The sequence below is a fragment of the Aciduricibacillus chroicocephali genome (assembly GCF_030762805.1).
Taxonomy (GTDB): Bacteria; Bacillota; Bacilli; order Bacillales; family Amphibacillaceae; genus Aciduricibacillus; species Aciduricibacillus chroicocephali.
The window spans coordinates 740685-798355 of record NZ_CP129113.1; the positions used below are offsets into that span (position 1 = coordinate 740685).

Below are 57671 nucleotides of genomic sequence, written 5' to 3' on the forward strand. Positions count from 1 at the left end.
CGAGAAGGCCATCTCATTATTGAGCCAGAAATGGACCGCATTAATTATTTATCAACTATTGTTAGGGACACAACGTTTTAACGAAATTCAGTCCGCGATTGGAATAAGCGGAAAAATTCTATCCAATCGCTTGAAGGATTTAGAGAGTGAAGAAATAGTAAAACGAGAAGTCATTCCAGAAACCCCTGTAGTCATAGAGTACTCATTAACTGAAAAAGGCCGCTCAATGGAACCGATTATTCGTGACATTGAGAAATGGTCACAGCTGTGGGTTAAATAGAAAAATGATTTGAAGTTGGAGATGCCAATAAAATTGGCATCTCTATTTTAATTAATTGAATGTATGAGCTAAAGGGAAACCTTTATGTTGACACTCGATACTCCCTCATGATATATTTATCTCGAATTCGAGATAATAAAGAGGTGAGCAGATGTCGGATTTGAATGATCAAGACTTGGCCTTGAAATTATTCGTCGTACTTTCGAGGGCGACGGAATCGGTCATGAAGCGTGTGGAAGAAGATATTCGCACGTATGAGCTGAATACGACGGAGTTCGCTGTTTTGGAGCTGCTTTACCACAAGGGTGATCAGCCAATTCAAAAGATAGGTGATAAGGTACTGCTCGCGAGCAGCAGTATTACGTACGTTGTTGATAAACTGGAGAAAAAGGGTTTGCTTACACGCAGACGATGTACGGAGGATCGCCGGGTTACATATGCGGCGATTACGGATGCAGGGCGTGCGCTGATGGATGAGATTTTCCCGAAGCATGGGGAAGCGATTCAGGGCATCTTCTCTGTATTGGATAAAGATGAGAAAGAACAGATGATTGAGCAGCTGAGAAGGTTGGGTTTTCATGCAAAAGGGATCTAACCTATTTTTTTAACATAATATCTCGAATTAGGAATAAATGAATTCGTTGTTTCTTGCTTCATAATTATGTTGATACTTGATATAAGGAAAAATTAAAAGGAGGAACACCAAATGGCAGAATTGAAAGGGATTCATCATGTAACAGCGATTACAAGCAGTGCTGAGAAAATCTATGACTTCTTTACAAATGTACTTGGCTTGCGCCTCGTAAAGAAAACAGTCAATCAAGATGATATCCAAACGTACCATTTGTTTTTCGCAGATGATGTCGGCAGTGCTGGAACAGATATGACGTTCTTCGATTTTCCAGGGATACCGAAAGGGGTTCATGGGGCGAATGAGATTGCGAAAACATCGTTCCGTGTGCCAAGTGATGCGGCTCTTGATTATTGGGTGAAGCGTTTTGACCGTCTTGAAGTACAACACGAGGGAATTAAGGAACAGTTCGGCAAAAGAACGCTTTCCTTCGTTGACTTCGATGATCAGCGATATCAGCTCATTTCTGATGAGAACAATGAAGGTGTCCCATCAGGTACACCTTGGCAAAATGGTCCGATTCCGCATGAGTTTGCGGTGACAGGTCTTGGTCCGATTTTCATTAGAGTTGAAGATGTAGATTATTTCAAGCAAGTGCTGGAAAAAGTTTTCCTCTTCCGTGAAATCAATTTTGAAAACGGCCGGTACTTGTTCGAAATGGGAGAAGGCGGCAATGGAGCGCAAGTAATCGTCGAGGAAGGTAAGGGCCTTGTTCATGCTCGACAAGGTTATGGTACGGTCCACCATGCGGCGTTCCGAGTTGCGGACAAAGCAGAGCTGGAAGAATGGATTGAGCGGTTCCGTGCATTCAGATTGCCGAATTCCGGCTTTGTGGAAAGATATTTCTTCGGTTCGCTTTATGCACGTGTCGCTTCGGGTATCCTATTTGAGATTGCAACAGACGGACCTGGTTTCATGGGCGACGAGCCTTATGAAACACTTGGTGAAAAACTTTCACTGCCTCCATTCCTCGAGCCTAAGCGTGAAGAGATTGAAAAACTTGTTCGTCCGATAGATACGACGCGCAGTACGAAGCAAATTGACAAGGAATACGAAGACTAAGTGGAGGGAACAGTGATGAAGCATCTCTTTCAAAAAGGTGGAAATCCAGATAATCCGACACTTCTATTGCTTCACGGTACTGGGGGCACTGAACAGGACTTGCTGCCGCTGGCTCGCATAATTGATGATAGTGCGAATGTGCTCAGTGTGCGGGGAAATGTGTTGGAGAATGGAATGCCGCGTTTCTTCCGGCGACTTGCCGAAGGTGTGTTTGATGAAAAAGATCTTGTCGAGCGCACCGCGGAATTGAACAAATTCCTCGATGAGGCGGCAGAGCAGTATGAGTTCAATCGGAAGCGTATCATTGCTGTCGGTTACTCAAATGGTGCGAACATCGCGGCAAGCCTCCTCTTCCATCATGAAGATTCGCTTCTCGGTGCGAGCCTGCATCATCCGATGGTGCCGAGAAGGGGCATCGTGCTTCCGGATCTTTCGAATCGTCATGTGTTCATTGCGGCAGGGTTGAATGATCCGCTTTGCTCACCGGAAGAGTCGGAGGAACTGAATACAATGCTTGTACAGGCGGGAGCCGATGTGACACTTCATTGGGAAAACAGAGGACATCAGTTATCAGGTGCAGAAGTTGATGCTGCACGAGTATGGTATGGCGCCCTGTACAAATAAATAGGCGCTGAAGCATAGAGGGGGAAACAACATGGGATTCATGGATAGATTTTTCAAAAAGGAAAAGGAGATGGAACAGATGGAAAACGTAAAATTGGCAGTTGTATTTTATAGCATGGGTGGAACAAACTATCAGATGGCTCAGTGGGCTGCAGAAGCTGGTAAAGCTGCAGGTGCAGAAGTTAAATTGCTTAAAGTTGAAGAGTTGGCACCGCAATCTACAGTTGAAAGCAATCCTGGCTGGGCTGCGACTGCTAATGTAACGAAGGATGTACCAGTTGCAACTTCAGAAGATATGACATGGGCAGACGCAATCATCTTCAGCACACCGACTCGTTTCGGTAATGTTGCATCACAAATGAAACAATTCCTCGACAGACAAGGCGGTATCTGGGCAACTGGTGGTACTGTAAACAAGGTCGTCAGCGCGATGACTTCTGCACAAAATCCACACGGTGGTCAGGAAGCGACGTTGCTTTCCTTGTACACTTCAATGATGCACTGGGGCGCAATCATAGCAGCACCTGGTTACACAGACCCGGTAGTGTTTGGAGCAGGCGGTAATCCGTACGGTACTAGTGTAACAGTCGATCAGGAAGGTAAGATGGTCGAAGACGTACGCGGCGCTGTAGAACATCAGGCAAAACGTACAGTGCAAGTAGCTGAATGGGTAAAACGCGGAACAGCTGAATAATAATAGAGAAAAAGGAGTCAACCAGATAACCCGGTTGACTCCTTTTTTTGCGATTACAAATCTTTCATAGCAGTTTCTTTAATCTCTCTACGCATTCCATACACATTGCTGACGATGGCTTTCCCAACCGCATAGGCTGGAATAGCAAGCAGAATTCCGAGGAATCCGGCGATATTGCCAGCTGCCAGGATGAGCGTAATGACAGTGAGCGGATGGATATCAAGTGTCTTACCCATAACATTCGGTGTGATGAAGTTACTGTCAGTTTGCTGGGCAACAAGGGTGACGACACTGACCCAAATTGCAAGCTTTGGATCTTGCAAGAAGCCGATAATCAACGCCGGTGTGAACGCAATCCACGGACCGATGAACGGAATGACGTTCATGAAGAAGGCGAAGATTACAAGCAATAGTGCATATTCCAGCCCAATTATCAGATAACCGATATACATAATGACAGCGAGTAGGAAGCTGATCAACAGCTGGCCTTGTATGTATGAACGGAGCACGACATTAATATCACTTAAAGTCTTGCCGAGCCAGATTTTCTTCTTTCCATTGAAAAACTTCAAGATGAAAGGTGCGAACTTCTCATGGTCTTTCAACAGGAAGATGAAGAAGAATGGCACAAGGATAAGCGTAAATGTCGTCTGAACGACAGATTGGAAAAACTGGATAAGCAATTTTCCGAAAAGGACAGCGATTGATTCTACGGAATGGATTGCCTTGTCAATCATCTCGTCCAATTGCTGAGGCATGGCATCCCGATGTTGCAATATGTAGTCAATCGAGGACTTCACTTCACTTGCAATATACGGTGAGTTTTTAACAAGTGCATCGACCTGTTTCATAACTGGTGGTCCGACGATGGCAACGAATAGCCAGATGAGCGCTGCGAGACAGAGCAAGATTGTCAAAATGCTTCCCCATCGTGGGAACTTCCGCTTTTCAAGGAAACGTTGCAAAGGTTCTGTGATGTAGAAGAGAACAACACCGAGCAGAAGCGGGACTAGGATTGTTTTTGCGATAATCACGAAAGGGACAAAGACCCAGCTGATTTCTACGAATAATTTTATAATCAGTAAAGCGAGTAGGATTCCGACACCAGCCTGGAACCATAATTTTCTCGTCAAATATTCCACTCCTTAAAATTTGAAGTCATTATGTAATAAATATACAGTATCTTGCTTGCTTAGTCGAAGGTGTTTTAAATACATTTTTTTCATTTATTAAGCGACATAGCTTACATGTTGAGAGAATAGATAGTCCTCTTAAACATTTGGAAAATAATTTTCTTGTCAGAGCTATTAAGTTTATAGTCCTGTAGACCGATAAAAGGAAAGGTATTAGTCATAATATTTCATTACAGCACTAATTATACTATTCTAACTGACAGGAGATAAGCAGATGCGGACTATTATTCAATTTAAAAGCTTGAGAGCAAAGATTCTTACGGGATTCTTTGTAGTCGTTTTATTAGTTTTTCTAATGAGTATGCTTACTCACATGGGCTTCAAGGATGTGAATGAAAAAACAGGTGAGATTGTGGACAAGCAGCTGAAGTTGCTAACGCTCAATCAAGAAATGGTCTACACCTTGACCGAAACAAAAGCACTCATTCGGGGTTATGCACTTTATCATGATGATGATTCGCGAGCAAGACTGGATGAAATCCTTAAGAAAAATAAGGAATTGGATGACAAGATGGAGGAGATCGCCATCTCCGATAAAGCTTTTGATCTACTTGATAAGAAGCGAGGGTGGGAAGGGCTTATCGAAAAGGCCGCCCAGCAATTGGATAACAATAAAAAGAAGGAAGCTTTGCAAACACTTGAAGTGGCCCGTCCAATTTCAAATGAAATTCGTGATGGTTTCAATGATTTGACAGAAGAGAAGCGCCAGAACATGGATAAGGGCGGAAAAGAAGTAGTCTTTATAGGCAAAGCGATAGATATTTTTATTATGTGTATTGGTGGTTTGACACTATTAATTAGCATCGCTATCGCATTAATAACTGCAAGATCGATTGTTAAACCGATTAACTCTGTTATGGAACGGATGAATATACTGGCAGATGGAGATTTATCAAATGATCCGCTTGTTGTAACAACGAAGGATGAAACAGCCGAGCTCGTCAATGCAACAAATACAATGAGTGCAAATAATCGTGAATTGCTGGCGAGAATCAAAGATATTTCTGAAATCGTATCGGCACAGAGCGAAGAGCTGACTCAAGCGGCGAGTGAAGTGACATCTGGTACTGATCAGGTAGCGACGACAATGATCGAACTGGCGACCGGAGCAGAGACGCAAGCGAATACATCGAGTGAGCTATCATCCGTCATGGGGACTTTCACGGAGAAAATAGATGCCGCAAATGAACAGGGCAGTCAAATTGAGCATAATTCAAGCAATGTACTAAGCATGACTAACGAGGGCGGTCAGCTGATGAATCAGTCCAGTCAGCAAATGTCCAAAATACATAGTATCGTTAAAGATTCCGTTGAGAAAGTGGAAAACCTGGACAAGCAGTCACAGGAAATCTCGAATCTCGTATCTGTCATTAATGATATTGCGGACCAGACGAATTTGCTTGCTCTCAATGCTGCAATTGAAGCGGCACGTGCGGGCGAACAGGGGAAAGGCTTTGCGGTTGTAGCGGATGAGGTTAAGAAGCTGGCTGAACAGGTCGCTTCTTCTGTAAATGACATAACAAGTATTGTTACGAATATCCAATCTGATTCTGATCTAGTTGCTGCTTCTTTAAAGGCTGTCTATGAAGAGGTTGAAAAAGGAACTGAACAGATTGAAACGACAGAAAAGACTTTTAATAAAATTAGCAAAGCAGTTACAGACATGGCAGCGAATATCGAAAGTGTATCCGCGCATTTGAATGGAATTGCTGCAAGTAGTCAGGAAATGAGCGGGTCCATTGAGGAAATTGCGGCCGTTGCTGAACAATCGGCAGCAGGTATTGAGCAGACTGCGGCTTCTGCAGAACAAGCAAATGGATCAATGGAAGAAGTTGCAAGAAGTTCTGATGAGCTGGCGAAATTAGCTGAAGAGCTAAGTGGAATGGTAGGGAAATTCAAATTATAGAAAAGATGCGCAGGTGCAAAGGGCCTGCGCATTTTTTATGCTCTGTTCTGCACAGTGGGGACATCACCAATCGAATAAAAATTAAGTGTTAAAGATTTTAATGGTAAAATAAACATAATAGTTAAATAATTGTTACGATGGAAAATTGTAGTGAATGACATAGTTATAACATGAGCTCTCTGATCATTGCTTTCTCCATCTAGATTAAGAGAATACAAGCTTTTGAATAATCAGTTCCATATTAAAGGGGGAGTCAAGTCAATGAGAAAGTATGTTTACTTCACAATTACTTTTATTGCAGTATTTATCGCTTTGCAATTCCTCACGGGTGTTGCTTTGATGGCGTTGTACAAACCGGATCTTTCATATTCCTATATCGGATCTTCGTCTGGGATTATTCAGCAGCCAGATATGTTCCCGGCTTTAGTTACAGCGATACTCGCTCTCGTAATTACTTTTGGAGCGGCGAAAATTTTCAGTAAATATCGTACTACTGCATAAATTTAGATTTGAATATGATTAAGGAATACAATCCCCGTTGCTGATGCAGCGGGGATTGTTTGTATGCGATAAAACAGATTTGATTGCCTTATTTCTATTCGAATACGAGGCTACTTGCATTTCTTCCAATCCTGACCAGTTTCGGCATTCAGTAAAACCGGGAATGCTTCTTTGAGAAGTTAAAGGAGGAGATATCGGTGAACGGACTCGGCGGATTGAACAAGTCTCCAAATGGAGTTGTAATTGGGTTAGCGCAACTTGCACTGCCAGTGACGAAGACAAAAGAAGATTTGACAAAGCAGACTGTGAAGGTCTGTGAGATGATGGGCAAAGCAAAACGATTCGCCGCGCCAATCGATCTTGTCGTTTTCCCTGAATATATGCTACATGGTCTTTCAATGGATACGAGAAAAGAAATTATGTGTGATGTCGATGGGCCGGAAGTAGAGCGGTTGCGTCAAGCTTGCGTCGAAAATGATTTATGGGGCTGTTTCTCCATCATGGAATACAATCCGGACGGGAACCCATACAATACGGGCCTGATCATTGATAATAAAGGAGAGATGCGTCTCAATTATCGCAAGCTCCATCCTTGGATTCCAGTAGAGCCATGGGAACCTGGGGACAAGGGACTGCCAGTTTGTGAAGGACCGAATGGCAGTACACTCGGTCTTGCAATTTGTCATGACGGCATGTTCCCTGAAGTGAGCAGAGAACTTGCGTATAAAGGAGCGGACATTATTCTCCGTACAGCCGGCTATACGCCGCCGATTCGCCATTCGTGGAGAATTACGAACCAGACGAATGCTTTCTGCAATCTTGCTTACACTGCATCAGTTGCTATGTGTGGCAGTGACGGTACGAATGATTCCATGGGTGAAGCAATGATTGTCAATTTCGAGGGTGTGCCGACTGTGGAAGGGAGCGACCGGGCAGACGAAATCATTACAGGTGAAGTTAGACCCGACCTTGTAAGGGAAGCACGGATTAACTGGGCTGTAGAAAATAATATCTATCAGCTTGGCCATAGAGGCTATGTCGCTGTGAAAGGCGGAGTAACAGATGCTCCTTATACGTATATGAAAGATTTGCAGGATGGGACGTACCATCTGCCTTGGGAAGATGAGATTGTCCATAAAGACGGACAGGCCTATGGCTTCCCGCAACCGAGAGAAAAAGAATGATAACGTTTTGCGCACCAGATCGAAAAGGATCTGGTGCTTGTCGTGTGAACAGACGACTAAAATTTCATTTCAGTAATAGAAAATATGACCTTATTTTCACTCAAGACAAATATGTACGGGAAGTGTGAATATTGTGTTAAAATTATAAAAAATAATTCCAATAAAATTACTTGGAGGTTCAGAACTATGAAGAAATTACTATCGATTTTGTCTCTATTAATTGTTTCTGCAATCGTGCTTTCTGCATGCGGAAATAAAGATGAAAGTAAAGGAAACCAAAGCTCTAAAAAGGAAGATGAATTATATAACAAGGTGAAAAAAGAAGGTATCTTGAAAATTGGTACAGAAGGCACGTATGCACCGTTTACTTTTCATGACAAGTCTGGTAATTTGACTGGCTTCGATGTTGAAATTGCTGAAGAAGTGGCGAAACGCCTTGGGGTCAAGCCGAAATTCATGGAAACACAATGGGATGGAATGTTTGCTGGGCTTGATGCTAAGCGCTTCGATATGGTTGCTAATGAAGTAACAATTGATAAAGACCGTGAAAAGAAATACGATTTCTCTGATCCGTACATCCAATCCGGTAGAGTTCTGATCGTCAATAAAGAAAACAAGGATATTAAGAAATTTGAAGATCTTAAAGGCAAGAAATCTGCTGAAACACTTGGAAGTGACCATTTCAAGATTGCAAAATCTTATGGTTCAGACGTTCAGAGTGTAGAAGGATTTGCGCAGGCTGCTGAGCTTGTTAACCAGAAGCGCGTAGCTGCCGCAGTAAATGATAAAATTTCATTCTTGGAATATACAAAGAAGCACCCTAACGCATCTTTGAAAGTTGTTGCTGAAGCAGATAATCCTGCGAAAATGGGTTTGCAGTTCAGAAAAGGCAATGACAAACTAGTGGAAGAAGTAAATAAAGCGTTAAAAGATATGCACAAAGACGGCACTTATAAGAAAATCTCCAACAAGTGGTTTGGCGAAGATGTTTCTCCTAAATAGTATCATTGCAGATCCCGGGCGATTGGATGATCTCTTATCCATCGCCGGGAGTTCTCTTTGGCCAATGATGAAGGGAGCTATTACATATACGATTCCACTAAGTTTGATTTCATTTGTTATCGGGCTCGTACTTGCTGTTTTTACAGCCTTGGCAAGATTGTCTTCTATTAAAATATTAAATATAATTGCTCGGATCTATGTGTCTGTTATTCGTGGTACGCCGCTCCTTGTCCAGCTGTTTATCATTTTCTATGGTCTGCCGAATCTCGGACTGACGATTAGTCCTGTTCCGTCTGCAATTATTGGATTTTCGTTAAGTGTAGGTGCCTACGCTTCAGAAATCATTCGTGCTGCGATTATTTCAATTCCGAAAGGGCAATGGGAAGCCGGATATTCAATTGGCATGAACTATGGACAAACATTGAGACGTATCATTTTGCCACAGGCAGCGCGGGTATCTGTGCCACCTCTATCAAATTCGTTCATTGGACTTGTTAAGGATACATCACTGGCTTCGCTCGTTCTCGTGTCCGAACTGTTTCGTCAAGCTCAGGAGATTACTGCATCTAATTATGAATTCCTATTGCTTTATACAGAGGCCGCAGCAATCTATTGGGTGATCTGTACAATTCTATCTATTGTCCAAGGCAGAGTAGAAGTAAGGCTTGAACGCTATACTGCAAAGTAAGCTTCAAAAATTGAAGGAGATTTGATTAATGATCAGTATACGGAATTTGCACAAATCCTTTGGGGACTTGGAAGTTCTCAAAGGAATAGATCTGGAAATCGAGCGAGGCAAAGTGATTGTTATGATTGGACCATCAGGATCTGGGAAAACGACTTTTCTTCGTTGTTTGAATCTCCTGGAGATACCTTCTGAAGGTGTCATTCAAATTGATAATAAAATGATGGATTTCTCCAATAAGAAGTTAGATAAAAAATCCATCATTGCCTTTCGAAGCCTTACAGGGATGGTTTTTCAAAATTATAATCTTTTCCCTCATAAAACAGCATTAGAAAATGTAATGGAAGGTCCAGTGACAGTACAGAAGATTCCTAAGCAAAAGGCCCGTGAGAAAGCTGAAGAATTACTGGCAAAAGTCGGGCTGGCTGATAAAGTCGACTTTTATCCACATCAGCTCTCCGGAGGACAGCAACAGCGAGTCGGTATTGCAAGGGCAATGGGGATTGAGCCTGAAGTGATGCTGTTTGACGAACCTACATCAGCTCTCGACCCTGAGCTGGTTGGTGATGTTCTTAAAGTCATGAAGAATCTCGCAAATGAGGGGATGACGATGGTTGTCGTCACTCATGAAATGCGCTTCGCTCAGGAAGTAGCCGATGAAGTTCTATTTTTTGATCAAGGAACTATTGTGGAACGAGGTACCCCTGAAGCAATTTTCACAAATCCAAGAGAAGAGCGGACAAAACGCTTCCTTGATAGACTTAGTTAATTCAAAAAGGATTGTGAGAGAGTTAATATTAACTCTCTCACAATCCTTTTGTATATAAAGCTAAATATGAGAAAACTATGCCCCCTCTGGCCAATCAGCCAAAGGGGGCATAGTTTTCTCTTTAGATTCTTCCGATACTCTTTCTCAAGCGTTCAGCTAATGGCACAACGACGATTCCAGCTACGACAACTTGAAGGAAGTTGCCTGGTACAGAACCGAGTGGAACAGCCCAGTTGCCATATAGGATCACTTCAGCGAAATAGTATCCAACAATTTTTACAAATAGTGCAGCGAAAACTGCAAAAGAATAAACAAAAATTCTGTTGCCAGGCATTTTGTCAGCAATCAGTCCGGCAAGATAGCCCATGATTCCTACGATGACAAACGTAAATGGTGCCCATGCTGTCCATCCGGATAGAAGGTCGAACAGTGCCATACCGAAGGCTCCTGAAATCATGCCAGCTCTTCTTCCATAGACGAATGCAGCAACGAATAGAGGGACGTTGCCCAAGTGAATCAACCCACCATTACCCATAATTGGAAGTCTGAACTGAATAAATGCTGTAGCGACAAGTGTCAAAGCGATGAACAGCGCATAAATGACGAGTGTTTTCGTCTTGATGGCTGGTTTTGCGGATGTAGTAGAACTCATATGATTGCTCTCCTTTCAAATATCGACAATTTATTATACTTCGAAAACAATTATTAATAAATAGTATTTTCTCAATATTATCAGGTGAAACATGGAATTTTGGCTTATGTTCGCTTCTGTTTACTGATAGAATGAATGAAGATGCAATTATATATAGAGAGAAGCGTTTAATAGATGGGTATACATGTTAAGTCAGCTAGAGTACAATTTTGGTTCTTAATGGGTATTGTTGTGATTGCCGGTTTCTCTCAGGGGATGCTCATGCCGGTTGTTTCAATTTTGCTAGAAAAAGACGGGGTGTCTGCTTCATTGAATGGTATGAACACAGCGGCTGTTTATCTCGGCATTCTGCTTGCAGCACCTTTCATGGAGAAGATCTTGCGCAAAGCTGGATTTCGGAATGGCCTTATTGCAGGAGGGCTTCTTGTCGTTGTGTCACTTGCGCTGTTTCCCGTATGGAAGTCATTCTGGTTCTGGTTTGCGCTGAGATTTGTAATCGGTCTTGGTGACAGTGTGTTGCAAATTGGAGCTCAGACTTGGATTACGACATTCTCACCGAAAAATAGAAGAGGCTTGAATGTTGCACTGTTCGGCCTTTGTTTTGGGCTAGGATTTGGAATTGGGCCGATGATGACGAATTTACTTTCGGTAAATGAGGAACTGCCATTTTTAGCCTCGGCTGTTTTTGGATTAATTGCGCTTATCCCCATGTTTTTCATGCAAAATCAATACCCTATGAGCAAGGAGGATATGAATAATGGGGGAGAAACGAAGCACGTAGTTTCAGTCTTGAAATATGCTTGGGTCGCTTTACTATTCCCATTAGGTTACGGATTCCTCGAGGCGACATTAAACGGGAACTTCCCGGTCTATGCTTTGCAGTCGGGAATACGTGTAAGTGAAGTGGCTATTATATTGCCGGCATTTGCGATTGGCAGCGTCATCCTTCAGTTGCCACTAGGGTCGATGAGTGACAAATTCGGGCGCAAGCGGATGTTGACGATATCTTTGATTATTGGAATTACTGCCTTCACTATGGCAGGTCTTCTTCAAAAGTCGACGCTTGCTTTAATGATTTGTTTCGCTGTTGCTGGTATGTTCGTCGGATCGATTTATTCACTTGGTGTTACGTATATGGTCGACCTATTGCCGCCATATTTACTTACAGTTGGAAATACATTATGCAGTGTTCTTTACTCGGTCGGAAGTTTGGCTGGACCGATAATTGGCGGGGCATCACTTCAGTATATAAAAGGTATCAATTTCTTCTTTATAATCGGTTCATTCTTACTCGTCATTTTAGTCTCGCTTGCGATGTTCAGGCCGAGAGAGGTAGCGGAAGATTCATGCTGATTTAAAGAATAAAGCGATTAAGCATTGGAATCATTAGAGTTGGAAGTAATCCCCTATGGTTGGTTTCTCCATCCATTGACAATCATTTCAGTAACAGATATATTATGAAACATAAACTTTAACACATAAAAGCGTTCATGCGCGAAAGTGATTATAAATAAGTACTGTCGGCAGATTGAAGTAGAATGGTGATGAAGCAGCGAGAAGAGACCGGATGGTTGGTGGGAATCCGGGCAGTGATCATTCGAATTACGACTGCATTCTAAGATGACAGTTTATTTAAATGAAGAGGACAGGTTCTTACCTGTCAATTAGGGTGGTACCGCGGAGCTCCTTCGTCCCTAGTGGCGATGGGGCTTTTTTGTGTTCAGAAATAGTGGAGGTTTTAATAAATGCATCAGGATCAGGCTGTATTGAAAGTAAGACCGATAGAAGCTTTAATTGTAGTATTTATCTTATTTGTCGGAATCGGTTTTTCGATTATTAGATATGAGGCAGTTCCGCATGCTCCGATTGCCTTGGCCATTTTTGCGTTAATGATCTATGGTTTGCTTAAGCGTGTCCCGGTGAAAGATCTGGAAAATGGTCTCGTTGACGGGGCAAAATCGGGACTCGGTGCGATCTTCCTCTTCTTCTTTATAGGCATGCTCATTAGTGCCTGGATGGCGAGCGGAACAATTCCTACCTTCATTTACTTGGCAATGGAAGCTGTTAATGGAAAATTCTTTTTTGCGGTTGTTTTCATTGTAACGTCAGTCATTGGAATGAGTATCGGAAGCTCGCTGACGACTGCGGCTACGCTTGGGGTCGCTTTTATAGGAGTGAGTACAGCGCTTGGGCTATCACCTGCAATAACTGCCGGAGCGGTTGTATCGGGCGCATTCTTCGGAGATAAGATGTCGCCACTCTCTGATACGACGAACCTTGCCTCGATGGTCGCGAAGGTAGATCTATTTGAACATATTAAAAATATGATGTGGACGACGGTTCCGGCATTTATAATTTCGGCTGTCTTGTTCGCCTTTTTGTCCCCAAAGCAGGCATCAGCGAATTTTGAAAAGATCGCTGTGCTGAAAAAGACTTTGTTGGAGCTTGGACTTGTCCATTGGTATTCGCTCATTCCATTTGTTGTATTGGCTGTATTGGCGATCAAAAAAGTATCAGCCATTTTCACACTATCATTCGGGATTTTCTCAAGTCTGATTGTAAGCTTCTTCGTTCAGAAAGATTATGGCTTGAACCAGATTCTTGGGCTGCTGTTTAAAGGCTATAAATCGAACAGCGGAGTGAAAGAAATTGATTCTTTGCTTTCACGAGGCGGGATGGAGAGTATGCTCTTCTCGATTTCTCTCGTATTGCTTGCACTCGCCCTTGGAGGAATGCTATTCAAATTGGGAATCCTGCCTGCATTGCTTGAAGGCGTACAGCGTTTTTTAAAAAAGGTTTCCTTGTTAATCAGTTGTACAGCTTTTACAGCAATCGGTGTTAACTTCCTCGTTGGGGAACAATATCTGTCTGTATTGTTACCTGGTAATGCGTTTCTCAGTGCATTTGAAAAAGCCGGACTTCATCCTAAAAACCTGTCCCGAGTACTGGAAGATGCGGGAGCAGTCGTTAATCCGCTCGTACCTTGGAGTGTTTGTGGTGTGTTCCTTACATCAGTACTAGGCGTCTCGACACTCGATTATGTGCCATTTGCATTCTTCTGTCTTCTGTCTCCGATACTGACGATCTTGTTTGGGATTACCGGGTTTACGATTACACGGATTGAGAAGAAGATGTAGGTTCACTTCAATAACGTTCTAAATAAAAACAGCCAACGTACCACATTTAAAGGTACGCTGGCTGTTTAGTTTTTTTAGGAAAGTCGATTCAACGCTTCTTTAATCGATGTCTTTCCTTTGATGACTTGAAACTCTTTTCCGATCATGTTTTCATCTTTCAACGATTCAAGAATTACCTCTGCAATATCTTCGCGCGGAACTTCGTCTCGTGCGACGGAAGGAGCTGCTTCAACTTGGCCGGTACCGGCATCATTAGTAAGTTTCCCAGGATGGATAATCGTATAGTCTAGCTTTGAGTCGCGCAGCCAAATGTCGGCATAATGCTTTGCAATGACATAAGGGGCAAAGGAAGAACCGGCAGCCTCTTGAATCGCTTCTCTTGTCGTGTCATAAGAGCTAATCATGATAAAGCGGTTGACGCCGGCTTTTTTGGCAGCTTCGATTGTTTTCACCGCTCCGTCCAAATCAATGGCAATTGTCTTATCAGGACCAGTCTTTGGACCAGAACCTGCCGTGAAGACGATGGCATCCACATCTTCAGCAGCTTTGGCAATATTGTCAATTTTACCTTCAAGGTCTACGAGAAGTGTATCAGCACCGAGTTGCTTAAATTTTTCCTGCTGTTCGGCTTTACGAACCATTGCCTTCGCCTGGAGTGTACCGCTCTCCTGTATTAACTTCACTAGATGTGTACCAATTTGTCCGTTTGCACCAACTACGAGTACTTTCAATATAAACATCCTTTCAATCTTATATCGTTCATATAGTATTCCCGTCAGGATAGGGACTGTAACCTTGTGTATTTTTGTAAGCCGGACATAGGGATAAACAATCCTATTAAGCTTAATTTTTTTCATGTCGAAATGTAGGTCTTTGATATGGTAGAATGCATCTAGGCAGAATTGTGATTATTGAGGAGGCACCACATTTGAAAGGCGAAAAAGGGGAAGTCCATATCGTCGACATTCATGGCTTGAACTCGAAAGGTGAAGGCCAGACGGTTGTACGTGAGAAGAATGAAGATGGCAATACGAAGAAAATGAAAATGACAGTTCCATATACAATTCCAGGTGAGACAGTGCGGGCGGTTATTGAAAGACCTGGCCGTAAGCGCAGCATGGCAATCGCTGAGGAAATTATTAATGTCCATCCTGAACGTACGACAGCTCCATGTCCGCATTTCGGCAAATGTGGCGGTTGTTCCTTGCAGCATTGGGAATATGCTGGGCAGCTGAAGCACAAGCTGGCGCATGTCAAGGATGTTGTCGAAGCAGCTGGGTTTGATCCGAATCTTGTTCGCGATGTAATCGGGATGGAAGAGCCGTGGCATTATCGCAACAAAATGGAATTTACTTTTGCTCCAGACGGTTCACTCGGACTCCACGAGCGCGGTAATTTCCGCAAGATCATTCCGCTTGAGACATGCCTGATTGCAAAAGATGATGTTGTAGATGCTGCAATGGAAGTTGCAGCCTGGACGAGAGAACATGAATTGACAGGTTATAATAAGAAACTTCATGAAGGTCTTTTGCGAAATCTTATGGTCCGCCGTTCATTCGCTACAGGTGAAATGATGCTTGGAGTCTTTGCGACTGAAGCTCCTGTTGGAGAACTGGAAGGTCCGATCAAAGATTTGGTCGCCAGGATTGAAAGCAAGTTTCCACAAGTGAAAAGTCTGATCTGGTTGGAAAATACTGAATGGGCTGATACGACACAATCACAGAAATCACATGTTCTCGCTGGACGAGATTATATTCATGACGAATTGGCAGGATATACGTATCGACTCTGGTTCGATACATTTTTCCAGACGAACCCTGTACAGGCTGAAAAGCTCGTTGAAATTGCAATTGAGATGGCTCAGCCGAAGAAGACGGAACGCATGATTGATCTGTTCTGTGGCGTCGGAACATTCTCATTGCCATTCGCAAGTCGCACAGCTGAGCTTGCCGGGATAGAAATTGTTGAAAAATCGATTGAGTCTGCGAAGCGCAATGCGGTAGATAATGGTTTGTCAAACACGTTATTCCTTGCTGAAAGTGCACGCGTCGGTATTGATCAGATTCTTGAAAAGTTCGGAGCACCGGACTTGCTCATGCTTGATCCGCCTCGTGCAGGAGCAGGTGGCAAAGTGATGCGTCGCATTGGTCGTGCCCAACCGGAACGTGTAGTCTATGTATCTTGTAATCCGGATTCCTTTGCGGAAGACATCAAGGAATTGGAACCATTCGGCTATGAACTACAGGCTGTTCAGCCGGTCGATCTTTTCCCGCATACAGTGCATGTTGAATGTGTCGCTTTGCTGAATAGAATATAAACCAAGTTAATATTTGCATTTGCTTGTCCAGCTTCGATTCCGTTAAAATAAGATATATGAGTTTCATTTTAAGACTACTAAATTCTCGGGTTTTTCATTAAGAACCCGGGATATTTTTGCTTTTTAAATTTAAGATTGGGTTTGACCTGGTCATTCCATAATGAGAGGATTCGAGTTTGATATGACTGATAACTTTTGGCATGAATTACCGAAGCCGTTTTTTATATTGGCACCAATGGAAGCTGTAACAGATGTTGTTTTTCGTCATGTAGTAACAGAGGCAGCAAGACCTGATGTTTTTTTCACAGAGTTTACGAATACGGAAAGTTTCTGTCATCCAAAAGGGATAGACAGTTTGCGAGGCCGTTTGACTTATACAGAGGACGAGCAGCCGATTGTCGCTCATATATGGGGAGACAAGCCGGAACATTTCCGTGAAATGAGTATCGGCATGGCGGAACAAGGATTCCGTGGTGTCGATATTAATATGGGCTGCCCTGTAGCAAATGTTGCTGGAAAAGGGAAAGGGAGCGGATTGATCCGTCGTCCGGACGTTGCCGCAGAAATTATACAGGCAGCGAAAGCGGGCGGATTGCCAGTGAGTGTGAAGACAAGAGTCGGATACACAAATGTGGACGAATGGCGTGATTGGCTCACTCACATACTGAAACAAGACATCGTAAATCTATCCATTCATCTTCGTACAAGGAAAGAAATGAGCAATGTGCCCGCTCATTGGGATATGATTCCTGAGATTAAGAAACTTCGTGATGAGATTGCACCGCATACACTTCTCACAATCAATGGGGATATTCCAGACCGTCAAACTGGTTTGGAACTTGCTGAAAAATACGGTGTTGACGGTATTATGATCGGTCGCGGTATTTTTAAAAACCCGTTTGCCTTTGAGAAAGAGCCGAGAGAGCATAGCAGCAAGGAATTGCTTGACCTCTTGAGACTTCAGCTCGATCTTCACGATAAATATTCAAAAGAGTTGGAGCCGCGTCCTTTCAAACCGCTTCGCCGCTTCTTCAAAATTTATGTCCGTGGTGTTCGTGGAGCGGGCGAATTAAGAAATGAATTGATGAGCACAGAAACTACAGATGAAGTCCGAGCACTCCTAGATGACTTTGAAAAACAGAATATGGATGAGATGAAAGAATAATTGAGGCTCTCTTGTTTCAGTCTATAATGTGGGAAGACAATCTACCTTAACGGATAGATTGTCTTCTTTATGTTTTGAATAGCTTTTATTTTAAGTGATGAATGTGGATAAGCATTTTTGATGGTTGCCTTTGATAAAACGAGTATAATGGTTGCCAATTCCAATCATTCGAAAGCGAGGCAAATGTGCAATGAAACTTGGCATACTTGATCAGACACATCTAGTTGAAGGCATTTCGCCTGCAGAAGCATTCCGGCAAACAGTACAAATGGCGCAATTCGCAGATCAGCTCGGTCTGGAACGCTATTGGGTTTCAGAACACCATGGTTCGGATGTAATTGTCGGAGCCGCTCCTGAGGTTCTCGCAAGCTTCCTTTTAGCAAAAACAGAGCGTATCAAAATCGGTACAGGTGGTGTCATGCTTACCCACTATGCTCCTTTTAAAGTAGCTGAACAGTTCAAAGTGATGAGTGCTCTGGCACCTGGACGAGTGAATCTGGGGGTTGGCAGGGCACCGGGCGGGGCGCATCTTTCAACCATTGCACTTAAAGGCGGCAGATCACTAGAAGATGGCTGGAAGCGGGATACTGAAGGTTTTCCAAGCCAAATCGATGAATTGCTTGAGTATATGGAGGATGAATTGCCTGAGGCTCATCCGCTCAGCGGTCATCTGTTCGCTGCACCGCGCATCGGTCGAAAACCGGAAATTTGGGTGCTTGGGACAAGTCCCTCTTCGGGAAGAATGGCGGCAGAGAAAGGTTTGCCATTTGCCTTTGCCCAGTTTATTCAATATGCGCCAGGTGTGATGGAAGAAGCGATCCACACATACGCTGAGCATTTCAAGCCTTCGCGATATTTGGATTCGCCCCAAGCATTAGTGACAATGAAAGCGATTGTGGCGGAAAGTGATGCAGAAGCGGAGTATCTTGCAAGAAGCGCACTGCATGTGGATTTTTGGAAGCATCGTTCCAAAAATGAACGCTTTATCAATCCTGACAAAGCACTGGCAGATGTTCGAACAGAAAAAGAATGGCAGGAAGTTGAGGATTTGAAGGCAACCTATCTAATTGGATCTAAAGAAACCGTCACCAGACAAATTGCTGATTTATCAACACGCCTTCCCATCAAAGAGCTGATGGCAATTACTCCAATTTTTGATATAAAAAAACGAAAGCGTTCCGTGGAACTTCTAGAAGAGGCTGTCAAAACTGTTGGAAAGTAGCATCGTTTCAATACGATTTTACGGTACCTTTAATTTCCAGTTACTATGTATTACGGAAAAAGGGAAGACCCGAAGACTTCTTCGTCTTCGGGTAAAAGTCAACTTATCTCCAGATTAGTAAACAAAAGCAGCTCCAACGATGATCAAAAGGATGAACAATACGACGATAAGCGCAAATCCGCCGCCATATCCACCGCCGTATCCGCCTGCAGCTCCTCCAGCGTAGCCCATGATATCCCCTCCTTTCAATGTAGAATTCCTAATTTAATTAATAGCCATAGCCTACGTATGACGCGCCGATAATAATCAAAAGGATGAACAATACGACGAGCAACGCAAAGCCTGCACCTGTACCGAATCCACCAACTCCAACTGCTTCACTCATGAACAACACCTCCTGCTCTTACTATATGAATTTGTCTAGAATTGGGAAGAGTCATCCGCCCATTTTTCTATGGAGTGCAGTTCAAAAAGCGACGCGGCTCCGTATCAAAGCCATATCTCTGAAGGCTCATGAACAACACTTCCTGCTCTCACTATATGAATAAGGTTTGAATCCGGAAGAGGGTTCTTGCCTATTTTTCAGCGGATCCTAAAGGAGAAAAACTGAAAATTCGAGTTCACTGTTGATATCTGATAATTAATGGAAAGATTCAACGGTTTGAATCCTTGGGAAAAAGTCCAATCTTCCAAATCTTCCTCCAGTTTTTTAATGAAAGCCACGATGATATAGTTAACGGGAACGTGCATTGGGATCACCGACGCATATTCATAAAGCAAGAAGTTTTGTCCGGCTTTAGCCGGGAGAGGAGACATCATGGAAATAGTCAAAGGAACGATTTTGCTGCTCATTGTACTAGCCTGTTTTACACTATTCAGCTATAAGGCACCGAGAGGCATGAAGGCAATGGGAGCACTTGCGAGTGCGGCCATTGCGACATTTCTTGTAGAAGCATTTCAGCGATTTGTTGGTGGAGATTTACTTCATATTGATTTTCTCGGCAAGGTAGGAGATGCAGCAGGGAGCATGGGCGGTGTCGCTGCAGCTGCACTTGTTGCTCTTGCGATGGGCGTCTCACCTGTATACGCACTCATGCTTGGCGCTGCATGTGCAGGGCTTGGTCTTCTGCCGGGATTCATCGCAGGATACCTCATTTCATTTGTTGTAAAAAAAATTGAAGAGAAAGTTCCGGATGGACTTGATCTGATCGTCGCTATCGTTGTTGCTACTCCACTTGTTCGTCTGCTGGCGGTTTGGGTAAATCCGCTCGTTGATGCGACTTTATTGAATATTGGCGGCATTATTACGAAGACGACTGATGCAAGCCCTATTGTAATGGGGATTATCCTAGGAGGGGTCATTACTGTAGTTGCTACTGCGCCTCTTAGTTCGATGGCTTTGACAGCAATGCTTGGGTTGACGGGTACGCCGATGGCGATTGGAGCCCTAGCTGTATTTGGTTCTTCGTTTATGAATCTAGTCTTTTTCCATCGTATGAAATTCGGCAATCGCAAAACAACTATATCTGTAGCGATTGAGCCGTTATCCCAAGTTGACATCATTTCTGCTAATCCGGTTCCAATCTATGTAACTAATTTTCTTGGTGGGGCGACTGCGGGGATTATTATTGCGCTTGCTGGTCTCGTAAATGACGCAACAGGTACGGCTACCCCAATCGCTGGATTTGCGGTCATGTATGGCTTTAATGACCCGATTAAAGTGACAATCATCGCCCTTAGCTGTGCGATAAGCAGCGCACTCTGGGGGTTGCTCGGTTCATACATATTCAGGAATTATAAAATCAGACGTTTAGAAGATCTCGTTTGATTATGTAATGAGTTTTTCAGCGTTAGACCATATTTTTGATGAAAGCGCCCAAACAATTTGTTCCTGCCTACATAGCCTATGGTGAGAAGCGGATAGGTCATTCAATCAATCTAGCCAAATCCGCCAATAAGGAGGAACTTAAATGTATAATGAAGAAATTGAAGTTCAACAGCAATTTGAAGATCCAAATGATACTCGTATCATAGGCAGACCGTTTGGTTTTGGACGTCCTGGGTTTGGCTTCGGTAGACCGATTGGGTTTGGTCGTCCTGGATTTGGCTTTGGCAGACCATTTGGTTATGGATTCGGAAGGCCGTATGGCTTTGGCAGACCATTTGGTTACGGCTTCGGGAGACCATTTGGATACGGATACGGCTTCGGACCGTTCCTTGGTGGTGTAGCAGGTGGTTTGCTTGGCAGTGCTCTTCTAGGACCTTACGGCGGTTATGGCTACTACGGCTCACCGTACGGGTATGGATATCCTTACTATTATTAATAATAATGGTCGAAATATATAAGTCCTTAAGCATCAACCGTCTTCGGACGGTTGATGTTTTTTTGTATTGCTTAAATTAGCATAAATGGAATATAGTTGGTTTTATGAAAATGGCAGCAGAGGAGACTTATTATGAAAAAATCTGCGAGTCTGCGAACAAGGCTCTCAATCATCTTTGGATTAACCGTGCTTTGTCTAATTCTTATTTTGAGTCTTGTCATAGGGCAACGATCAGTTGTACAAGTTCAAAATGAAATTGGAGGAGCGCTCGGCGAAACAGCCCAATCACTCGGTGATACTGTTGATCGCTATATGTGGGCACGATATGGTGAGGTCATGGTATTGAGTGAACTCAAATCATTGAAGGAACCGGAAGATCTCGGTGAAGTCAGGGCGCTGATCCACCAGTTGAAATTAAATTTCCCTTCCTTTTCGTGGATTGGATTTACGGATAAAAATGGAAAGGTTTTGGAATCCTCAGATGATATTCTGAAAGGAGTGGATATCTCTGAGCGTCCTGTATTTATGAATGCGAAGGACGGTCCTTTTATTGGAGATGTGCATGATGCCGTTCTGCTAGCTAAACTGTTGCCGAATCCAAGCGGCGAAGCGATGAAATTTGTTGATATTAGCATACCGATTCACAATAATAAAGGCGAATTTATCGGTGTTTTGGCAACACATCTTAGTTGGGAATGGGTTAAGGAATTACGTGATACGGTGAAAGCTACAATTCAGAATCGGGAAAACCTTGAATTTTTCATTGTCAGTGACAAAAGCAATGATATTATACTCGGACCAAAGAATATGCTTGGAAAGAAGCTTGAAGTAAAGAGTACGAAGTTGGCGCAGCATGGCGATATAAATGGATGGACTGTGGAAAAGTGGCCGGACGGAAAAGAGTATTTGACAGGCTATGTAAAAACAACAGGCTATAAACAATATGATGGACTCGGCTGGACCATACTTGCTCGTCAGCCTGCTGATGTGGCATATGCGCCGGCGAAAGAACTGCGAATGTATATGATTTTTTGGGGAATTGCGCTTTCAATACTTGGAGCGGGAGTCGGCTGGCTTATAGCAAGTAAAGTCGTCCAGCCAATCCAAAAGCTGACTGCAGTTGCCGACCAGTTGCGGCTTGGACGAAAAGTGCATGTACCCCATTATAAAGGGGTCGGCGAGATTGAAATTTTGTCTGATTCGCTTCGACGCCTTGTCACAGATTTGTCCACGACAGAAACGGCACTTGAACAGATGGAAAAAATCGCCCAGCATGACACCCTTACGGGATTGCCAAATAGGAAGGCTTATGAATATTACTTGGAAAAGGCTTCTGATCAGTATGAAACGCTTACGATTCTTTTCATGGATCTCGATGGATTCAAAGGGATTAATGATAAGTACGGACATCATGCTGGGGATCAGCTGCTCATTGAGACGGCGGCAAGGCTAAAAGAGAATATACGAGCCGGTGAACTTGTCTCACGCCTTGGCGGGGATGAATTTGTCATTGTTTTGACTGCCGACAAGGAACCAGTTAAAAACGGAAAAAAAGTCGGTGAACGGATGATCCAAGCAATCAATGAACCTTATTTTATTGATGGAGAGTTAATGCATGTTGGAGCAAGCATTGGTGGAGCGGTCTGGAACGCAGGAGCTGGATTAATCGAAGAGGTTGTAAAACTTGCCGATGGCGTACTATACGAAGTGAAGCGAGAAGGTAAAAATAAAGTGAAATTCAATAATTTGGCCGAATAGTAAAGAGACATGTCTAAGCTTTGGACATGTCTCTTTTCATGTGAGAAATAACTTCAGCTTCCTGTAAGCATTTCCTTTCCGGGATGTACGGATTGCTGTTCATCATTTTTCATGAAAGCGGTAATGAGAGCCCCAAAGGCAAGAACTGCAGCGCCAAGCCAGATTGAAGGGGTATAGGAACCATAAATCGAACGCAAATAGCCAGCGATGAAAACTCCTGATGCCGCAGCTGCCTGATGGATTAGCCAGACCGAACCAAGTATCAATCCCATAGCATTTTTACCAAATCGTTCACCGATTACGCCGGTGACGAGCGGAATAACGGGCATAGAAGCAAGGCCATAAACAATAGCAAATACGTAAAGCTGCCAGACAGTTGTTGCAGTTGCCAGCCAGATGAAGGAGAGAAAACGAATGGAATAAAGTGTGAGAAGCAACCTCTTTTTACCGAATTTGCTCGTCCATTGGCCTGTAAGCCACATGGATATTGCACTGGCGAAAGCGGCTAGCCCTAGCAGTTGACCACCTAGTGATTCTGCACCACCTAGATCAACTGCAAGTTTTGGCAAATGCATTGTCGTCATATAAAGTGTGAAGCCACATGTCGCAAATCCCAAGCTCGCAATCCAGAATGTCTTATTACGGAGAGCTTCAGATAGACGGGAACTGACTGGAGCAGAGAAAACGGTTTCTTCATTATTATCCGGGTATTGACCAACTTCAGCCGGTTCATTTTTTGTCATGAAGGTTATAAGAGGTACGACAACGATAAGCATAATAAGTCCGAGTGTAAGAAAAGCTGATTTGAATCCGGACGTACCAATGAGGAAACCTGTCAAGGGGAGTAGCAGGAGTTGACCAATATTCATGCCCATGGAACTGCGAGCAAGCATCATTGGACGTTTCTTTATGAACCAGCGTGAAATGAGTACGGAGTTAGCCATGGAACCACAGGCAGCAAAGCCGATTGCTGTAAGGATTCCGTAATAGAAATAGAACTGCCATATTTCTGTGATCGTTGCCATGAGCAGGAAGGATATCCCCATTATAGAGGCACCTCCGGCAATGACAGGCTTAGGACCGAACCGATCGATCATTTTCCCCATTATAGGTTGGAAAATGCCCCATGTAATCATGTTGATTGAGACAGCGAGGCTGATTGTTGTCAGGCTCCAGCCGAATGAGTTGCTAAGCGGTGCGAAGAACTGTCCGGCAGCAAGATTTAACCCAAACGCACCCATTAAAGTAATGAAAGCTATGGCTACTACACGCTGGCCGATGAATTCCCCTTTCATAACATATCTCCTTTCCATTTATGGAATAAAACTTCCATCTAACGAGGAATATATCAGCAGTTTGCAATGATGTCAAAATAGTGTTCGGGCATGAAGGGTATGTATTTTGTGCAAACTATGAATTGAACGGAGGAGGTGGCAGTATGGAAGGATATTATGGAAATCAAGGAGACCTTGAAGTTCAGGCTCTGCTGGCAAAGGCACGTCACTCAGGACTCAGCTACAATGAAGCAAAGTTGTATATCGCAATGACAACTGGCGGCCGCGGAACGGAGATTTACAGTGATACGAATGTAGAAGAAGTTCGGAGACAAAATGAAACGGCTGAACAGACGAATGTTAAATTTGGCCAGAATAACTAAAATAACAGGCGGGCACAGCAAGGATCAGCAATCCATGCTATGCCCGTCTTCTTACAGTTAGTACTCGATTTCGTCCATTTCTTTCGGCTGAGGTGTCGGCTGACGATGTTTAAGTTCTTCGCTGTTCGCAATTTCCTCATTCGTCTCTTGGTAGGACTTCGCCTTGAATTGTTTTTCCGGATCCATACAATCATCCTTTCGCAATATACAAAGCTTCCCGCTTATTCTGCCATAAGTAATTAAAAATATGAGAAAAAGCCTGTCCACCGTATATAGAGGACAGGCCTTTTGCTAATTAATTATGCGATCATGTCTTCCCGTTCAACATCTTCAGGCAGGCTGTTGAGATAGTAATTACCTTTTGTTGTGACCGCAATTACAACTGTAAGCACAGCTGCCAAAAGAGCAGCGAAAAATGCTGCCGTATTTTGGAGAAAATCACCCATATATCCAAGTGCAGCGATTGTTCCAAGCACACTAGCAATCAACAGAGAAACGACACCGACTGGATTCCATTTGTATAAATATTGCTGGCGCGCTTCATAATGTGCTGGGCCAATGTTTAGCAGTTTCTTTACAATCATAGCGTCAGCGACAAGCACTGCAGCCCAGGCAAGCAGAAAAACACCTTGGAACGTCATGACTGTACTCAAATGATCGACAATGCCGCCAAGCATTAGGCCCATTGAAGTGAGGCCTGCTACGAATACCCAGAATCTTCTGCCTGGAGTGAATTTGAAAACATTCTCGAAGAAGTTAGAAAGTGACAACGAGCTGCTGTAAATGTTCGTTACATTGATACGCAGCTGAGTAAGCATTGTGAATAAGGCGCCGCCGATTCCGAGGAGCATGACGATATAAACGCCGGGATTCGGATTCCCAAGGCGAACGCCGAACCAGATACCAAGCCCGCCCATCACACCATAACTGAAGATTTGCGGAATAAAACCGACTGCTATAGAGCCTTTCTTTAAATCAGAAGGCTTCAAGAAACGAGCGTAATCTGATGAAAGCAGAGCGGTTAGGCCGATAATACCATTATGCATACCAATGCACATAAGCAAGGATGTACCGCCGAATGATGCCCCGGAAGGCATGAATGAAAGAACAGATCCATCATAATTGGAAGGGGTGAAGATAGATACGACAATGGCTGTCAATAGGAATAGTCCAAAAATTGGCAAAGACCATTTCTGCAATTTGTCCAATTGCTTGATGCCAAACCAGTTCAGAGGGATGACAAGTGAACCGAAGAAGACGATGAGCGCCCACTCAGGTATAACGGGGAAGAAAGTGTGTACAGCGGATACGAGTATGAGCCCTTCGAATGCACAATACATAATGAAATTCGATGCATATATAAGAGAAGTCAGTGAAGCACCGATATAGCCGAAACCTCCGCCTCGCGCAAGCAGGTTGACATTCATGCCGGATTTCGCTGAAAGGTAAACGATGAATGTTCCGAGAATGCCGGCTACGACAATTGCGTAAATTGATGAAACAATCGCATTCGCCGCTCCGAATTGCAGAGCCATTACACTGCCCATCTGAAAGTAGAAGATAGCTGTTGCAATGCCGAATGTAATATTCGTCACACTGAGCCATCCCATTGTCCGTGCTTTTCGTGGGACACGGTCAAGTGAATAATCATCCTGCGCTTCTTGTACGTTGTTCACATATTTTTCTGTCAAAGAACCATCTCCTTTTACCAAAATAGGACGTAAGTAATGTGAAGAACTTCACATGTTAACTCCGATGAACAAAGGCTTTAACTCGTTCTTCGCAGCTTACCCTATCTAAGGATAACAATAATAGGGTGGTTTTTTCAAGAAGAGGTGAAAAAATGGAAGCAATCGGTTAATGGCCGAAGTGAAAACAATTCAAAATTAAATAAAGAATAGACCAACGGGATTTGCCCCAAGATGGTCCATTCTTCAGTTAAAATACTTCTTGATCTCGTGAGTAGGACACCCAATATAGCAAGCCGACGAAAATCGCCCCACCTATCGCATTCCCGAGCCACACAGGGACAAAGTTAATAAAATAATCTCCCCAAGTATAATGTCCGCCCATGATGGCAGCCGGAATGATGAACATATTGGCAACGATGTGCTGGAAGCCGAGAGCGACGAAGGTCATAATTGGAAACCAGATGCCGAGTATTTTTCCAGCTACATCCTTGGCCGCGAAATTAAGCCACACTGCAAGACAGACGAGCCAGTTAGCTCCGACACCGGAAACAAACGCCTGCCAAAAAGAATCTTTAATTTTTGAACCTGCGACAGATGCAGTTTTGGCAAGGAAGTCACCTTCCATAAGACCGAGATAGTGGCCGAAGAAGTAAGCAACAAAGACAGCACCGACAAAGTTACTGATTGTGACAACGATCCAATTTTTTACGATTTGTAAAGTTGTAATCTTATTGCCAAAGCGTGCACTCGCAACAGCCATCATATTGCCGGTAAGCAATTCACCGCCTGCTATGAGGACAAAAATAAGACCGACAGGGAACACGGAAGCTCCGATGAATGAGGATAGAGACCCCCAAACGTTTTCAGGGAGATTGCCAGTTACCCTAATATCAAGCAGGAAGCCGAATGCAATATAAGCACCAGCGAGAAAGCCAAGCACCAGCGTCTTCTGCATTGGTAGGTTTGCTTTTTTGACCCCGGCTTTCAAAGCGATGTTGGCAACTTTCTCAGGAGAGTGGAAGGCCATATGAGAACCCCTTTCTGCTTTCTGTTAAATGGAAAAAAGTACCTTAAACTCTAACGTTTATCTCTTCCCAATACATTTCTTACTAAACATTTGTTTTCAAAAAGAGCTGCCTATACGAGTATTTAAAATTCTTTTGATCAAAATTGAGATCTAGGGCACGAGCTTATGCGCGTTCCTTCTCGCCATTCTGCGAATTTGCAGTGCTAAAAACTACTTGTTAAATGTATGAAGGTATAAATATTTGTCAATTCTGAATTGGTGAACTTAAAGGTCTCTCTAAATAGTGTTTAGCCCATGGGAAGACAAGGTTCGAAGCACTTTTATGGTGAATTTATCTTTAGCACATCATTTTCGTATTATGTCGATTTATGTTTGAATGGTAAGAGTAGCGGGAAAGAGAATCAAGTTGCTGTCCGTAAATATTAAGCGGTCAGCACATCTATAGCTAGATTTGACATAAGAAAGGAGTCCTGCATGAAAAAAATAACGAGTGTCTTCTATTATTCCATAGCGCTTGTTCTTGCGACGGTCATCTTCGGCATGGTCGCACCGGGCAGCTTTGAGGATATCACCGCAAACCTCCAAAGCTTTATCTCTTCATCTTTTGGATGGTACTATCTCATCACTGTTATCGCGATTGTCGCGTTCTGCATCTTCCTCATATTCAGTCCGATTGGGGCGATCAAACTTGGTAAGCCGGGAGATACACCGGACTACAGCCGTCCAACCTGGTTTGCGATGTTGTTCTCGGCCGGAATGGGAATTGGTCTTGTATTTTGGGGAGCTGCCGAGCCGCTATCCCACTATATTGATCCTCCGCTTGCAACACCAGAGACAGCGCAAGCGTATAAAGAATCAATGCGCTATACATTTTTCCATTATGGAATCCATGCGTGGGCCATTTATGGCATTGTTGCACTGGCGCTTGCCTATTTCAATTTCCGAAAAGGGGAGCCGGGCTTAATTTCGGCAACGTTGAAGCCGTTATTCGGCAAAAAAATGAATGGTGGCTGGGGAACGTTCATTGATGTTTTCGCTGTTTTTGCAACAGTATTTGGTGTAGCGACGACTCTTGGTTTCGGAGCGGCACAAATAAACGGCGGTCTTAAATACTTGTTTGGAATTCCAGTCAATTTTACGGTACAGCTCATCATCGTACTCATCGTGACCGTTTTATTCCTTCTTTCAGCCTGGTCTGGACTTGGAAAAGGGATAAAATATTTGAGTAACGCGAATATGTATCTGGCAATTGGGCTCTTCGCTCTAGTGTTCATCGTAGGTCCGACTGTGTTAAGCCTTGATATATTTACAGACACAATCGGCAGCTATATCCAGAATTTCTTCCAGATGAGTTTCCGAATTGCGCCGCTTAATGAACAGCATCGTGAATGGGTGAACTCATGGACAATTTTCTACTGGGCATGGTGGATTTCCTGGTCACCATTCGTCGGTCTGTTCATCGCAAGGGTTTCAAAAGGCCGGACAATCCGTGAATTCCTGATTGGTGTACTACTGCTGCCTTCACTTGTTAGTTTCCTATGGTTTGCTGTATTCGGAACGACAGCAATTGAGGCTGATAATGCTGCAGGGGGCATCATCAGTAAGTTGCCGACAGAGCAGGTTCTTTTCGCGGTGTTTGAACAGATGCCGTGGTCGTGGGTTCTATCCATTGTGGCATTGATCCTGATCGGTACGTTCTTCATTACTTCCGCCGACTCAGCGACATTCGTGCTCGGTATGCTGACGACTAATGGCAGTCTGATGCCACCAAATCGTATCAAAATTATTTGGGGTGTCCTGCAGTCAGCCGTCGCGCTTGTCCTTTTGTACAGTGGAGGACTGCAAGCGTTGCAAAATGCGCTTATAGCAGCCGCACTGCCATTCTCGATAATTATGATTTTAATGATGATTTCATTATACAAATCACTTTCTATTGAACAAAAAGAGCTTGGTCTGTACCATAAGATCAAGCATCCGAAGAAAAAAAGTGAAAAAGCTTAATACAGAGTTCAAGAAGAAGGTGAGAACATGGATGGAACGAGAAGAGCCAATCTTGCCAAAGGAACAAGAGTTAGAGTTGTTCAGAAACAGGATCAGCGCACTGGAAAGCTGACTGAAGGAGTTGTCCAAGACATTTTGACGAATTCAGCACAGCATCCGCGTGGCATCAAAGTCAGACTTGCAGACGGCATCATAGGCCGAGTGCAGGAGATTGTTGAATAATATAATAAGAAGCCGCAAAGCAATCATGCTTTGCGGCTTTCTTGTTAGCTCATGATTAAGAAATGGTTACGAAATATTTTACAGTACAAGGCCTTTGAAAGTATTATGATTAATAATGTTAAAAAATGTTATTCAGGGGGATGGAATTGAAGGCAGTCGGAATTGATGGATGCAAAGATGGCTGGGTTGGAGTTGTTCTCTGGTCTGAAGGCTATTCGATAGAAAGAACTGAAACACTTGGCGAATTGCTGGAGCCCCATAAGGATGCTGAAATCATACTAATTGATATGCCGATCGGGCTGCCTGAAACAAAAGAAGAGGATCTGCTTCGCCCGGAGAAATTGGCACGCCAACACCTTGGAAAGCGTTCGTGTACAGTTTTTAATGTACCATGCAGACAGGCAATCGGCGAGACAGAATATGAACAGGCGAACAGGATTAATAGACAAGTGCTTGGAAAAGGATTGAGTAAGCAATCATTCTATATTGCGAACAAGATCCGTGAGCTAGATGAATTTCTAAAATTGAACTCTTTTTATAGAAATCGGCTGCTTGAAAGCCATCCTGAATTGCTCTTTAAAGTGTTAAGTAAAAACAATATGCCATTAACATTAAGCAAGAAAACGGCAGAAGGCTTTACTGAAAGGCTGCAGATTATTAGGAGATTTGAGAAACGCATTGATTTAATCGCTTTGCAAATTGCAGAGCGAAAGGAGCTTCAGAAAATTAGAGATGACGTATTGGACGCGTACGTACTCGCTGTCGCAGGCCGACTTGGACTAAGCTCAGGTTTCATAACTATACCTGATATGCCCTCACATGATGCGAGCGGCCTGAGGATGCAGATGACCGTTCCTTATATGTTCAAATGAAAAATAAGTACGCTGCTGCACGCTCAAACATATAGTGTGTTCTGAGGGGTGGTAGCGTGATTTTTGGGCAAAATTGGAATAGAGAAGTCTATCCGCCAGTAGATCCAGCTGTTTTTAAAAAGTCCGCGCACTACTTTCATTTATTATTCGAAGATGCGGGCAAGATTACGGAGAAGATCACTGGAACCGGAACATATGCAAGCAAGTTTATGGAACATGCTCAAAAAAATGAAAAGAAAGAGGCCGTCAGTATGCTGAAAGGACTGTCTCTTCATTCAGATGTTGATATACGATATACACCTGAGACGGTTTCAATCATTCTTATTGCCTCGGATCAATGTTGTCAGCTTGTTATGCGGCTGCGCTGGAGTTGAGTTGTATCGTTTGTTTATCTTTAGTTTCGAACGAGCATATCAAGGGTAACAGTGAGACAGTCTTTGCTTACTGTCTATCTTGGTATCTTGACTTTAGGAGTCTTCATCTTTTGACTGTGCTCTAATATCTTCATAACGATGCGCTTGACGGTAACCGTATGTTACATTTCGTACTCTGTCTCCGTTCTCCATTGCTGCACCGACTGCACCGGCCAACGTAGCAACAGATGTGACAAGCCAAGCGAGACGGATGAAGTTAATTAAATGAATTTTCCCTTCGAGCCCTGTCGCTTCTCCGAAGAGAGAGGGCGGTACGAATACAGAAACGGCAACGAGAAAGAGTAAGAATAGTACACCATAATAAATGAAGACAGCGATGACAAGCGTACTTATTGTAGTGCTGTTATAGAGCCGTCGCATACGCGGATTGTTCGTACCTCGGGGAGTTTCCCACAGATTATGGGAAAGAAGAATCCATAGCACCATGCTTGCGACTGCAGCCAAATTTAAGCCGATAAATCGGTAAATATTATACGAGACACTTAACTTCCATAAAGTTGTAAATATGAGGCCGTATGCACCGGTTGCAAAGGCTATCGCTACAACGTTTTTGAAAGAGGGCATGATGGTCCAAGGTCTGTTTGCATATGTCATTCCGAACAGAATTCTAAGACTGCCATTCAATCTTGGAGCGATAATGAAGCGGACATTAATACAATCGATTTCTTCCGGTGCTTCCCTGCGGCGAATTGGCGAAAGGGTAAAAGGCTCTATAAGCGTTCTGAACAAAGTGCGCTGTTTTTGATTTGTGCGCGGGCCAATTCCTTTTTGGGCCATTTTGATATGTTGATCATCAAGCTTCCCATAATATAATTCTGCGACCATTTGGATGATCGAATGCTGAATACGTTTTTTCATCGGAAAAGCCCCAAATGCAGGAAGGGAAATCTGGGCGACGCTTGAAGATAAGTTTGCGTCTGCAAGTACTATGTTCGAACCGGAGAATATTGGCAGATCAGTGAGACAGATTGCATAAGTCCAGTCATATTTCTCCTTTAGCTTCTCGGCTTCATTAATAATTTCGCTCACATTCTCAGCAGCTCCAGCAAGTGAGTCTACAATGATTTCGCAATTCCAGTCCGTATGACGATCAACATATTTATTGAACAGATCAGGGAGTTTATCAACGAGGCGACGGGCAATCACCTCGGGCAGTTCTGGCGCTGGGACGAGACCAACAGTTACTTTCGCCACATGTGCTCATCCTCTCATTAATTTCTTCCGCTGTTCCCTGAAGAGAAAGTAGGGAAACGTATTACACAGGCTACAATAAAATTTTCTATTATTAAGAAATGAGCTGGTCACTTGATTAAGAAAAGTCTTGGAATCATATCTGTCCTTACTTTGCTTTGGATGATTTATGGAATGTTCACTACTCTCGTCTTGAGAAAAACGAGCAAGCGGTTGGTCAAAAAATTGAATACTGACGGAATTGCTCTCACCTTTGATGATGGGCCGAATGAGATTTATACAATTCAGCTTCTTGATTTGCTGAAGCGATACGATGCGAAAGCTACGTTTTTCGTTGTCGGTGAAAAAGTGGATCGGCACCCTGAAATTGTTAAACGTATTCACCAAGAAGGACATGCTATCGGTATTCATCATTATCAGCATCTTTCAAGTTGGAAATTAACACCGAAACAACTGGAAGAACAGCTTGTTCAGACGGATAAAGCAATATTTCGGGCGACTGGCGAGCACCCGACTTTGTATCGCCCACCTTGGGGTTTTTGCAATTTATTTACATTGCAGAAAGCGAAGAATCTGGATATTATCATTTGGTCTCATATTTTTGGGGACTGGAAAATTCATAATTGCAAACGTAAATTGCTCGAGGGTTTGCGACAGGTACCCGCAGATGGATCGATTGTTTTGCTGCATGATGACGGAGCGAATCCTGGAGCTGATGATGAAGCTCCGGCATTTATGCTTCAACAATTGGAAAAGTATCTGGAGGAAAGCTCACAGCAGAATATATCTTTTGTGAAGATTGAAGGCAGGATGCTTCCATGAATATGGATACGGTAATGAATTATATCCAGTCTTACGGCCATTTCATGATTTTCCTGTTCATGTTCTTCGGTATTGTTGGCATTCCGGCACCTGAGGAATCGCTTGTTTTCTTCATCGGTGTTCTCATTGCTCAACATAGGATGGCAGCAGTATCTTCTGCTTCATGGGCACTTCTAGGCGTATTCGCTGGGATGATTTTTGCTTATGCGGGAGGGAGACTTGTCGGGTATCCGCTTCTCAATAAATTCGGCAAATATATTGGAGTGACGAGGGAAAGATGGGAGAAGGCCAAGCATAAACTAGAGAACAATGTCAACAGGACAATATTGTTTGGCTTTTATATGCCTGGCATCCGTCAGATCAGCCCATACTTGGCAGGTATCGCTAACGTCGGGGTAATCCGTTTCGTCATACTTTCTGCAATTGGCTCCATACTCTGGATCGTGCCGTTTCTGCTCGCCGGCTTTTTCATCGGACGTACTTTCAATATCAATCCGGATTACGTTCCATTCATTGGTCTGCTGTTCCTGGCAGTCTTTATCGTCTATGTCCTCGTCAAGTGGCTGCGCAAGCGAAAAAAGAAAAGAAAAAGGCTGTGACCTCAGGATTCATGCGTATTTGAAGCTTACATGCCAACCTGTGTGGCGGTAAAATAGGCTTCATTTGCGTGTATCGTGGTATAACACCATTAAGAAACAGAGACGAAGCTGCTGAACAATCAGGCATAAAGAGGAGTTGGAGGGTATGAAAAAAATATTATTTTTCCCTCATTTGCGCATGCAATCTGGCCATCATCAAGCTGCCGAAGCATTAATGGATTTGCTCAGTGAACGGTTGCCGGATGCAGAAATGAAGAAAATTGATTTAATTACAGAAACAAATACACTTTTGGAAAAGATGATTTCGGAAGGATATATGAAGTGGATTCATCATGCACCTGCTTCTTATGATTTTGTGTACAAGCATCTTTTCTACGATTCGATTTCAAATGAACATCAATTTAAATGGTATCAGCCACTTTTCATGCGGAAGATGCGCCAAATTTTGAAACGGGAACAGCCGGACCTTGTTGTTTGTACACACAGCTTCCCTTCAAGCATAATAAGCAAGCTTAAAATGCGTGGAGAATGTGATGTGCCTGTTGTTAATGCGTATACTGACTTGTTCATTAATTGTGTATGGGGAAGGGATGGCATCGATGCTCATTTGCTTCCAACAGATCAGTCAAAGAAAAATCTGGAGAGAAATCATCCAAAGCCTAGGGGAATGGCAGTGACAGGTATTCCAGTCCATCCGGAAATCAAGAGGACGGACTGCCGGGATATTACCGCATTCAAGGATTCGGAACATCCGATTGTCCTCGTTGCGGGTGGTAACAGCGGGATTGGACGAATAGACAATTTGTTCGAACAATTGAAGCAATCGCAGCAGTTCCATTTCAAAGTGCTTTGTGGTCATAATAAACGGCTTCATGCCGAAATCGAGGCATGGAACCTGGAGCATATCGAAGCATTGCCATATATTTCATCGCGGAGTGAGATGAATGATCTGTATGATTGTGCGGATGCGATGATAACGAAGCCCGGCGGCGTAACTGTTAGTGAAGGTTTAAGAAAATGCTTGCCAATGTTCATCCATTCAGCATTGCCTGGTCAGGAAGAAATCAATATGGATTACCTTGTTCCGCACGGTCTTGTATTTGAATTACAGCCGCGTGAGGAAATCGAAAGCCAGTTGCGTCATGTACTCATGGACGAAACAAGAATGCACCGATTCCAGCAAGCTGTTTCGCGTTATCGCGATGCAATAGATTTGAAAAGTGATGATGAGGTATTTAGGTTCATCATCAGATTGCTTGAACCCGAAACAGAAAAAGTGATGGAAGTCGGAAGTAAGGCCGGATTCCTCTTTCCCGTGCAAGAATGACAAAAGACGTGTTTTCCCATAAGTAGGGAAACACGTCTTTGTTGTATGTTGCGTTATTTAGATTGATCCTTGCTTATTTTCAGCTTATGCTCGATTACTCTTGTTGCGGCTTCGTCAATGCGAGATTCTGGAAGTGTCCCATTCTTTACGGCTTTGATGACACCGTCGTACATTTCAGTCTGATGTTCGTAAACATGACAAATCATAATTAAATCTGCTCCAGCTTCAAGTGCCTTCACACCAATTTCTCCATATGGATAATATTTGCTGACTGCACCCATTTCAAAATCATCTGTTACGATAATTCCTTCATAGCCGAATTTTTTACGTAGAACATCTTTCATAATGACTGGTGAGAGACTTGCTGGACGTTCTTTGTCATATGCCGGATATTTAATATGTGTAACCATGACGAAGAAGCTGTCAGGGTTTTCTTCCTCAATCATCTTCTTGAATGGGAAGGCATCTGTCTTTTCGAGCTCCTTCGCATCCACCTCTACTGAAGAAGTATCTTCGTGTGGATCAATACTGCTCCGGCCGTTTCCTGGAAAATGCTTTACTGCCCCGGTAATACCATTCTCATTGAAACCTTTAATGACGGCGGCTCCTTTGCGATAAGCATTCTCTGGACCTGTACCAAAGGAACGTGAATCAGATGCAGAGAGATCGAGGACAGGGGCAAAGTTCGTATTAAACCCCATTTCAGAGAGTTCCTTCCCTGTATGACGTGCCGTTTTGAGAACAGTCTCGTCCGAACCTTTTCCAAGCTTCTGTTGAGAAGGAATCGGATCTATCTGGCCGCGCATCCGTGTGATATCGCCGCCTTCCTGATCAACGCCTATTAGAAGCGGGAGACCGTTATCATCCATCGCCATCTTCTGAAGCTTGTCATTCAGTCCCTTGACTTGCTGCTTTGTCTGCATATTTCTATCAAATAGGATGACATTGCCGATATGTCTTTTTTTAATTAGATCACGAATTTGTTCATCGGGTTCTGCTGACTGGAAACCGACAAAGAAAAGCTGTCCGACTTTTTCCTCTAAAGACATGGCATCAACAATGGCTTTGGCTCTAACCTTAGAAGTTCCCTCTGATTTAACAATCTCTGGGATTGAGCGGTTTTCAGGCTGTTCCTTAGGCACGGAATTTGTAACCTCAGTCTTCTCATTCCTGTTCGGCTGGGCTGGTTCATTCGATTGCAAATCGATGAAGTATGCAGCAATCCTTACGAGTGCTAGAAGGATGAATATTGATATGGAAATCCATTTAAGCTTTTTCCTCATTGGCAACAGTTCCTTTCGTACGTTATCTTAAATGTTTTTCTCTGAGTGAGCAAATTCTTTGTTAGTGAAATGAATTTGCAAAATTGCTATAATGAGCGGGTGAAACGACGAATTGGAAGGAGCGGTTGAAATGACAATTAAAACAGCTGATCTATGTGATGACTTTGCAAAAGAACTGGCAATCTGCAAGCAGCCATTCCAGTCTTATGGAGGGAAAAAGGCGTTCTCCGGCATTATCTCAACGGTTAAAGTATTCGAGGATAACGTGCTTGTAAAAGAAGCGCTTCAAACAATCCCTGAAGGACATGTGCTCGTCGTTGATGGCGGTGGAAGCAGAGAGCGTGCATTGATGGGGGACATGCTTGCAGAGATAGCAGTTAAGCGCAATCTTGCAGGAGTCATTATCAATGGTTGTGTTCGCGACACAGAAGATCTTGGCAAGATGGACCTCGGTGTCTTTGCTCTAGGAAGCTTCCCGCTCAAGAGCCGTAAAGAAGGACTTGGGGATAAGGAAATTCCGGTGACAATAGGGGATGCTGAATTCCGTCCTGGCCATTACGTCTATGCGGATGGCGATGGCGTTGTGATTGCCCAGAGAAAACTGGATTGACGAGAAACCGGAAGTTGCGCAGCTGCGTAATATTTCCGGTTTTTTAATGTGCAAAATCTATTGACAGCCCTATTCCAAAATCGTGTATAGTAGAGCTACACTTTCGAGGAAGGAACGATACTGCATGAATATCAGAATTGCTGAAGCAAAGGATGCAAAGATTATTCATGATCTCATGATCCGCGCTTTTACAGAATATAAGAATATGCCTGCTTCTTCATCGGCATTGGATGAAACGGAACAGTCGGTAGCCAATGACCTGAATAACGGGGAAAGAGCGATGATTTCCTATATGGATGGGGTTCCTTGTGGTGTTGTCCGTTTTGAATTGAAAGAGGATGCGCTCTACTTTTTCCGTCTCTCTGTAGCTCCTGAATTTCAACGTCGTGGAGTGGCTCGGGCGTTACTGGCGGAAATGGAAGATTATGCACTAATGAACGGCTTGCAGAAGATTCAATGCAAAGTCCGTATGAACATGGAGAAGAATATGAAACTGTATATGTCAGCCGGCTATGCAAAGTATAATCAAAGCATCCTTGAACTGAATGGTGTGTCTCTTGATGTCGCCTGGATGGAGAAGGAACTAACCCCTGTTAAAGAGGGAACAAGCGATTTGCCCGTCTTGAATGCATAGTGGTATAATAGGGATAAGAATGATTTGAAACGAAACATAGATGAAGATTGTTAAAAGAAGCCTCTGAAGCACTCAGGGGCTTTTCGGCTTATTCAGCCGGAAATGATGATTCGGGAGATGAGGCTGTTGATTCAGACAGATGAAATGTATATGAAAATGGCTTTGAACCTGGCACAGGAAGTAGCAGGGCAGACGAGTCCGAACCCGCCTGTTGGAGCAGTAGTAGTGAAAGACGGAGAAGTTATTGGCTTCGGTGCACATTTAAAGGCTGGGGGACCGCATGCGGAAGTCCACGCGATCAATATGGCTGGTGAACGTGTAAAAGGTGCAACAATCTATGTGACACTGGAACCGTGCAGCCATTATGGTAAAACCCCGCCTTGTGCAGAGCTAATCGTAAAAAGCGGTATTAAAAGATGCGTTGTAGCAGTCAAGGATGTGAATGATCTTGTAGCTGGCAAAGGAATTGCCTTATTGCAGGAATCCGGTATAGAAGTCGAAGTTGGGGTCTTGGAAGAAGAGGCTTTGAAGGTGAATGAGGCTTTTTTCCACTATGTCCGCACTAAAATGCCGTATGTTACTTTAAAGACAGCAGCAAGTCTCGACGGTAAAACGGCTACGCACACAGGGGAGAGCAAATGGATCACAGGCAGTGAAGCGCGAGTCGATGTTCATCGTGACAGACATAAACACGATGCCATACTTGTCGGGGTCAATACCGTAATTCAGGACAATCCGAGTCTGACAGCCCGCATCCCGGGAGGCAGTAGGAATCCTCTGCGCATCATTATGGATACGAGGCTTAATACCCCCGAAGATGCTGTAATTGTAACAGACCAAAAAGCTGAAACATGGATCTTCACAAGTAATGCAGTCTCTGATGAGAAGATTGAGCGTTTTGCTAATCATGAAGGTGTTCGGATTTTTCGACTGGAAGAGGAAGAAGTCACTGTTGAGACGGTACTCCGAACGCTCGGTGAAAAGGGAATTATGACACTTTACGTGGAAGGTGGAGCGGCAATCCATGCATCTTTCCTGGAAGCGAAACTGTTCAATCAAGTTATCCTTTATTTTGCACCGAAGCTAATTGGAGGGCGAGAAGCGCCAACTGTGTTTGCAGGCAGGGGTTTTGCCAGTATTGAAGAATCAATGGAACTGGTTATTGAAACTTTTGAAAAAATCGGTCCAGATCTTAAAATTGTCGCCAAACCTAAAGTAGTTTAAAAACTCCATTTTTGTCCAAACGTTTTAAAGATTAATTGAATTAATAGTAAATAATTAAATGAATTAGGGGTGGGGACATGGCATTATCCGTGGAAAAAGTCGCAGCAAGCCTAAAACTTGGCAATTCAATTATAATCCGTGATGAAACAAATGGAAAAGCCGCTGTATTTATGCTTGCCGATCAGGCAGCTTTTGATAAATTAAGTAAGTTTAAAAATCTGTTCGGAGACATTCAGCTTGTACTCAGTGCACATATGGCGAAGCAGCTTGGCTATAAAACGGCCTTGTCTCAGCAATCATGCGCAGTAAGGGAAGCATCAGCACAACAGATTATCGCATATGCAGATAAGTTGCTCCATCGCGCTGGAGAGGAACCAATTTCCTTGGCATCAAGTCCGGTGGATATTATTGCAGCTGCAGATGGAGGCGTACTCAAATCAGAAGGGCTTGCTGAGGCAGCTGTTGACCTTGCGAAGCTTGCGGGAGCCGTTCCAGCTGGATATCTTGCTGTATGTGAAGGTGAACTCTCTTCTGAAGAGAATATGAGTACAATTACGATACAGGATATGGTCGATTATCGAAAAGGGCACGAGAACCATATTGTTCGAGAAGTTGAAACAGTCTTGCCTAGTGCTTTCGGTGATTTTCAAATTGTTGGGTATTCCAATGATTTGGATGATAAAGAACATATCGCCATTGTAAAAGGAGATATAGCGAACGGAGAGCCGGTTTTGGCACGAATTCATTCTGAGTGCTTTACAGGGGACATTTTTGGCTCACATCGTTGTGACTGTGGTCCTCAGCTTCATGCTGCTCTTGCAAAAATAGAAGAGGCGGGACGCGGAATCATTATCTATATGAGACAGGAAGGACGCGGCATCGGGCTGATCAACAAACTCCGCGCTTACAAACTTCAGGATGAAGGACGCGACACACATCAGGCGAACCTTGAGCTTGGTTTCAAGGCGGATGCGCGTGAATATCATCTTTCAGCTCAGATACTTCAAGACTTGGGTGTTGGAGAGGTCAAGCTAATGACGAATAATCCAGACAAGATCTCTGAACTTAAGAAATACGGAATCAACATCATTGAGCGTATCCCACTACAGACAGGCTTGAATGAGAACAATAAGCATTATATGGAAACAAAATTGCATAAGTTTGGCCATTTGCTTAATCTACATTCCTGATTGAGCGGGTCTTGGGAGCATGTGTCAGGCTATGTTTGTCTCATGCTCCTTCAATACATATTAAGGGGGAGTCGGTTTGCAGCCGGTTAAATTTTTGTCCTATCAATTGATGGCCATCGTAGTAATTTGGCTCGGGATGCTTTTCTTCTTCAAAGAACTTTCAGAATCAAGCAAGACGATTTTTTACATAGTAACTTCTTGGATGCTGCTCCTGATTGTATTGCTAATCAAGGAATTTGCGAAGAAACGCAAGTTGAACAACAACCGTGGGGAATAGGTGAGATATATGCTAACAGTTGAACAATTACATAAATCATACGGCGACAAAGTCCTGTTTGAAAATATTAGCGGTACGGTAAGAGAGAAAGACCGTATTGGTCTGATCGGTGTGAATGGTACAGGTAAATCCAGCTTTCTGAAAATCATTGCGGGCATTGATTCGCCTGACAGTGGTGAAATCAAGCATAGCAAAGACTACCGTGTTGAATATCTGGCGCAAGATCCGGACCTTGATCCGAATCTGACTGTCATTGAACAGATTTACTATGGAGACGCTGAAATCATGCAGGCAATGCGTGAATATGAAAAGGCTATTCAGTATCTGGAAAAAGAGCCCGATAACAGTCATGCTCAGAGCCATCTGCTGGAAATGCAGCAAAAGATGGACAATCTGGAAGCTTGGGATGCGAACGCTCAGGCGAAGACAGTCCTTACGAAACTTGGTGTCAATTATTTCGATAAAGGAGTCGGCGAGCTTTCAGGAGGTCAGCGTAAACGTATTGCGATTGCAAAGGCGCTTATTCAGCCTGCTGACTTGCTAATCCTTGATGAGCCGACAAACCATCTAGATAATGAAACAGTAGAATGGCTAGAGAAGTATTTGGCCAATTATCCTGGCGCATTGCTTCTTGTAACCCATGATCGGTATTTCCTTAACCGTGTGACGAACCGAATCTGGGAACTTGATCTTGGACAGCTCTATTCCTACGAAGGGAATTATGAGTACTTCCTAGAGAAGAAAGCAGAACGTGAGTCAGAGGAACGTGCCAGTGAACAAAAACATGCAAATACACTTCGAAAAGAGCTTGCCTGGCTGCGCCGTGGAGCAAAAGCCCGTTCAACAAAGCAGAGAGCACGAATTGGCAGAATTGAAGAGATGCAGGATAAGACCTTCAATACGAAGAAGGATGAGGCTGAATTCCAAGTTGGATCGACAAGACTTGGAAAAAAAGTCATTGAGCTGGTCAATGTGAAGAAGGAATTTGCTGATCGAGAGCTTGTCCATGACTTCAGCTATCTATTAAAGCCGGGCGATAAAATCGGAATCATTGGTCCAAATGGCGCAGGGAAGACGACATTGCTCAATATGATGGCCGGACGAATCAAGCCGGATGCAGGTGAAATTGAGACTGGCGAGACAGTGAAAATCGGCTATTATACTCAAGGGGATGAAGAGCTGGACGGCGACCAGCGCGTCGTCGATTATATAAAAGAAACAGCCCAAGTCATCCATGCTAAAGATGGAGAAGTAATTACAGCTGAGCAAATGCTGGAGCGTTTCTTATTCCCGCGTTCTGTACAATATACGTATATTCGTAAATTATCTGGTGGAGAGCGACGCAGGCTTTATTTGTTGAAAGTCCTCATGACAGAGCCGAATGTGCTGTTTCTGGATGAGCCGACGAATGATCTTGATACACAAACACTCGGCGTACTCGAGGAATATCTCGGGAATTTCCCCGGCGTCATCGTAACTGTTTCTCACGACCGCTATTTCCTTGACCGGGTTATTGACAGACTGCTTGTGTTCAAAGGTGTGGGAAAAGTCAAAGAATTCTACGGGAATTACAGTGAGTATTTGGAGGACATTCAGGAAGAAGCGCGACAAGAAACTAAGCAAAAGGCTGCTACACCTGCACGTCAAAAAACAGCAAATAAAAAACCTGTCAAATTAAGCTATAAAGACCAGAAGGAATGGGACGCTATTGAAGATGAAATTGCGGGCCTTGAGGAACAAATTGAATCATTGACTGAGGCGATTTCAGCCGCCGGAAGTGATTCTGGCAAGGTGCAGGATTTGTATAGAGAACAGCAAGAAGCAGAAACGCAGCTCGAAGCAAAAATGGAAAGATGGGAAGAACTCTCTCTCCTTGTTGAAGAGCTTGAGAATAATAAGAAATAGTTAAGAAGAAATGGCATCGACAAAGAAGAGGGGTGTCAGATTTGAAACAAATTTATACGGACGTGATCCAGTTCAGAGGGAGTCATTATGACTACGGGCTTATGCAGGGAGAGCTTCTTGTCGACTCCCTCACAATTGAAAATAGGGAAAAACAATGGCGCCTGCGCAAGCCTCGTTTTGAAATCAATGAGCAGGAAGCAAAAGAAGCAATTACTCGCTATGCACCATTTTTGTGGGACGAGCTGATTGGTCTGCAGGACGCACTTAAATGGCCGCTCCAGCACATACTGCAGGATTTCGGAGGCTACCGAAATGAAATGGGCAAAAGCGGTTGTTCAACCATTACAGGGAAAGACTATCTGATCCGTAACTATGATTACCACCCGAAGACGTACGAAGGACGATACACACTATATCAGCCTTCTGATGGCGGCAATGCAATGATTGGGCCTTCTCAGCGGATCACGGGGCGGATGGATGGCATGAATGAGCATGGTCTGGCAATGGGGTATAACTTCATGCATCGTAAAATTCCTGGTGACGGATTCATTTGCAATGCAATTGGCAGAATCATACTGGAATCATGCAAAACTGCCGAGGAAGCTGCTGATCTTCTGGCAGAAATCCCACACCGACATTCTTTCAGTTATATATTATTTGATAAAACAGGAACTTCATATGTTGTGGAAGCAACCCCGCGTACAGTAGATATAAGAGAAGCGAATATGTGCACGAATCATTTTGAGCGGCTTGAGCATGAAAACAGGCGTGTACTAAGTGAATCCAAGGAACGGATGGATGTTATCCGCCAAAATAACGTTCCTGATATGGATGCCCGGTCTGCATTTCGAATGCTGAACGATTCCGATAAGGGGATATTCTCCGATGAATATCGTAATTGGTCTGGAACAATTCATACTTCTGGGTACCTTCCAATGGAAATGAAAGCCTGGTTTTCTCTTGGTGGTGACAAGGAACCAGAAGAAATTGATTTCAACGCCTGGCTGCAGGGTGAAGACCTTAAAGCTGAAACATTCCAAGGTCAAGTCGACACAACACTAGGATTCCTAAGCCAAGACGAAAATGTTAAGTGATTTAGAAAAGCGAAAGCGGCTCGTATAGAAGAGGAATAAACGCTAATCTTAAATATAACATGGGAAAAGCCTGCCGATATGGCAGGCTTTTTAGTTGCGCTCATGATGTGGGAATCATGATGAATGAAGTAATGCATTTAAAGAGGGAGTTGCATGCGGAGCGATTATTGGCAGGTTTTGTTGAAAAAGAGGGTGTAAACGATTTCAACTTTTTCCAAAAGGGAAATACTCAAGGAGTTTTGCTCTTTGAATATTTCTGAACCAATTTATTTCGTCCTTACATGCCATGCAGATATAGTATGCGGATATTAACTGTAGGCGCGTGTAGCAATGAATTTCTTATAACGGTCAGCGTATAGCTCTTCTTTGGACTTAAGCTGAACGACATTGTCTGATTTGAATTCAACGACATTGTCCGGTTTGTTCAAGCCAGTGTAGTATGCGTATTTATTGCGAAGCACTTCATAAATGTCGTGTTTCCAGGGCCCTTTGAACGTAACTGTTTCATCTTTGCTTAGCTTGTGGGCAAGTGAAATCTGTTCAACTGTAACATTCTCAAATACAACGTTAATGTCGTACTTGACCGTATCACCATAAGGTACTGGATCACTAATGAGAACCTTCGTCTTTTCATTGATATGGATCTCATTCTGTTCATTGTGGAAAATCTTCAGCACATTGCGGAAATAGAGCATTCTGCGCTTTCTTTCCAGACGCCCAAGTGTATAGAAGATACCGAAAAAGACCACCAAACCCAATGCAAGATACATATGATCATCTCCTTCAATACTATTCAGTTTTGACAAATTGCAGTCCACTTTGTTAAAAAATGAGCAAGGTAAGAAAAGAAGTATGTTGTGGTGTAAGAGGAAAGAAGCAAGTTGTTTAAACTCTTTATATTATGTACTTATTATAGTGCTTCAGGTAAGAAAAGGCAATAGTGATTACCATGAATTTCAAAAGAAAAAGAGCATCCTTCTCAAAAACTGAGTTGGATACTCTGATTTGGTTATCTAGCTGCTTTTTGCAATTTAGAAATCATTTTAACCGCTCGTCCAGTACCGATTGCCACGGATTCAAGTGGGTTCGGTGCGATATGCACAGGTACGATAATCTTTTTCGCAAGCCATTGCTGCAAACCGTTCAGAAGGGCGCCACCACCTGTGAGTACGATACCATGATCAACGATATCTCCACTTAGTTCTGGAGGACAATTTTCAAGTGTAGCTCTGATCGCTTCAAGTATTTGTTCGAGAGATTCTGAAATTGCCGAATGGATTTCTTTGGAGGAGATCTCCACGGTTTTCGGAAGTCCGGTCACCATGTCACGGCCACGAACATCAGTCTTTGTTTCTTCATGGTCAGGATCAGCATTGCCGATTTCAATTTTTATATTTTCTGCAGTTCTTTCACCGACAAGGACGTTGTACTTCTTACGTATATATTGGATGATTTCTTCGTCAAATTTGTCGCCACCAACACGGACAGCATTACATGAAACGACACCGCCGAATGAGATGATACCGACTTCAGAAGTTCCGCCTCCGATATCTACTATAACGTTTGCAATCGGTTCATCGACAGGCAGGTCTGCTCCGATAGCGGCAGCAACAGGTTCTTCAATAAGATGGACATTTTTAGCTCCATAACTTGCAACTGCGTTATGAATGGCACGACGCTCTACAGATGTACTTCCAGAAGGTGTACATACGACAATTGTAGGCTTTCTAAGGGAAGTGCCGATAATCTTGCTCGTCTTTTTTAGGAATGCTTTGAGCATCTGAGCTGTAACGTCATAGTCTGCGATAACGCCGTCTTTCAAAGGACGAATTGGCATGATGTTCTGTGGTGTCTTACCGATCATCAATTTTGCTTCGTTGCCCACTGCGACGACTTCTTTAGTTGTTACATCTATGGCGACTACAGACGGCTCGTTAAGGACGATCCCTTTTTGTTCAGTGTAAATGAGGATATTGGCAGTACCAAGATCGATACCGATTTCAGAGTGAGATAACATGTAAAGGTTCCTCCAATAAGACTTATTTCATCTTTGCATATAATTCCGGAAAAACAGCTTATTTGCGGGGTGCGACATAATGCGACACCACTTACATGTAAAGAATACTAGTTTCATAGGAAGGATGGCAAGTGTCCCGGGGACTAGTAACAGATTTGTTACATACTGCCTTTGTTCTGTAATATTTATTACATCCAAAAATACTGTCAATAAGCATTTTTGTAAAAATAATTCCATCACATCCCCATACTGGAAGCTTGGGTAAAAATGTAAAATTAACCGAATCCCTGATGGAATACGGAATTCACATTGAGCTTGCAGGTAGCGGGAAACTCAAAAAGAGATACTGGAAGATTATGCATCAATTGTTACAAAAAATATGTGCTATGATCAATTTGCCAAAACGGCAGGAAAGGATGAGATTAACATGAATAAGGGAAAATTGACGATTGCAGCAAGTTTGTCACTCGGTCTGTTGTTCGGAGGCTCAAGCCTATTGAATCAACATGAAGCTCATGCAGCTTCAAAGACGAGCTATAAATATACATACAAATGCTCGACATATCATTACAAGAAGAAGTGCTACCTGGTAAATAAACCAGTATTAAATCCTGTAGTGAGCAAACCGAGTGAGCAAACACCGGTTCAACAGCCGTCTACACAACCGGAAAAACCATCTGCAACACCTGAGAAGCCTGCTGGTGATAACAACGTTCAATCAAATATCAGCGCTTTTGAGCAGGAAGTCGTTACGTTGACGAATAAAGAAAGAACAAGCCGCGGTCTAAAAGCATTGCAAATTGATCCTGCGTTGAGCAAAGTAGCTCGTGCTAAGTCAGAAGACATGCAGAAGAAGAACTACTTCTCACATACAAGCCCGACGTATGGTTCACCATTTGATATGATGAAGCAGTTCGGCATTACATACAAATCTGCAGGTGAAAATATTGCCAAAGGGCAAAAGACACCTGAAGAAGTTGTAAATGCTTGGATGAACAGTGAAGGCCATCGTGCGAATATCTTGAACGCAAGCTACACTCATATTGGTGTAGGCTACGTATCATCAGGTAATATTTGGACACAGCAATTCATCGGAAAATAAGCAGAAAATAAAAGACCGACAGCTCCATATTTGGATCTGTCGGTCTTCTTTTAATTTATGCAGTTCGATTTGCTTTGGCTGCTTTTTCTTTTGCCTTTTCTTCTTTAGCTACTTTCATAAATCGTTTCGTCTCATATGCGACAACTCCAGAAAGGCCAAGAAGACCGATGAGGTTTGGTGCAGCCATGAGTGCGTTCATTGTATCAGCAATGCTCCATACGACATCCAGCTGTTCGATAGCTCCATAGATAACCGCCAATACAAATGCGATACGGTAGTAAGGAACAGCCTTGTCGTTGATTAGATAGGAGAAACATTTTTCTCCATAGTAGGACCAGCCGACAATTGTTGAGAAGGCGAAGAAGATAATGCCAAGTGTAACGACATATCCCCCAGCAGGGCCGATGAAGTGCTCGAATGAAGCAGAAGTAAGTCCTACGCCTTCAAGACCACTATTATACTTGCCTGCCATGACGATTGTAATGCCTGTGATGGAACAGACGATAATTGTATCAATAAATACTTGCGTCATGGAAACAAGTGCCTGGCGTCCTGGGTAGTCAGTTTTTGCTGCTGCTGCAGCAATAGGTGCTGAACCGAGACCCGCTTCGTTGGAGAATACCCCGCGGGCAACTCCGTAACGGATTACAGTTCCAAGAATACCGCCTCCAATTGCCTTACCTGTAAAGGCATCATTGAAGATCAAGCTAATGGTGCTAGGAATGAGTTCTAGATTCATGAACATGATGATGAGACCAGCGATGAGATAGAATAAAGCCATGATTGGCACAAAGAATGCTGTTACTTTCCCGATGGATTTAATACCTCCGAGAATTACGAGAGCAATAAGTACAAACATGATGGCGCCTGTGGCCCATGTAGGGATGTTCCACATTGATTTTACAGCTTCAGAAATGGAGTTTGCCTGTACCATGTTTCCAATGCCGAATGCGGCAATTGAACCGAAGAGAGCAAACAAAATTCCAAGCCATTTCGCTTTCAGACCGCGTTCCAGATAATACATCGGACCGCCGGACATTTCTCCGCGTGAATTCGTTACACGGTATTTTACCGCTAGAACGGCTTCAGCATACTTAGTTGCCATCCCGAAGAGCGCGGTAATCCACATCCAGAGTACAGCACCAGGTCCCCCGAGAACAACTGCTGTTGCAACCCCTACGATGTTACCGGTTCCAATGGTCGCGGCCATTGCGGTTGTCAGCGCCTGGTAATGACTGATGTCACCTTCTGACTTATCGTCCTGTTTTGATGGACTGAAGGCCAGTTTTAAAGCGTACGGCAACTGTATGAACTGCAGGAAACCTAATCTGAATGTCAGGTAAATTCCTGTTCCGACAATAAGAATCAAAGTCGGAGTGCCCCAAACAAAACCGTTGACTGTGTCAAGTAGCTTTTCAAAATTCATGTTGATTAACCCCCTTTGTAAGTTGTATGCTTTTCCTAAAAACCGCATGTCACTAAAAATCAAACCATTATTCACCATAATGAGTGACAAGTCCCGGGTTTTAATAATTATGCTACATATTCCCTAAATTCTCTACTATAATTCTTGAAAATTTAGATTAATTTCATTAATGTTACATACATATGTGTCCAAAATTTGGTTTGGAAACGGGTTTTCCTGTAGAATGGTTATAGATCATGCTTGTGCCGGGCATTTTAAAATGAGCCTCGGTTGATTAGCAGGAATGAAGGAGGGTGTTTTTGCATGGCAAATAGAAAATTAATGACACGAATGCTCATCGGAGCAGTTGTTGGAGGTCTTACAGCATTGTCTGATTCCAGTGTCCGCGCCTATGCGAAAGACAAGCTGAATCAAGTTAAGCTTGGTGCAACGATTTGCATGAGAGAGCCATCTGCTTCAATTGGGTTGGCGCGTCAGGCTTTCCGTGATTTTGCCGACAACGTCGACAAGCAAGCTGGGAATGTCATGAATGCTGTTGAACAGATTGAAGGTACAGTGGCAAGCATTACAAGCAGCGGACGTCAGGAGCCGCCAAGAATAGAAGCTGTTAAATAAGAAAAAGCTGCCCCATGCACTTGCAAGGGGCAGCTTTTTCTTATTTAAGAAGGCGCAAACCGTTCAGAATGACAAGAATGGTGCTGCCTTCGTGGCCAATTACACCAAGCGGAAGGTCAATTGCCTGGAAGAAGTTCGAGGCAATAAGCAATGCAATTACGGCTACTGAGAAGAACATGTTTTGTTTTACAATACGGTTCATACGAGTAGAGAGGCTCATTGCATCAGGAATCTTGGACAATTCATTTTTCATAAGGACGACATCTGCTGTCTCGAGGGCGATATCTGTACCTTCTCCCATCGCAATCCCAACATTTGCTGTAGCCAGTGCCGGAGCATCGTTAATTCCGTCTCCAATCATGGCAATATGTCCGTATTTTTTACGAAGATCTTTTAAATAATTAACTTTATCATCAGGAAGACATTCGGCAATGTAGCCATCGACACCTGTTTCTTCAGCAATGGCTCGTGCTGTCATTTCATTGTCACCCGTAAGCATATAAGTTTTGATTCCTTGTTTCTTAAGGGTTTTGATCGCTTGAACTGTGTCTGTTCTTACTGTATCTTGCAATGCGAACAGCGCAACAATCTCATCATTTCGTTTAGCGATAACGACAGTTTTTCCTTGGGATTGAAGCTTCTCTGCTATTCCATCGTTGAAGGCTGCACTTTCTTCGCTTCCTACATACTTTGGCTTGCCGATTTTCCATAGATCTCCGTTTACAGTTGCTCTTACGCCATTTCCACTTTCTGTGCGCATATCTTCAATTTCAAATTGTACGTTCCTTGAATAATCACTGCCATAAGCTGTGATGGCTTCAGCAAGAGGATGTGTTGATTCTTTTTCAATGGCTCCGGCAATGGCGGCAACCTCATTTTTATCTAAACCAGCCTTAACATGAAAATCCGTAACACGCGGCTTGCCATTTGTAAGTGTGCCTGTTTTATCAAGAGCTACTGCTTTTACATGCCCGAGATTTTCAAGATGGACACCGCCTTTGAAAAGTATGCCACGTCTCGCACTGTTGGAGATTGCGGACAGTGTTGCTGGCATTATTGATGCAACAAGAGCACAAGGTGAAGCAACAACGAGCAAAATCATCGCCCTGTAAATACTATGAGTGAATGACCAGCCGAAAGCGAAGTAAGGAACAAACATCATCAAAATAACGATAGCAAGGACGGTTTTCACATAAGTGCTTTCGAAACGTTCAATAAACAATTGAGACGGTGATTTTTCTTCTTGAGCGGATTGCACCATTTGAATAATCTTCTGGAAAAGCGTCTCATTTGCTGGTTTTGTAATCTTTATTGTAAGAGTACCGTCCAGAACTACAGTTCCAGCATAAACTTCACTATCAATACTCTTCGGTACCGGAACAGATTCTCCAGTAATTGCACTTTCGTCAATCGATGTTTCACCGCGAATTACACTTTCATCAATATTTGAGAGTCCGCGTGCGATTACACCATCAGCAGGAACACGTTCACTCGCACGGACAAGAATCAAGTCACCGATTTCGAGTTCGGAAACAGGTATGATTTCTTCCTTTCCATTGCTTATGCGCAATGCCTGCTCGGGCTGAAGTTCCATTAAAGAAGAGATCTCCTTGTTGCTTTTGTTCATTGTGTAAGTCTCGAGTGCACCGGAGAGGGAGAAGATGAAAATCAAAAGTGCACCTTCTGTCCAATAGCCGATTGCGGCAGAACCGATAGCTGCAAGGAACATGAGCAGCTCTACATTGAGTTCCTTATTAGAGATGGTTTCGGTAATACCTTCTTTAGCTTTGGCGTAACCACCGATGGCAAAAGCCGATAAGTTCAAGGCAATCCAAACAGTGTGGTTCATATTATCTTTGAAAACCCAAGCAATCAAGATGAGCAGGCCGCTTGTAATTGCAGCAATGAGTTCAGCGTGCTCGCGGAAGTTCCAATACTGTTTTTTCTCTGTTGCCTGTTTTTCAGTTTGAACATGCTCCATTCCAGCTTTCAATTCCATATTAAAACGCCTCCTTGTTATCTGATAATGATTATCTTTCTTATTTAGAATTATTATAAATTGATATGTATTATAATATGATTAACGCTATAAAAAGTCAAACAGTAAATTAGAGAATTTTCGACAGTTATTTCACGGTCTTATTGAAGGGAATGGTAATAATTGATATAATCAATTGAATTTTGAATCATTTAGCAGAATATACAGGAAAGAGGGAAAGGGAATGAAGAAAGTACTTATGCTGCTGCTTGCAGCAATGACCGTCATTGCATTGGCCGCTTGCGGTAATAGCAGCGATGATAAAGGAAGCGATCGTACTTCCAAAGAAAAAGAGGATAAAGAATGGAGCAAAGTTAAGGATTCCGGGGAACTTGTCATCGGGACATCCGGTACACTTGCTGCTGCTTCTTATTATGAAGGAGAAAAGAAAGAAGACGGTTCACTTACAGGATTTGATGTTGAGGTTGCACGTGAAGTTGCGAAACGTCTTGACTTGAAACCGAAATTTGAAATCATGGGTATAGATGGCATGCTTCCGGCAATAAAGAGCGGACGTATCAATATTGCTGCTAACGACATCGAAATTACGGACAAGCGTAAAGAACAATTCGATTTCAGTACACCGTACAAATATTCATGGACGACAATGGTAGTCCGTAAAAAAGACAATTCAGGAATTGAGAAGCTTGAAGATTTGAAAGGCAAGAAAGCGGGTGGCGGTGCAACAACTGTATACAGCCAAATCGCTGAGCATTATGGAGCAAAAGTTGTTACTTATGGCAATGCGGGGAATGAGGCTTATTTGCGCGACGTGAACAACGGGCGCACAGATACAGTCATCAATGACTACTTCCTATGCAAAATGGGAGTAGCGGCGTTCCCTCAGTTTGATATTCATCTTCATCCGACATTGAAGTTCAATCCGACTGAAACAGCTCTTATTATGCCTAAAGATGCAAGCACGATGCAAAAGAAGGTAAATGAATCACTTGCCGATATGAAGGAAGATGGAACATTGGCGAAGCTCTCCAAGAAGTTCTATGGAGAAGATGCGACAGAGAAACCGAAAGAAGATATTCCAAAAGTAAAAGGACTTGAACTTTAAGGGGAAGAATTATTGTGAAATTCGATCCTTCGAAATTCGATCCTGCGAATATTTTTGATTTTCAGCTTGCATGGGACTATTTGCCGTTCATTCTTGGTGGTGTGCCGATCACGATTATTATTACTGTGATAGGTATGGCTATTGGACTGGTCATCGGTTTTATCCTTGCGGCAGCCCGCAATGCGAAGATGAAAATGCTCCGGTGGCCGGCGAGGCTTTATATATCATTCTTCAGAGGTATCCCTGTTCTCGTCTTGCTGTTCATTCTATACTTCGGTCTGCCAATGCTGGGGCTCGAGCTGACAGCTTTTGTTTCGGCTTGCCTCGGTTTTGGCTTAACAGGTGCCGCCTTTATTGCAGAAATATACAGGGCGGCATTCAACAGCATTGACCGAGGACAATGGGAAGCCGGAAGGGCACTGAATTTAAGCTGGATCCAAACAATGTGGAAAGTAATCATGCCCCAGGCGGTGCGAACAGCAATACCACCGCTTGGAAATGTGTTTATGGATATGCTTAAAGCAACATCACTTGCAGCTGTCATCACAATTCCGGATCTGTTCCAAAAAGCACAAATGGTTGCAGGCAGGACCTATGATACGATGACTGTATATATACTCGCTGCACTCATATACTGGCCGTTATGTGTAATCATTTCAGTAGTACAGGAGCGGCTTGAAAAACGATTCAGCAAGTTTCTTTAAAGACATCCGAATTTAACGGATGTCTTTTTTAGGCTATACAAATTTTTGTATTAAAAACATAGTTGTAAGCGCATTCTTGGACGTTTTAATGTATGATGGAAGAGAGAACCATGATTTCTGCATACATATTAGAGAGACAGGGAGGAATCAAAATGATTAAATTTCATATGAAAGAAAAGGGAATGCGGGCAGATCTCGGCTTCGGTGTGCTAGATGTATCCGGAGACAACCAATATGGATATCGGCCGTTTCAACTGATGGTTGCCTCAATTGCAGGCTGTTCCGGTTCCGTATTTATGAAAATCCTCGAGAAGCAGCGCATGGAAGTGGAAGACCTGATTATTAGTGCAGACGTAGAACGTAATGCACTAAAAGCGAATAGTATTGAAAGCATTACACTTCATTATATTGTTAAAGGCTACAGACTCAGTCCGGAAAAACTGCAAAGAAATTTAGAACTATCACGGAAGAATTGTTCCATGATACGGACGGTTGAGGGCTGTATTGATATTAAGGAACGTCTGGAAATCATTCAGCTGAGCAAATGAACCAAATGATGCCAGAAGCAGTAACTGCATAAAATATATGTGACAAGCAATCCTAAAGGAAAAAGCAAAGGATTGAGCCACATGAAATATATTGCAAAATCTCTCTCTTTCCTGATTATTTCCGTTGCATTGATGGCAGCACCAGCGGCAGTATCAGCAAAAGATAATTTCAAGATGCCGAACCATGTTCTCAACATTTCTAAGGAAAACACTTTCCCGAACCCTGCAGCGGATCAGGAAGTGGTTGAGCCAAGTAAAGAAACAAAGGAACTGCTCGAATCAAGTGAGGTCAAAATTGAAAATCCGGAGCTCGTGCGAATGTTGAACGAAACGACGATCAAACCATCACCAGTCGCAATCGGATATAGAGCAGAGATCTACCTTGGCCATTGGGCACTTGGGTACAAGTCTGCAGAGACTTCTGTCAACTGGCAGTACCGCAAAATCAATATGAATGAACTTCGGAATTATGATAGCGAGAAGACCCAAAAGCTCCAATACATGCAAAAGACCGAAGCAAAAGTAAAAGGTGCATTGACGAATCAGATCAACCATGCTGATGACGTGCGCAAGATGATGCTTCTCAAAGCGAAAAAGAAGACAAAACTGCCACTAGCTGAACAAGCTGTTTTCGGGAAGGGCACGAGAACGAGCAACGAATATGCCGTTCCAGTTGAAAAAATAGGTCAGCTTAGTGCCTATGGAGCCGCTGTAAATGAACGTGGGGAAGCACAATTTGGTGAAGTATATCTTGTGCTAAAAGGATCCAAGAAACATCTCGTAGCCAAAAATGTTACAAAACAAGGCATTGGCGGCTGGATACCAGTTCAAGACCATATCTCCTTTACGATGCAAATTAAATAAGGATGAATGAGATGGATTTCACTGTAATAGTGGAATTCATCTTTTCTTTTGGAAAAAGGGTTGCCTCTTCTCCTTTATTGCTTTATCATAGTAAAGTAATAAATAGCATCAAAATGCTTCGACAGCATAATTGCAGTTGAACAAGCATGAAGGGAGAAGCAGATTAAATGGAATGGATCGTAGTCGTAACAGTTCTGATTATGACTGTGCTGAGTCTGATGCGAATCAATGTAGTCCTTGCAATTGTTGTAGCATCACTTGTAGCAGGCCTTATGTCAGGAATGAATATTACAGATACTATAAGCATGTTTATTGATGGAATGAGCGGGCAAATGGAAACCGCGCTCAGTTATATATTGCTCGGAGCATTTGCTGTAGCAATCGGTTATACCGGAATTACAACTTTACTTGTAAATGTACTCGTCAAGGTGTTGACGGGAAAGAAAACAATGATGGTACTTGCGCTTGCAGGTGTTGCCTGCCTTTCGCAAAACCTGATTCCAGTGCATATTGCATTTATACCTATTTTGATACCGCCATTGTTGAAACTATTTGACCAAATGCGACTTGATAGACGTGCAGTAGCCTGTGCGCTTACTTTCGGTCTTCAGGCACCTTACATCATGCTGCCTGTCGGTTTCGGACTTGTTTTCCAGAAGATTGTCCTTGAAGGATTGAACAGTAATGGTCTTTCTCTAGCTCTTGGAGATGTTTCTAAGGCAATGCTTATACCAGGTGCGGGGATGATAGTTGGATTGCTTATCGCTGTATTTATCACATATCGCAAAGACCGTGACTTATCAGGTCTTAAAGTTGAATTGAAAAAAGCTGAGGAGCAAATTGCTGCTTCAACGAAGGCTGGTTTTACGAGACAACATCTTTTCACTATTATCGCCATTATCGCAGCGCTTGGTATCCAGATTTGGACGAAGAGTCTTGTCGCTGGCGCACTTGCGGGTATTCTCTGCATGTTTGTCTTCGTAGCGGTTCCTTTCCGTAAAAATGATAAAATTGTTTCAGAAGGAATCGGAATGATGGGGCTTATTGCATTTGTAATGCTCGCAGCGTCCGGATACGGAACAATCTTGAAAGATACAGGTGCCGTTGATGCACTTGTTAAAGTATCAGCAAACATGCCAGGAATTGATAATAAGGTATTCATGGCTTTCATTTTGCTTCTGATCGGTTTGCTTATTACGATTGGTATCGGTTCATCATTTGGTACAATCCCGATTATTGCTGCTCTTTACGTGCCAATGTGCATCGCAGCTGGTTTCAGTCCTTTTGCGACTGCAATCCTGATCGGAACAGCCGGTGCATTGGGCGATGCTGGATCCCCGGCTTCAGATAGTACACTCGGACCGACAGCAGGGCTGAATGCGGACGGAAGGCATAATCATATTTGGGATACATGTGTGCCGACTTTCCTGCACTATAATATTCCGCTTCTCGTGTTTGGTTGGGTTGGCGCAATCATGTTCTAATGAATAAACAAAATGGATTTTGCAAAAGGTAAGGTAAAAATAAAGGTAGGGTTCAGATGAAGAAACTTTCTTATCTAATCCCCGTCCTTGTTTGCCTTGCCTTTTTGTTTTCTGTGAATGTCGAGGCAAGCGGATTCGGATGGGGCTACTCAAGAAACAATGATCATAAAGTTCCAGAAGTCGGCAAGTATAAAGAAATTCTTGAAAAATATGGTGCCTATTATGCAGATCATTCAGGGGACAAGGATATTTATCTGACGTTTGACAATGGGTATGAGCAGGGACATACTGCTGACATTCTTGATGTATTAAAGGAAGAAAAAGTTCCGGCAACGTTTTTCGTAACGGGGCATTATGTGAAGGACCGTCCAGATCTCGTTAAGCGGATGGCGAAGGAAGGACATATTATAGGAAACCATTCATATCATCATCCTGATTTCACAATCATTTCTAAAACATCAATAAAAAAGGAACTTGATGAACTGGAAGCGGCTGTAGCAAAAATCACAGACCAGAAAGAACTGCAGTATTTGCGTCCGCCAAGAGGTACTTTCAGCCAAAACACATTGCAGTGGACGAAAGAATTGGGTTATACACATGTATTCTGGTCATTGGCCTTTGCGGATTGGAAGACAGATCAGCAAAAGGGAGGAGCATACGCACATAAGGAAATTATGTCGCAGTTGCATCCGGGAGCAATTATCCTTCTGCACACGGTCTCTTCTGATAATGCTGATGCGTTAAAGCAAGTCATTACGGACGCGAAGAAACAGGGCTATACTTTTAAAAGTCTGGATGATCTAATGCTCAAAAACATTCTGCCCAAAGGTGCGGCAGGTTTATAACGGAGAAAAGAAGGGGAGAATTCGAATACGATTCTCCCCTTTTTACATAGGTCAGAATTAATTTAAAAACATTTGACTAAAATAGTTGAAAGTCAGAAAAGGTCAGAGTATAATGCGGGTATAGTCAAAGAAGGTCAGATTAACTCACTTTGACTAAAAGTTATTAAGGTCAAAAAAATATAAAAAAGTTTGATCAAATGTGTTGCAAAAGTTGAAAAGCAAGAGTATAATCAAATTATAGTCAAAGTTAGTCAAAGTCAAATATGACTTCCGCACACTTGACTCTCTAATAATAGGAGGAATGCATAATGCAATGCCAAAAATGTGGTGTAAATGAAGCTAACATTAATATGATGATGAAAATCAACAATCAGCAAATGCAAATGCATCTCTGCCAGAACTGCTATAAAGAATTGCAAAATGAAATGATGCAAGGAGGCCTCTTCGGCGGTCCTGCATTTGGTGATAACGCATTTGCAAGTCAGTTTTTCCAAAACAACGGCCAGAGTAAAGCTAAAACAAAAACGAAGAAGCAAGCTGCTGGCGGTGGAGATGGTCTGCTTGAGCAGCTCGCTAAAAATGTAACTGCAGCTGCCGAATCAGGAACAATCGATCCTGTCATCGGTCGCGATGTCGAAGTAAAGCGTGTTATCGAAACATTGAATAGAAGAAACAAGAACAACCCAGTTCTAATTGGGGAACCTGGTGTAGGTAAAACAGCTATTGCTGAAGGGCTCGCACTCAAGATTGTAGAAGGTTCAGTTCCGCATAAATTGTCTGGTAAGAAAGTATATGTGCTTGATGTCGCTTCACTTGTTGCTGGTACAGGAATTCGCGGCCAATTTGAAGAGCGTATGCAGCAATTGATCGCAGAACTTGAAGAACGTGATGATGTTATTCTCTTCATTGATGAGATCCACCTTCTAGTCGGTGCAGGAACTGCTGAAAGCTCTCAAATGGATGCAGGAAACATTTTGAAACCAGCCTTGGCACGTGGAGAAATTCAAGTGATTGGTGCAACAACATTGAAAGAATACCGTCAGATTGAAAAAGACGCTGCCCTTGAACGTCGCTTCCAGCCGATTATCGTTAAAGAGCCGACAGCTGAAGAAGCTTTTGAAATCTTGAAAGGGATTAAGGATCGTTATGAGGCGTTCCATGAAGTGCGTTATTCAGATGAAGTCTTGAAAGCATTTGTTACACTTTCCGATCGCTATATCCAAGATCGTTTCTTGCCGGATAAGGCAATCGACTTGATGGATGAAGTTGGTTCTCGTCTTAACCTTGAGAACGCTGACAAAGATTCAATCTCTATTGAACAGCGTCTACAGGAAATCAAGGCCGAAAAAGAAAAAGCAGCCGAGGAAGAAAATTACGAACATGCAGCTCACTTGCGCTATCAGGAAATCCAGCTACAGAAACAATTGCAAAAAGCAAAAGACGAAGAGCAAGTAATTGATGTTGATATCTCAGATATTCAGCTCATTGTAGAAGAGAAGACTGGCATCCCTGTAACTAAGTTGCAAGCAGATGAACAGGCACAGATGAAAGATTTGGCGAAGAATTTGTCCGCTAAAGTAATCGGACAGGACGAAGCAGTCGATAAAGTAGCGAAAGCGATCCGCCGTAGCCGTGCAGGTTTGAAGGCGAAAGAACGACCAATCGGTTCGTTCCTCTTTGTTGGTCCGACAGGTGTCGGTAAAACAGAACTTACAAAAGTTCTTGCTGAAGAAATGTTCGGTACAAGAGATTCACTCATTCGTCTTGACATGAGTGAATATATGGAGAAACATGCC

General features: G+C 43.2%; 59 protein-coding genes (2 of these 59 cut by a window edge). 44 read left to right on the forward strand and 15 right to left on the reverse strand.

The window, feature by feature from the left end:
* From QR721_RS03835 to wrbA, 5 genes are all read left to right on the forward strand, one after another.
* On the forward strand, positions 1-280 hold the 3' portion of the coding sequence (locus QR721_RS03835; protein WP_348029155.1) for a winged helix-turn-helix transcriptional regulator. The gene continues 29 nt to the left of window position 1, outside the view; the window shows 280 of its 309 coding nt (coding positions 30-309); its start codon lies off the left edge, out of view; the stop codon is at positions 278-280.
* A gap of 151 nt (positions 281-431) precedes the next feature.
* On the forward strand, positions 432-875 hold the full coding sequence (locus QR721_RS03840) for a MarR family winged helix-turn-helix transcriptional regulator (protein ID WP_348029156.1): 444 nt from the start codon (positions 432-434) through the stop codon (positions 873-875).
* Between the two features lie 111 nt (positions 876-986).
* Entirely contained in the window at positions 987-1973 is a 987-nt protein-coding gene (locus tag QR721_RS03845) for a ring-cleaving dioxygenase (protein ID WP_348029157.1), read from the forward strand.
* A 15-nt stretch (positions 1974-1988) separates the two neighbouring features.
* A complete protein-coding gene (locus QR721_RS03850; protein ID WP_348029158.1) occupies positions 1989-2597 on the forward strand; it encodes an alpha/beta hydrolase in 609 nt (202 codons plus the stop codon).
* 79 nt (positions 2598-2676) lie between these two features.
* On the forward strand, positions 2677-3291 hold the full coding sequence (gene wrbA / locus QR721_RS03855) for an NAD(P)H:quinone oxidoreductase (RefSeq protein WP_348029775.1): 615 nt from the start codon (positions 2677-2679) through the stop codon (positions 3289-3291).
* A 53-nt stretch (positions 3292-3344) separates the two neighbouring features.
* On the opposite strand, the gene QR721_RS03860 is transcribed toward wrbA, so the two are convergent.
* Positions 3345-4424, reverse strand: coding sequence for an AI-2E family transporter (locus QR721_RS03860; RefSeq protein WP_348029159.1), 1080 nt, complete (start codon positions 4422-4424; stop codon positions 3345-3347).
* 274 nt (positions 4425-4698) lie between these two features.
* Here QR721_RS03860 and QR721_RS03865 point away from each other — a divergent pair, with 274 nt between their 5' ends.
* From QR721_RS03865 to QR721_RS03890, 6 genes are all read left to right on the forward strand, one after another.
* Positions 4699-6390, forward strand: a complete 1692-nt coding sequence (locus QR721_RS03865) for a methyl-accepting chemotaxis protein (RefSeq protein ID WP_348029160.1) — start codon at positions 4699-4701, stop codon at positions 6388-6390.
* A gap of 261 nt (positions 6391-6651) precedes the next feature.
* Positions 6652-6891: a hypothetical protein gene (locus QR721_RS03870; RefSeq protein ID WP_348029161.1), complete on the forward strand. Its 240-nt coding sequence runs from the start codon at positions 6652-6654 to the stop codon at positions 6889-6891.
* Between the two features lie 197 nt (positions 6892-7088).
* Entirely contained in the window at positions 7089-8075 is a 987-nt protein-coding gene (locus QR721_RS03875; RefSeq protein WP_348029162.1) for a formamidase, read from the forward strand.
* A gap of 186 nt (positions 8076-8261) precedes the next feature.
* Positions 8262-9077 (forward strand): amino acid ABC transporter substrate-binding protein, encoded by an 816-nt coding sequence (locus QR721_RS03880; RefSeq protein ID WP_348029163.1) that lies wholly within the window; start codon positions 8262-8264, stop codon positions 9075-9077.
* On the forward strand, positions 9061-9765 hold the full coding sequence (locus QR721_RS03885; protein ID WP_348029164.1) for an ABC transporter permease subunit: 705 nt from the start codon (positions 9061-9063) through the stop codon (positions 9763-9765). The genes QR721_RS03880 and QR721_RS03885 overlap by 17 nt, the downstream gene beginning before the upstream one ends.
* 28 nt (positions 9766-9793) lie before the next feature.
* On the forward strand, positions 9794-10531 hold the full coding sequence (locus QR721_RS03890; protein WP_348029165.1) for an amino acid ABC transporter ATP-binding protein: 738 nt from the start codon (positions 9794-9796) through the stop codon (positions 10529-10531).
* Between the two features lie 121 nt (positions 10532-10652).
* On the opposite strand, the gene QR721_RS03895 is transcribed toward QR721_RS03890, so the two are convergent.
* The gene (locus QR721_RS03895; RefSeq protein ID WP_348029166.1) at positions 10653-11183 is read right to left on the reverse strand and encodes an ECF transporter S component; all 531 of its coding nucleotides are present in this window, start codon (positions 11181-11183) and stop codon (positions 10653-10655) included.
* 174 nt (positions 11184-11357) lie between these two features.
* Between QR721_RS03895 and QR721_RS03900 the strand changes: the two genes are divergently transcribed.
* Both QR721_RS03900 and nhaC read left to right on the forward strand, forming a co-directional pair.
* Positions 11358-12536 carry an MFS transporter gene (locus QR721_RS03900; RefSeq protein ID WP_348029167.1) on the forward strand — a complete coding sequence of 393 codons (1179 nt, stop codon included), beginning with the start codon at positions 11358-11360 and terminating at the stop codon, positions 12534-12536.
* Between the two features lie 392 nt (positions 12537-12928).
* Complete coding sequence (gene nhaC / locus QR721_RS03905; protein WP_348029168.1) at positions 12929-14320, forward strand: Na+/H+ antiporter NhaC; 1392 nt, start codon at positions 12929-12931, stop codon at positions 14318-14320.
* A gap of 74 nt (positions 14321-14394) precedes the next feature.
* On the opposite strand, the gene QR721_RS03910 is transcribed toward nhaC, so the two are convergent.
* The gene (locus tag QR721_RS03910; protein WP_348029169.1) at positions 14395-15060 is read right to left on the reverse strand and encodes an SDR family oxidoreductase; all 666 of its coding nucleotides are present in this window, start codon (positions 15058-15060) and stop codon (positions 14395-14397) included.
* Between the two features lie 188 nt (positions 15061-15248).
* Here QR721_RS03910 and rlmD point away from each other — a divergent pair, with 188 nt between their 5' ends.
* From rlmD to QR721_RS03925, 3 genes are all read left to right on the forward strand, one after another.
* Positions 15249-16637, forward strand: coding sequence for a 23S rRNA (uracil(1939)-C(5))-methyltransferase RlmD (rlmD, locus tag QR721_RS03915; RefSeq protein WP_348029170.1), 1389 nt, complete (start codon positions 15249-15251; stop codon positions 16635-16637).
* Between the two features lie 181 nt (positions 16638-16818).
* Complete coding sequence (locus QR721_RS03920; RefSeq protein WP_348029171.1) at positions 16819-17802, forward strand: tRNA dihydrouridine synthase; 984 nt, start codon at positions 16819-16821, stop codon at positions 17800-17802.
* A 190-nt stretch (positions 17803-17992) separates the two neighbouring features.
* The gene (locus QR721_RS03925) at positions 17993-19024 is read left to right on the forward strand and encodes an LLM class flavin-dependent oxidoreductase (RefSeq protein ID WP_348029172.1); all 1032 of its coding nucleotides are present in this window, start codon (positions 17993-17995) and stop codon (positions 19022-19024) included.
* A gap of 114 nt (positions 19025-19138) precedes the next feature.
* Here QR721_RS03925 and QR721_RS03930 read toward each other — a convergent pair whose 3' ends face one another.
* Both QR721_RS03930 and QR721_RS03935 read right to left on the reverse strand, forming a co-directional pair.
* On the reverse strand, positions 19139-19255 hold the full coding sequence (locus QR721_RS03930) for a YjcZ family sporulation protein (protein ID WP_348029173.1): 117 nt from the start codon (positions 19253-19255) through the stop codon (positions 19139-19141).
* A gap of 37 nt (positions 19256-19292) precedes the next feature.
* Entirely contained in the window at positions 19293-19409 is a 117-nt protein-coding gene (locus QR721_RS03935) for a YjcZ family sporulation protein (RefSeq protein ID WP_348029174.1), read from the reverse strand.
* A gap of 432 nt (positions 19410-19841) precedes the next feature.
* Between QR721_RS03935 and QR721_RS03940 the strand changes: the two genes are divergently transcribed.
* The 3 genes from QR721_RS03940 (at position 19842) to QR721_RS03950 (ending at position 23106) form a co-directional block, all read left to right on the forward strand.
* Positions 19842-20852 (forward strand): PTS sugar transporter subunit IIC, encoded by a 1011-nt coding sequence (locus QR721_RS03940; protein WP_348029175.1) that lies wholly within the window; start codon positions 19842-19844, stop codon positions 20850-20852.
* A gap of 142 nt (positions 20853-20994) precedes the next feature.
* Positions 20995-21348 (forward strand): hypothetical protein, encoded by a 354-nt coding sequence (locus QR721_RS03945; RefSeq protein WP_348029176.1) that lies wholly within the window; start codon positions 20995-20997, stop codon positions 21346-21348.
* 132 nt (positions 21349-21480) lie between these two features.
* Positions 21481-23106 (forward strand): sensor domain-containing diguanylate cyclase, encoded by a 1626-nt coding sequence (locus QR721_RS03950; RefSeq protein WP_348029177.1) that lies wholly within the window; start codon positions 21481-21483, stop codon positions 23104-23106.
* A gap of 53 nt (positions 23107-23159) precedes the next feature.
* Here the strand turns inward: QR721_RS03950 and QR721_RS03955 are convergent, their stop codons facing one another.
* Entirely contained in the window at positions 23160-24401 is a 1242-nt protein-coding gene (locus tag QR721_RS03955) for an MFS transporter (protein WP_348029178.1), read from the reverse strand.
* 143 nt (positions 24402-24544) lie between these two features.
* Here QR721_RS03955 and QR721_RS03960 point away from each other — a divergent pair, with 143 nt between their 5' ends.
* Entirely contained in the window at positions 24545-24763 is a 219-nt protein-coding gene (locus tag QR721_RS03960) for a hypothetical protein (protein WP_348029179.1), read from the forward strand.
* A 57-nt stretch (positions 24764-24820) separates the two neighbouring features.
* Here QR721_RS03960 and QR721_RS03965 read toward each other — a convergent pair whose 3' ends face one another.
* From QR721_RS03965 to QR721_RS03975, 3 genes are all read right to left on the reverse strand, one after another.
* Positions 24821-24967, reverse strand: a complete 147-nt coding sequence (locus QR721_RS03965) for a hypothetical protein (RefSeq protein ID WP_348029180.1) — start codon at positions 24965-24967, stop codon at positions 24821-24823.
* Positions 24968-25062: 95 nt separating this feature from the next.
* Entirely contained in the window at positions 25063-26454 is a 1392-nt protein-coding gene (locus QR721_RS03970) for a purine-cytosine permease family protein (RefSeq protein WP_348029181.1), read from the reverse strand.
* 247 nt (positions 26455-26701) lie between these two features.
* Positions 26702-27481 (reverse strand): formate/nitrite transporter family protein, encoded by a 780-nt coding sequence (locus QR721_RS03975; protein ID WP_348029182.1) that lies wholly within the window; start codon positions 27479-27481, stop codon positions 26702-26704.
* A 474-nt stretch (positions 27482-27955) separates the two neighbouring features.
* Between QR721_RS03975 and QR721_RS03980 the strand changes: the two genes are divergently transcribed.
* From QR721_RS03980 to QR721_RS03995, 4 genes are all read left to right on the forward strand, one after another.
* Positions 27956-29482: a glycine betaine uptake BCCT transporter gene (locus QR721_RS03980; RefSeq protein ID WP_348029183.1), complete on the forward strand. Its 1527-nt coding sequence runs from the start codon at positions 27956-27958 to the stop codon at positions 29480-29482.
* Positions 29483-29509: 27 nt separating this feature from the next.
* Positions 29510-29704, forward strand: a complete 195-nt coding sequence (locus QR721_RS03985; protein WP_348029184.1) for a YwbE family protein — start codon at positions 29510-29512, stop codon at positions 29702-29704.
* A 146-nt stretch (positions 29705-29850) separates the two neighbouring features.
* Positions 29851-30576, forward strand: coding sequence for a DUF429 domain-containing protein (locus QR721_RS03990; protein ID WP_348029185.1), 726 nt, complete (start codon positions 29851-29853; stop codon positions 30574-30576).
* Positions 30577-30632: 56 nt separating this feature from the next.
* Positions 30633-30950 carry a YuzC family spore coat inner layer protein gene (locus tag QR721_RS03995; protein ID WP_348029186.1) on the forward strand — a complete coding sequence of 106 codons (318 nt, stop codon included), beginning with the start codon at positions 30633-30635 and terminating at the stop codon, positions 30948-30950.
* Positions 30951-31043: 93 nt separating this feature from the next.
* On the opposite strand, the gene QR721_RS04000 is transcribed toward QR721_RS03995, so the two are convergent.
* Positions 31044-32204, reverse strand: a complete 1161-nt coding sequence (locus tag QR721_RS04000) for a hypothetical protein (protein WP_348029187.1) — start codon at positions 32202-32204, stop codon at positions 31044-31046.
* Between the two features lie 111 nt (positions 32205-32315).
* On the opposite strand from QR721_RS04000, the gene QR721_RS04005 reads away from it, so the two are divergent.
* From QR721_RS04005 to QR721_RS04015, 3 genes are all read left to right on the forward strand, one after another.
* Complete coding sequence (locus tag QR721_RS04005; RefSeq protein WP_348029188.1) at positions 32316-33023, forward strand: polysaccharide deacetylase family protein; 708 nt, start codon at positions 32316-32318, stop codon at positions 33021-33023.
* The gene (locus QR721_RS04010; protein ID WP_348029189.1) at positions 33020-33622 is read left to right on the forward strand and encodes a DedA family protein; all 603 of its coding nucleotides are present in this window, start codon (positions 33020-33022) and stop codon (positions 33620-33622) included. The genes QR721_RS04005 and QR721_RS04010 overlap by 4 nt, the downstream gene beginning before the upstream one ends.
* Before the next feature lie 145 nt (positions 33623-33767).
* Complete coding sequence (locus QR721_RS04015; protein WP_348029190.1) at positions 33768-34949, forward strand: MGDG synthase family glycosyltransferase; 1182 nt, start codon at positions 33768-33770, stop codon at positions 34947-34949.
* 53 nt (positions 34950-35002) lie between these two features.
* Here the strand turns inward: QR721_RS04015 and QR721_RS04020 are convergent, their stop codons facing one another.
* Positions 35003-36232 (reverse strand): glycoside hydrolase family 3 protein, encoded by a 1230-nt coding sequence (locus QR721_RS04020; protein ID WP_348029191.1) that lies wholly within the window; start codon positions 36230-36232, stop codon positions 35003-35005.
* Positions 36233-36362: 130 nt separating this feature from the next.
* On the opposite strand from QR721_RS04020, the gene rraA reads away from it, so the two are divergent.
* From rraA to QR721_RS04060, 8 genes are all read left to right on the forward strand, one after another.
* Positions 36363-36842 (forward strand): ribonuclease E activity regulator RraA, encoded by a 480-nt coding sequence (gene rraA / locus QR721_RS04025; RefSeq protein ID WP_348029192.1) that lies wholly within the window; start codon positions 36363-36365, stop codon positions 36840-36842.
* Positions 36843-36966: 124 nt separating this feature from the next.
* Positions 36967-37476 carry a GNAT family N-acetyltransferase gene (locus tag QR721_RS04030; RefSeq protein WP_348029193.1) on the forward strand — a complete coding sequence of 170 codons (510 nt, stop codon included), beginning with the start codon at positions 36967-36969 and terminating at the stop codon, positions 37474-37476.
* A 144-nt stretch (positions 37477-37620) separates the two neighbouring features.
* The gene (ribD, locus tag QR721_RS04035) at positions 37621-38700 is read left to right on the forward strand and encodes a bifunctional diaminohydroxyphosphoribosylaminopyrimidine deaminase/5-amino-6-(5-phosphoribosylamino)uracil reductase RibD (protein ID WP_348029776.1); all 1080 of its coding nucleotides are present in this window, start codon (positions 37621-37623) and stop codon (positions 38698-38700) included.
* Positions 38701-38777: 77 nt separating this feature from the next.
* Positions 38778-39890: a GTP cyclohydrolase II gene (ribA, locus tag QR721_RS04040; protein ID WP_431189513.1), complete on the forward strand. Its 1113-nt coding sequence runs from the start codon at positions 38778-38780 to the stop codon at positions 39888-39890.
* Positions 39891-39966: 76 nt separating this feature from the next.
* A complete protein-coding gene (locus QR721_RS04045; protein ID WP_348029194.1) occupies positions 39967-40167 on the forward strand; it encodes a hypothetical protein in 201 nt (66 codons plus the stop codon).
* A gap of 9 nt (positions 40168-40176) precedes the next feature.
* Positions 40177-42072: an ABC-F family ATP-binding cassette domain-containing protein gene (locus QR721_RS04050; protein ID WP_348029195.1), complete on the forward strand. Its 1896-nt coding sequence runs from the start codon at positions 40177-40179 to the stop codon at positions 42070-42072.
* 41 nt (positions 42073-42113) lie between these two features.
* On the forward strand, positions 42114-43166 hold the full coding sequence (locus QR721_RS04055; protein ID WP_348029196.1) for a C45 family autoproteolytic acyltransferase/hydrolase: 1053 nt from the start codon (positions 42114-42116) through the stop codon (positions 43164-43166).
* A gap of 116 nt (positions 43167-43282) precedes the next feature.
* Positions 43283-43426: a hypothetical protein gene (locus tag QR721_RS04060; RefSeq protein ID WP_348029197.1), complete on the forward strand. Its 144-nt coding sequence runs from the start codon at positions 43283-43285 to the stop codon at positions 43424-43426.
* A gap of 48 nt (positions 43427-43474) precedes the next feature.
* On the opposite strand, the gene QR721_RS04065 is transcribed toward QR721_RS04060, so the two are convergent.
* Together QR721_RS04065 and mreBH are read right to left on the reverse strand one after the other, a co-directional pair.
* The gene (locus tag QR721_RS04065; RefSeq protein WP_348029198.1) at positions 43475-43936 is read right to left on the reverse strand and encodes a hypothetical protein; all 462 of its coding nucleotides are present in this window, start codon (positions 43934-43936) and stop codon (positions 43475-43477) included.
* 239 nt (positions 43937-44175) lie between these two features.
* On the reverse strand, positions 44176-45183 hold the full coding sequence (gene mreBH / locus QR721_RS04070; RefSeq protein ID WP_348029199.1) for a rod-share determining protein MreBH: 1008 nt from the start codon (positions 45181-45183) through the stop codon (positions 44176-44178).
* Between the two features lie 427 nt (positions 45184-45610).
* Between mreBH and QR721_RS04075 the strand changes: the two genes are divergently transcribed.
* The gene (locus QR721_RS04075) at positions 45611-46285 is read left to right on the forward strand and encodes a CAP domain-containing protein (RefSeq protein WP_348029200.1); all 675 of its coding nucleotides are present in this window, start codon (positions 45611-45613) and stop codon (positions 46283-46285) included.
* 55 nt (positions 46286-46340) lie between these two features.
* Here the strand turns inward: QR721_RS04075 and QR721_RS04080 are convergent, their stop codons facing one another.
* A complete protein-coding gene (locus QR721_RS04080; RefSeq protein WP_348029201.1) occupies positions 46341-47711 on the reverse strand; it encodes an alanine/glycine:cation symporter family protein in 1371 nt (456 codons plus the stop codon).
* 303 nt (positions 47712-48014) lie between these two features.
* Here QR721_RS04080 and QR721_RS04085 point away from each other — a divergent pair, with 303 nt between their 5' ends.
* Positions 48015-48326 (forward strand): YtxH domain-containing protein, encoded by a 312-nt coding sequence (locus QR721_RS04085; RefSeq protein WP_348029202.1) that lies wholly within the window; start codon positions 48015-48017, stop codon positions 48324-48326.
* A gap of 40 nt (positions 48327-48366) precedes the next feature.
* Here QR721_RS04085 and QR721_RS04090 read toward each other — a convergent pair whose 3' ends face one another.
* On the reverse strand, positions 48367-50319 hold the full coding sequence (locus tag QR721_RS04090) for a heavy metal translocating P-type ATPase (RefSeq protein WP_431189529.1): 1953 nt from the start codon (positions 50317-50319) through the stop codon (positions 48367-48369).
* Positions 50320-50548: 229 nt separating this feature from the next.
* Here QR721_RS04090 and QR721_RS04095 point away from each other — a divergent pair, with 229 nt between their 5' ends.
* From QR721_RS04095 to QR721_RS04125, 7 genes are all read left to right on the forward strand, one after another.
* Positions 50549-51430 (forward strand): transporter substrate-binding domain-containing protein, encoded by an 882-nt coding sequence (locus tag QR721_RS04095; protein WP_348029203.1) that lies wholly within the window; start codon positions 50549-50551, stop codon positions 51428-51430.
* 14 nt (positions 51431-51444) lie between these two features.
* Positions 51445-52134, forward strand: coding sequence for an amino acid ABC transporter permease (locus QR721_RS04100; protein ID WP_348029204.1), 690 nt, complete (start codon positions 51445-51447; stop codon positions 52132-52134).
* A 152-nt stretch (positions 52135-52286) separates the two neighbouring features.
* Complete coding sequence (locus tag QR721_RS04105) at positions 52287-52682, forward strand: OsmC family protein (protein ID WP_348029205.1); 396 nt, start codon at positions 52287-52289, stop codon at positions 52680-52682.
* A gap of 81 nt (positions 52683-52763) precedes the next feature.
* Positions 52764-53546, forward strand: coding sequence for a YfkD family protein (locus QR721_RS04110; RefSeq protein ID WP_348029206.1), 783 nt, complete (start codon positions 52764-52766; stop codon positions 53544-53546).
* A gap of 167 nt (positions 53547-53713) precedes the next feature.
* Positions 53714-55030, forward strand: a complete 1317-nt coding sequence (locus QR721_RS04115; protein WP_348029207.1) for a Na+/H+ antiporter family protein — start codon at positions 53714-53716, stop codon at positions 55028-55030.
* A 56-nt stretch (positions 55031-55086) separates the two neighbouring features.
* Positions 55087-55875, forward strand: coding sequence for a delta-lactam-biosynthetic de-N-acetylase (gene pdaA, locus QR721_RS04120; RefSeq protein WP_348029208.1), 789 nt, complete (start codon positions 55087-55089; stop codon positions 55873-55875).
* A gap of 308 nt (positions 55876-56183) precedes the next feature.
* A protein-coding gene (locus tag QR721_RS04125; protein WP_348029209.1) for an ATP-dependent Clp protease ATP-binding subunit crosses the window boundary here: on the forward strand, positions 56184-57671 show its 5' portion. The gene runs 645 nt beyond the window's last position; 1488 of the gene's 2133 nt are visible here — the first part of the coding sequence; the start codon lies at positions 56184-56186; its stop codon lies off the right edge, out of view.

What these genes read in the sequence shown, in the direction of transcription:
- QR721_RS03845 (WP_348029157.1), top strand. Translation starts at nt 987, where the DNA reads ATGGCAGAATTGAAAGGGATTCATCATGTAACAGCGATTACAAGCAGT.
- QR721_RS03895 (WP_348029166.1), bottom strand. Translation starts at nt 11,183, where the DNA reads ATGAGTTCTACTACATCCGCAAAACCAGCCATCAAGACGAAAACACTC.
- QR721_RS04115 (WP_348029207.1), top strand. Translation starts at nt 53,714, where the DNA reads ATGGAATGGATCGTAGTCGTAACAGTTCTGATTATGACTGTGCTGAGT.
- QR721_RS04065 (WP_348029198.1), bottom strand. Translation starts at nt 43,936, where the DNA reads ATGTATCTTGCATTGGGTTTGGTGGTCTTTTTCGGTATCTTCTATACA.
- QR721_RS03890 (WP_348029165.1), top strand. Translation starts at nt 9,794, where the DNA reads ATGATCAGTATACGGAATTTGCACAAATCCTTTGGGGACTTGGAAGTT.
- mreBH (WP_348029199.1), bottom strand. Translation starts at nt 45,183, where the DNA reads ATGTTATCTCACTCTGAAATCGGTATCGATCTTGGTACTGCCAATATC.
- QR721_RS04030 (WP_348029193.1), top strand. Translation starts at nt 36,967, where the DNA reads ATGAATATCAGAATTGCTGAAGCAAAGGATGCAAAGATTATTCATGAT.
- QR721_RS03885 (WP_348029164.1), top strand. Translation starts at nt 9,061, where the DNA reads ATGTTTCTCCTAAATAGTATCATTGCAGATCCCGGGCGATTGGATGAT.
- QR721_RS04020 (WP_348029191.1), bottom strand. Translation starts at nt 36,232, where the DNA reads ATGAGGAAAAAGCTTAAATGGATTTCCATATCAATATTCATCCTTCTA.
- QR721_RS03960 (WP_348029179.1), top strand. Translation starts at nt 24,545, where the DNA reads ATGGAAGGATATTATGGAAATCAAGGAGACCTTGAAGTTCAGGCTCTG.
- QR721_RS03925 (WP_348029172.1), top strand. Translation starts at nt 17,993, where the DNA reads ATGAAACTTGGCATACTTGATCAGACACATCTAGTTGAAGGCATTTCG.
- QR721_RS03910 (WP_348029169.1), bottom strand. Translation starts at nt 15,060, where the DNA reads ATGTTTATATTGAAAGTACTCGTAGTTGGTGCAAACGGACAAATTGGT.
- QR721_RS03920 (WP_348029171.1), top strand. Translation starts at nt 16,819, where the DNA reads ATGACTGATAACTTTTGGCATGAATTACCGAAGCCGTTTTTTATATTG.
- QR721_RS03840 (WP_348029156.1), top strand. Translation starts at nt 432, where the DNA reads ATGTCGGATTTGAATGATCAAGACTTGGCCTTGAAATTATTCGTCGTA.
- QR721_RS03940 (WP_348029175.1), top strand. Translation starts at nt 19,842, where the DNA reads ATGGAAATAGTCAAAGGAACGATTTTGCTGCTCATTGTACTAGCCTGT.
- ribD (WP_348029776.1), top strand. Translation starts at nt 37,621, where the DNA reads ATGTATATGAAAATGGCTTTGAACCTGGCACAGGAAGTAGCAGGGCAG.
- QR721_RS04015 (WP_348029190.1), top strand. Translation starts at nt 33,768, where the DNA reads ATGAAAAAAATATTATTTTTCCCTCATTTGCGCATGCAATCTGGCCAT.
- QR721_RS04060 (WP_348029197.1), top strand. Translation starts at nt 43,283, where the DNA reads ATGATGAATGAAGTAATGCATTTAAAGAGGGAGTTGCATGCGGAGCGA.
- QR721_RS03985 (WP_348029184.1), top strand. Translation starts at nt 29,510, where the DNA reads ATGGATGGAACGAGAAGAGCCAATCTTGCCAAAGGAACAAGAGTTAGA.
- pdaA (WP_348029208.1), top strand. Translation starts at nt 55,087, where the DNA reads ATGAAGAAACTTTCTTATCTAATCCCCGTCCTTGTTTGCCTTGCCTTT.
- nhaC (WP_348029168.1), top strand. Translation starts at nt 12,929, where the DNA reads ATGCATCAGGATCAGGCTGTATTGAAAGTAAGACCGATAGAAGCTTTA.
- QR721_RS04110 (WP_348029206.1), top strand. Translation starts at nt 52,764, where the DNA reads ATGAAATATATTGCAAAATCTCTCTCTTTCCTGATTATTTCCGTTGCA.
- QR721_RS03945 (WP_348029176.1), top strand. Translation starts at nt 20,995, where the DNA reads ATGTATAATGAAGAAATTGAAGTTCAACAGCAATTTGAAGATCCAAAT.
- QR721_RS03980 (WP_348029183.1), top strand. Translation starts at nt 27,956, where the DNA reads ATGAAAAAAATAACGAGTGTCTTCTATTATTCCATAGCGCTTGTTCTT.
- wrbA (WP_348029775.1), top strand. Translation starts at nt 2,677, where the DNA reads ATGGAAAACGTAAAATTGGCAGTTGTATTTTATAGCATGGGTGGAACA.
- QR721_RS04105 (WP_348029205.1), top strand. Translation starts at nt 52,287, where the DNA reads ATGATTAAATTTCATATGAAAGAAAAGGGAATGCGGGCAGATCTCGGC.
- QR721_RS03865 (WP_348029160.1), top strand. Translation starts at nt 4,699, where the DNA reads ATGCGGACTATTATTCAATTTAAAAGCTTGAGAGCAAAGATTCTTACG.
- rraA (WP_348029192.1), top strand. Translation starts at nt 36,363, where the DNA reads ATGACAATTAAAACAGCTGATCTATGTGATGACTTTGCAAAAGAACTG.
- QR721_RS04095 (WP_348029203.1), top strand. Translation starts at nt 50,549, where the DNA reads ATGAAGAAAGTACTTATGCTGCTGCTTGCAGCAATGACCGTCATTGCA.
- QR721_RS03930 (WP_348029173.1), bottom strand. Translation starts at nt 19,255, where the DNA reads ATGGGCTACGCTGGAGGAGCTGCAGGCGGATACGGCGGTGGATATGGC.
- QR721_RS03870 (WP_348029161.1), top strand. Translation starts at nt 6,652, where the DNA reads ATGAGAAAGTATGTTTACTTCACAATTACTTTTATTGCAGTATTTATC.
- QR721_RS03880 (WP_348029163.1), top strand. Translation starts at nt 8,262, where the DNA reads ATGAAGAAATTACTATCGATTTTGTCTCTATTAATTGTTTCTGCAATC.
- QR721_RS04085 (WP_348029202.1), top strand. Translation starts at nt 48,015, where the DNA reads ATGGCAAATAGAAAATTAATGACACGAATGCTCATCGGAGCAGTTGTT.
- ribA (WP_431189513.1), top strand. Translation starts at nt 38,778, where the DNA reads ATGGCATTATCCGTGGAAAAAGTCGCAGCAAGCCTAAAACTTGGCAAT.
- QR721_RS04080 (WP_348029201.1), bottom strand. Translation starts at nt 47,711, where the DNA reads ATGAATTTTGAAAAGCTACTTGACACAGTCAACGGTTTTGTTTGGGGC.
- QR721_RS04050 (WP_348029195.1), top strand. Translation starts at nt 40,177, where the DNA reads ATGCTAACAGTTGAACAATTACATAAATCATACGGCGACAAAGTCCTG.
- QR721_RS03955 (WP_348029178.1), bottom strand. Translation starts at nt 24,401, where the DNA reads ATGAAAGGGGAATTCATCGGCCAGCGTGTAGTAGCCATAGCTTTCATT.
- QR721_RS03935 (WP_348029174.1), bottom strand. Translation starts at nt 19,409, where the DNA reads ATGAGTGAAGCAGTTGGAGTTGGTGGATTCGGTACAGGTGCAGGCTTT.
- QR721_RS04010 (WP_348029189.1), top strand. Translation starts at nt 33,020, where the DNA reads ATGAATATGGATACGGTAATGAATTATATCCAGTCTTACGGCCATTTC.
- QR721_RS03950 (WP_348029177.1), top strand. Translation starts at nt 21,481, where the DNA reads ATGAAAAAATCTGCGAGTCTGCGAACAAGGCTCTCAATCATCTTTGGA.
- QR721_RS04075 (WP_348029200.1), top strand. Translation starts at nt 45,611, where the DNA reads ATGAATAAGGGAAAATTGACGATTGCAGCAAGTTTGTCACTCGGTCTG.
- QR721_RS03850 (WP_348029158.1), top strand. Translation starts at nt 1,989, where the DNA reads ATGAAGCATCTCTTTCAAAAAGGTGGAAATCCAGATAATCCGACACTT.
- QR721_RS03975 (WP_348029182.1), bottom strand. Translation starts at nt 27,481, where the DNA reads ATGGCCTTCCACTCTCCTGAGAAAGTTGCCAACATCGCTTTGAAAGCC.
- QR721_RS03900 (WP_348029167.1), top strand. Translation starts at nt 11,358, where the DNA reads ATGGGTATACATGTTAAGTCAGCTAGAGTACAATTTTGGTTCTTAATG.